Raw genomic sequence first — 57,671 nt, forward strand, 5'->3', positions numbered from 1 at the left:
CTCCGACATTTACAGGAAGATGACTAGACAGGAAAAACTATCTGATTCAATTCCTGGATGGGGAGATGCAATCGTATGGACTGAATTCCATAGATCAGGTGACTACCCTAGTTATTGGGACTAGGGTGTCACCAACTCTTTTTGTCCTATAACCCCTTTTTTCGGTATCTTTTTAAATGATTACATTCTGCGGTTTCCCTTCTAGCCAGCATTTGATATTTGCGGCTACTATGTCTGCACGTTTTTCAAAGGCTTGGTGGCTGGCAAATGCTATGTGAGGCGTTAGCAGTGTGTTTGGTGCCGCCAGCAGAGGTTCCTCTGCGGAGAGTGGAGGTTCGCAGTTGAATACGTCCACTCCGGCCGCTGCGATGGTGCCGTTTTTTAGAGCGGCGGCCAGGGCGGCGGAGTCGACTACAGGTCCGCGGGCGGTATTTATTAGGATTGCCTCTGGTTTCATCAGTTCTAGCTGCTCTTTGCCTATTAGTCCTGTGGTTTCAGGAGTTTGAGGAACATGCAAGGAAACTATATCTGATTTTTTCAGAAGTTCTTCCATTGTAACGAATTCTACATCGGGAAGGTCTTTTTTTGTGCGGCTGTAGGCGATAACCTTGCATCCGAAGGCGTTAGCTATCTTTGCAACTCTGGTGCCTATTGCACCGGTTCCTATGATTCCGAAGGTCTTTCCGTCAAGTTCAAAGCCTACAAGACCGTCCTTGGTGCCACCGTTTCTTGCTTTATCCTGGCATGGGATTATATTGCGTGCCAGAGAGATGACCATTGCAAATACTATATCTGCTACGGCGGAAGTGGAATAGCCTGCGCAGTTGCAGACAGTAATTCCTTTTTCGTGGCAGTAGTCAATGTCCACATGATCGACACCGGTAAAGGCAACACATACCATCTTAAGAGATGGACAGCTTTCCATTACCTCTCTCCCATATTTGAAATTGGATAGTACAACGATGTCCGCATCCTTACTTCTTTCAATAAGGGTGTCAGTATCTTCCTGCCTATCTTTGTAATATATTATTTCGTGCTCCGCTTCATCAATAACAGAAGAAATTTTTTCCTTTAGAAGTTCCTCTGAAATACCGAGGGGTTCAAGAAATACAATTTTCATATGAATATCCTTTCACAGCTAATTAGTCTATATCTTTAAAATGAAAGCTTTTTTTACCGGATGCATAGTCGCCTACGATTTGACCATTACCGGCAAGCTTATATTTGTATGTAACAAGTCCGTCAAGACCGACAGGACCTCTAGCATGGAGTTTACCTGTGCTTATTCCAACTTCTGCGCCAAAGCCATATCTGAAACCGTCAGCAAATCTTGTTGAGCAGTTCCAGTACACGCCTGCGGAATCCACATACCGCATAAATTCATCAGCCTTTGCCGCATCCGTAGTGATTATACAGTCAGTGTGATGGGAGCCGTTGGCATTTATGCTTTCGATAGCTTCCTGAAGGCCTGAAACCTTTTTTACGGTCATAATCCAATCAAGGTACTCTTTATTGAAATCTCCTTCTCTAAGCTCAATTTTGTCTGTTATACGGGAAACTAAGTTGTCATATATCTGTTCGTTGACAAGGAGAGTTTCCACGGCGTTACATGCTGCTGCATATTGAGTCTTTGAATCTTCAATAATCTTAAGAGCCATATCAATATCGGCATCCTCTGCAACATAAATATGGCAGATACCGTCAGCATGTCCCATTACAGGAATCTTGGAATTTGCCATTATATACTGAACAAATTCGTTAGAGCCCCTTGGGATAATAAGGTCGATATAATCATGACAGCCTAGAAGTTCGGCGATGCCAGCCCTGTCTTCCACAAGGGTGAGGAAATGTTCCGGGAGGCCTGCTTCAACACCTGCGTGGTGTATTGTATCAAAGAGTATTCTGTTTGTATGAGCAGCTTCGCTTCCGCCCTTTAAGATAGCACAGTTACCGCTTTTTACGCAGAGAGATGAAATCTGTACTAGAGCATCAGGGCGAGATTCAAATATAACGCCTATAACGCCTATGGCACACGTTATTTTTGTCAAAACCAAACCTTCGTCCAGTTGACGCTTTAAAAGTATTTTGTTTAAAGGATCTTCTAGACCGATTAGGTCGCGAATCCCCTGAACGCACGAGCTCAGCTTGGACTCGTCAAATTTTAATCTTGCCAGTATAGGTGCCGGGATTTTGGCTTTAACGGCGTTATCAAGATCTTCTTTGTTTGCTTTAAATATTACATCCTTTGAAGATTCAAGAGCTTCTGCTATCTTCATAAGAGCACTATTTCTGGCTTTAGTATCAAGGGCTGAAAGCCATGCACTATCTTTTTTAGCTAATTGAGCCTGTTTAACATAATCCATTTTCTAATATCCTTTCAGTTATGATTTTTCCAAGAGTGGCAAGAGCCTGATAGTTGATATTGCCCTCTTGGGAGAGTATAAGGTAATGTCTGATAAGACCTCCGCAGTTTTCAAATCGGGAAGGCGAAAAGCCAATATCCTTGATATCTGCGAAAACTATTGGTTTTTCCTGTATGAGTCTTAAGCTGATATTTAATGAACCCTTGGAATAGTCCACATAAATACCGGTTTCATCATCATACTCTTTATAAGCTACGTTATAGCCCTTTAAAGAAGCTGTAACATGAAGTTTATCCTTTTTTAATGCTATGTTGCATATCCGCGCATTGGAGTTTAAAGGAAAGCCCGTGGTACACATTGCCTGATGAACATCACATTGAGGCAGAGCCTTTAAAAGTCTGTAAAGCTGCTTTACATCATCGGCATTATGAAGAAGGATTTTCCTTTCGCATTCAAGGTCTCTGTCCAGAAGGTACGAGGCATAAAGCTCTACGCTAAGACCTCCGTCTATTTCATCGGCTCGCTCCTGCCACAGGCCCATATAGCTTTCCACAGTCTTTTGCTTAAGATTAGGTGTAAATCTGCCTATATCCGAAAAGTTGCGTATAACCTTATACATATCAAGGTTATAAGGCATATCGTTTTCTGGGATTCCTAACTTGCGCATACGCTTTTCAAGAAACGGAATATCAAAGGAGATACCGTTGTAAGTGATTATGTAATCGAGTTTGTTTAATATGTCTAAAGTTTGTTCGATTACAAGAGCTTCATCATCGAGGCTTTCTGCGAAAATTTGTCTGCACAAAAATCTGCCGTCTTCCTGAGGAATCACGAAGCCGGATAATATGAGGGCACTGTTTTTCGGACTTAAACCTGTGGTTTCGATGTCAAAAACGGCACCTTTTTTCCCTGCAAAATAAAAATCAAAGGGAATATGTTTGAATTTGTCTTCCGTATATATCTCATCCACTATTTTCATGTTTATATTCTAACACAGAAATGTTATAATTGTGGCATATTTATGCGAAGGAGAACGAAAATGAGCGCTATAAGCGAAGTACTTAAAAACAGCAGAAAAATTGTTGTAAAACTCGGAAGTCATGTCCTTTCCACAGAAGAGGGAATGCCTGACAGAGAGGCAATTGCCAATATAGTTGAACAGATTGCTTCCCTTAAAAAATCCGGAAAACAGATTATAATTGTTTCCAGCGGAGCGGGCATATGCGGAGTAGGAGCCATAAATAAATGGAGCCGTAGAAAGGATATGAACTATAAGCAAGCTCTTTGTGCTATAGGTCAGGTGGAGTTGATGATGGCATATAAGGAGTTTTTTGCCAAATATGATATTCATGTGGCACAGATTCTTTTGACTAGAGATGACTTTTCCAACAGCGAAAGAGAGCTGCATATAAGAAATACACTTTTTACGCTGATTGACGAGGGAGTTGTACCTGTTATAAATGAAAATGACAGCGTTAGCGTAGAGGAAATCAAAATCGGTGATAACGACAATCTCAGCGCCCTTACAGGAAATCTGTGGAATGCAGATGCGCTGGTTATACTAAGTGACATTGATGGAGTATTTGATAAGGATCCGAAAAAACATAAGGATGCAAAGCTGATAACAGAGGTTCGCGATATTGATGCTCTTATGGAGAAAATAGAAACCGGTGGAGTTGGCTCCTTTGGAACAGGAGGTATAGTGACTAAGCTGGAAGCAGCAAAGAGAGCTGGCGAATATGGGATACCTACCATACTTCTCAACGGAATGAAGAAAGATGCTATAATCGAGGCGGAAAAGGATATGAGAGAAGGTACGGCCTTCCTTTGGGATTAGTATTGCTGAGAAATGATAGTGATTATTAAAGAAGAAGGTGCAAAATGACATTTGAAGAAAAGACGGTATCATCAGAAAGCATATATAAGGGAGCAATACTTAATTTAAGAAGAGATAAGGTAACTGTGAGTGGCGGCGGTTATTCATATAGGGAAATCGTGGAACATAACGGTGGAGCCGTAGCCGTGGCACTGACCGATGACGGAAATGTGGTTTTGGTAAAACAGTTTAGAAAACCAATGGAAAAAGTGGTGACTGAACTTCCTGCAGGAAAGATTGAAAAGGGAGAAGACCCTCTTGAAACCATGAAAAGAGAACTCAAGGAGGAAACCGGATATACAGCTTCTCATCTTAAGCTTATGGCGGAATTTAACCCTTCGGTGGGATATACAAACGAGACGCTTTACATATATCTTGCAACAGGACTTGTTCCAGGAAAGCCGCAACCTGATGAACATGAGGCGTTGGAAATAAAGGAAATCCCTTTAGATGATGCCATACAAATGGTGGTTAATGGAGAAATTACAGACGGCAAGACTATGACCGGACTGCTTTTGACAAAATATTTTCTTTGATATAAAATTTATTGTAAACCAACTGCGTAAACAGCAGTTAATAAAATATAAAGCTATCGGGGTGAATTAAATGCGTACTGACAGATTTATGGATTATCTGCGTAACGAAAAGAAAATGTCGGAAAACTCGCTGGAAGCTTACAGGCGCGATGTGGAGGATTTTGACAGATATTGTGCTTCAAAGGGTAAGGAAGATCTAATTGAAGTAAATAATGCCGATGTAGTGGCATATCTTATGGAGCTGCGCAATAATGGTAAGTCGGCGGCGACTGTTAACAGGAAACTGGCTTCAATCAGAGCTCTTTACAAGTATTTTGTTGAAAAAGGAATGAAAGATTCAAATCCTACAACAAATATTAAATCCCCGAGAATAGAGCGCAAGACTGTGGAGTATCTGACCGTGGAGGAGGTGGAAAGGCTTCTTTCATCTCCCGATAATACCATGAAGGGTAAAAGAGACAGAGCTATACTTGAAATCCTTTATGCTACCGGCGTCAGAGTAAATGAACTTATTGCAGCAAATGTGGAGGACGTTAACCTGAGAATAGGTTTTTTTGCGTGTCCAGGAGAAACAGGCAGGGCAAGAATCGTACCTTTAGGTCGACATGCAAGGGAAGCTGCTGAAGATTATCTGGAAAATGCAAGGGATATGTTCGTAAAAAGCAATAGAGCCGAAAGAGCATTGTTTGTAAATTATTACGGAAAGAGAATGACCAGGCAAGGACTTTGGAAGCTTTTAAAGACTTACGGAAAAAAGGCGGGTCTTGAGGATAGAATTACACCTCACATCTTGAGAAATTCCTTTGCGGTACATATGGTTCAGAATGGAGCGGATTTAAAGTCATTACAGGAGCTTTTGGGACATGAGGATATATCCGCTACACAGATATATCTTTCCGTTACTAAGAACAGAATTAAGGACATATACGATAGAACTCATCCGAGGGCATAGGAAAGGAAGAAAGGGTTATTAAATGCAGATTAGTGTAATCTGGCTATGCGGTATAATGTATCTTCTTGCGTTTGTGATTACGCTGATACTTGTGCCCTTTAGCATAAAACTTGCGCATAAAACGGGCGCAATAGATATACCAAAGGACGAACGAAGGGTTCACAAAAAACCGATTCCGAGAATCGGCGGAGTGGCGATTTTTGCAGGAGTCACAGTGGCCTTGATAATTGCCATGTTATCCGGATTGTTCAGGCCGGGTGCAGTGGACAGAGTTAGCGGCATGGCTTTCCTAGACTGGGACGGTCATTTTTTAACTGACGGAAAGATAAGCCAGACAGCTGGTGTTATCCTTGGAGGAACACTTGTATTTATCGTCGGTTTTGTGGACGATCTTAAGGGGATGAAGCCAAAAGTAAAACTTTTGTGGCAGATTATTGCGGCAAGCTTTGTATTTGCTTTCGGTGTAAGAATAAAATTTATTTCATTTTTCTTTGACGATAACATTACCACTTTCTCATTTGTATTATGTTATCTGATAACGGTTATATGGATTGTGGCAATAACAAATACCATAAACTTGGTGGACGGTCTTGACGGACTTGCTGCCGGTGTTGTGGCTATAGCTTCTCTCTGTATAGCCTATGTGGGATATATATTCGGATTTTACATAGGAGCATTTCCGATGTTGGCCATTGCCGGAGCAGCTTTAGGATTCCTTCCGTATAACTTTTATCCCGCAAGGACTTTTATGGGAGACTGTGGTTCGCAATACTTAGGATTTGTGCTAGCATGCTTTTCGATACTTGGTACGGTAAAGAGTGCGACTATCGTTGCAGTGCTTATACCGAGCCTTGCACTTCTACTGCCAGTGGTTGATACTCTGCTAGCTATAATACGCAGAGCAATCAGCGGTAAATCAATTATGGAAGCAGATAAAAATCATCTGCATCACAGACTTTTGAGGGCCGGTATGGGACAGAGAAGAACGGTGCTTTGCATATACGGAATGTGCGGAGTTATGGGAGTTGCTTCTGTACTTTTAAGCAGAGATTTATTTGTGGAAACCCTTGGCCTTTTGGCAGTAGCTTTTCTGTATATTTATATTGTGCTTACCGATCCTCATAAGACAGCACCACATTTAAAGCAGGATGAGCTGGCAGAGGATGCAAAAAAGGCAGAAAAAGCAAAAAAACATGAGGAATAGAATAAAAATCTCTTGTAATGGAAATACTGATATGATAAACTAATTTGGTCAGTACGGACGGTCCTCTGAACACACAATGTGTCAAGAACGTCTTTGAGGAGAGGAGGAAATACCGATGGATATTTTGACAGCGATAACAGACGAATATAAGAAATCTGATATACCTTCATTTAACGTGGGTGATACTGTAAAGGTTCATGTAAAGATAAAGGAAGGCTCTAGAGAGAGAATCCAGATTTTTGAAGGATTTGTTCTGAAAAAACAGAACGGCGGCATATCCGAAACATTCACAGTAAGAAGAATTGCTTCCGGAGTCGGCGTGGAAAAAACTTTCCCTATTCATTCGCCAAAAATCGACAAGATCGAAGTGGTTAGAAAAGGTAAGGTAAGAAGAGCTAAGCTCAATTACATGCGCGAAAGAACAGGAAAAGCCGCTAAGATTAAAGCTGCTAACGAAGAGTAAGACAAGAAGAAAAAGGGGCCTGACGGGCTCCTTTATTTTTACGGAGGAAGACAAATGCTTGGGACTATAAACTGGTATCCGGGCCATATGAAGAAAACCCGGGAACTCATAAAGGATAATCTCAAGATGGTCGATGCGGTCATAGAAGTTATAGATGCACGCATTCCCCTTTCCAGCAGAAATCCTATAATCGATGAAATGGTTGGAGGTAAAACCAGAGTAATCATTATGAATAAAAGCGATTTGGCTGATGAAGCAGCCAGTGAAAAATGGATCAATTATTTCTCTAAAGGAAATGATAAGGCTATATGCGTTGACTGTATGAGTGGCAACGGCATAAAAAAATTGATGAGTGTGCTGGCTGATATTCAAGAAAAGCGTAACAGTGAAAGATCTGTAAAAAGAAATCTGAGGCTGATGATTGTCGGTGTACCAAATGTGGGCAAATCATCACTTATAAACAGACTTACAGGTAAAAAAAGCGCCAAAACCGGTGATAGACCGGGAGTTACTCGAGGTAAGCAGTGGCTGACATTAAAAAATGGTATGCAGCTTTTGGATACTCCGGGTATATTGTGGCCTAAATTTGAAGACCCGAAAGCGGGTATAGATTTAGCCTTTTGCGGTTCCATAAGAGATGAAATTTTACCGGTTGAAGAACTGGCTCTTGAGCTTATAAAATGGCTTCAGGAAAAATATCCCAAATTGCTTATGGAGAGATATAAGCTAGATGAACTTGGTGAGACGCCGTTGGATTCCATGGAATTGATAGCAGCTAAAAGAGGCTTTATCATGTCGGGAAAGAGAATTGATTACGAAAGAACTGCACGTACAGTGCTAGATGAGTTCCGATCTGGAAAGATAGGTAAAATCACCTTGGAGGTAGCTCCTTGAAAAGAGAGGAAAAATATAAGCTGCGTTTTGATGAAATGAGTAAAATTGAGAAGCAGCTTAAAGAAGAAGGATACAGCATGATTGCCGGTGTGGACGAAGTAGGTAGAGGCCCTTTGGCAGGGCCGGTGGTTGCAGCGGCGGTAGTGCTTTCCGATGATTTTGATCTTATAGAGATAAATGATTCAAAAAAGCTCAGCGAAAAAAAGAGAGAAGAACTATTTCCGCTGATAAAGGAAAAATCTGTAGCCTATGCGATAGGAATGGTTTCTCCGGAAATAATCGATGAGATTAACATTTTGGAAGCTACAAAAATAGCCATGAGAGGCGCAGTGTTAAATCTTAATGAAAAGCTTAAAGAAAATGGCGTCGGCGGGATTGATATGCTTCTTATAGATGCTCTGACACTGGATAATATGCCTATGGAACAGAAAGGTATAATAAAGGGCGATGCTAAAAGCATCTCCATTGCGGCAGCTTCAGTGCTGGCAAAGGTGACAAGAGACAGATTGATGATGGAATATGACAGCGAATATCCGGGATACGGGTTCGCTTCAAATAAAGGATACGGGACAAAAGCCCATTATGAGGGAATAGAAAAGCAGGGAATATGTCCTATACATAGAAGGAGTTTTTTAAAAAAGAGAGGTCAGCGATGAGAATAAGCGAAATACTTAAGGAAAAAAGAAGCTTTTCCCTTGAATTCTTTCCACCAAAACTGGATCAGCCAATGGAACCGCTGATGGATACCATAGATCATCTTGAAAGGTTCAAACCTGATTTTGTAAGCGTGACATACGGAGCAGGTGGTACAAATAAGGGAAGAAATAACGAAGTGTGCATCAATATCCTTGAGAGGGGAATAACTTTGATGTCTCACTTTACATGCATAGGAAACAGCAGAGAAGACGTTCGTGAGAGAGTAACTAGATATGTCAACATGGGAGCGGAAAACATACTGGCTTTAAGAGGAGACCTTCCTGAAGGCTGGACAGGTACAGGCGGATATTATACTCACGGAAACGATCTTATTGCCGCTATAGCAGAGCATTTTCCACAACTTTGCATCGCAGGCTCATGCTATCCTGAAAAGCATATTGAAGCTCCTGACTTCGCCAGCGATATAGCATTTTTAAAGAGCAAGCAGGACAACGGTGCGGAGTTCTTTGTAACTCAGCTTTGCTTTGATATGGAAGCCTTTGAAAGATTTTTGGATATGGCTAGAAAAGCAGGGGTTACAGCGCCAATAGTTGTTGGTCTTATGCCTGTGTTAAATAAAAACGGTGTTATTAAAATGACATCCTCAAACGGATGTGCTATACCACCGGAACTCCAGACTCTGATTGATAAATACGGAGATGATCCGGACGAATTCAGAAAGGCGGGAAAGGAATACACCAAGGACCTTATATACAGATACCTTAAGACTGATATTGCAGGTATTCATATGTATACACTCAATAAATACAAAGATATATCCGAAATCATCGATGATACGGGCATAGCAAATGCATAGAAAAAGGCAATTGACAATATTCAGTAACTGAGATAGAATCGGATATATCATAAAAATCGCTGCGATTACTGACGGGTTATTGTGGAGTACCACAGGGGAATCGCAGTTTGTAAAAAGTCGACCGTCTGGGCATTATTACTTATGTAATAGTGCCCTTTTATATTATAATAATTATGATGTTATAGTGATGGAACAAAGGAGGAACTCAAATGACTTTTAAGTCTGATATTCAGATCGCACAGGAAAATACACCTGAAAAAATAACTGTGATTGCTGAAAAAGCCGGCATTGACGAAAAATATGTGGAGCTTTACGGTAATTACAAAGCAAAGATAGACTACAATCTGCTCAGCGAAAAGAAAGATGCTAAGGATGGCAAGCTGATTCTTGTTACAGCGATGACCCCAACTCCTGCAGGAGAAGGTAAAACTACTACAACAGTTGGTCTTGCTGACGGTATGCAGAAAATAGGAAAGAATGTGCTTGTAGCATTAAGAGAACCATCTTTAGGTCCTGTATTTGGTATCAAAGGCGGAGCTGCCGGCGGCGGATACGCACAGATTGTTCCAATGGAAGATATTAACCTTCACTTTACCGGAGATATGCATGCCATAGGTGCTGCCAACAACCTTCTTGCGGCTATGTTGGATAATCACATTCAGCAGGGTAACGAGCTGGATATCGATGTGAGAAATATCACATGGAAGAGATGCGTTGATATGAACGACAGGCAGCTGAGAAATATCACAGACGGACTTGGAGGAAAAGCCAACGGTGTTCCTAGAGAAGACGGCTTTGATATTACCGTTGCCAGTGAAATAATGGCTATTTTATGCCTTGCTTCTGATATAGACGATCTTAAAGCAAGACTTGCCAGAATAGTTGTGGGATATAACAGAAGTGGAGAACCTGTAACAGCAGGAGATATAAAGGCACAGGGTGCTATGGCTGCACTTCTTAAGGACGCACTTAAGCCAAATCTGGTACAGACTCTTGAGCATACTCCTGCCTTCGTACACGGAGGACCGTTTGCCAATATAGCTCACGGTTGTAACTCAATAATGGCTACAAGAATGGCTCTTAAAATGGCAGATTATGTGGTTACAGAAGCAGGATTTGCTTCAGATCTAGGTGCTGAAAAATTCTTGGATATAAAGTGCAGAGTAGCAGGTCTTAAGCCTTCTGCAGTTGTGGTTGTAGCAACTGTAAGATCCCTTAAGCATCATGGTGGTGTGGCTAAGGATAAGCTCAATGAGGAAAATCTTGAAGCTCTTGAAAAGGGTCTTCCTAACCTGCTTCAGCATGTGGAAAACATGACACAGGTATATAAGCTTCCATGCGTAGTTGCCATAAATGCATTCCCTACAGATACAAAGGCTGAATTGGATATGGTTGAAGCTAAATGTAAGGAACTGGGCGTAAATGTTGCTCTGTCCGAAGTTTGGGCAAAGGGCGGAGATGGCGGAATCGAGCTGGCAGAGGAAGTTATAAGACTTTGCGAAAAGGACAATGACTTTACTTTCTCCTATGAAACTGAAATGTCCATAGAAGAAAAGATAAATGCCATTGCAAAGAAAATTTACAGGGCTGACGGCGTAATATTTACACCTGCAGCTAAAAAGGAAATCGCGCAACTTGAAAAACTGGGATTTGGAAATCTGCCTATTTGCGTTGCAAAGACACAGTACAGCTTCTCAGATAATCCTGACCTGAAGGGAGCACCTAAGGGATTTGAAATAACTGTTAAAAAGGTCAAGGTATCTGCTGGAGCAGGCTTTATTGTGGCTCTTACTGGTGATATAATGACTATGCCGGGACTGCCAAAGGTACCGGCAGCTGAAAAGATTGATGTGGACAGCACAGGAAAGATTTCCGGACTGTTCTAAATCTAGGCACAAAATATCAACAGAACGGAGAATTATTAATGACTGAATTGCTGACAGGAAAAGAAGTTGCAACATCTATTACCGAAGGGTTGGTAAAAAGGTGTGCTGACCTTAAGGCTAAAGGAAAAGTACCGACGCTTGCCATAGTGAGAGTAGGTGAGGATCCTGCAGATATGGCATATGAGAGGGGTGCGGGAAACAGAGCCGCAAAGGTAGGAGTAGAAGTATTGAAGCTGGCCTTGCCGGAGGATACTGACACCGAAGCCTTGATTAAAAAAATCGATAAGCTTAATGCAGATGATGATGTGGATGGCATCTTGGTACTCAGACCTCTTCCATCGCATATAGACGATGATGCTGTCAGAAACGCCGTTGCAGAGAAAAAAGATGTGGACGGTATAGGCGACAGGGCTATGGCTGGAGTTTATTCAGGAAAGAAAATCGGATACCCACCATGTACGGCTGAAGCCTGTATGGAAATTTTAAAATACTACGGCATAGAACTTAAAGGTAAGAGAGCGGTGGTTATAGGAAGGAGCCTTGTCATAGGCAGACCTGTGGCGATGATGCTCATGGCAAAGCACGCTACCATAACAATATGTCATACAAGAACCGAGGAAATGGATAAAGTTGCTAAGGAAGCAGATGTGCTTATAGCAGCTGCCGGAAAAGCTAAGGCTGTGACCGAGGATTTTGTAAAGGACGGTCAAGTAATAATAGATGTCGGTATAAATGTCGATGAGGAAGGCAATATGACCGGAGATGTGGACTTTGATGAAGTCAGCAAAAAAAATGTACGCATTACTCCTGTTCCTGGAGGCGTAGGAGCAGTTACAACATCGGTGCTTATGAAGCATGTGGTGGACGCTGCGGAGAGGAAATTGTAATATAGTAGATTAAAAAGAAGAGTCCTATCGCAGATAAGCGATGGGACTCTTTTGACTTTCTTAAAAGGATTTTATTCTATAATTCAAGATTTATTTTCCCGCAAATAGATTTTCGGGAACAAAATACATAGTGAAGGATGCTTTTGCACATAGGGTGCCTTGATCATTTGTGACCTTTACATCGTAAACTCCCGTTGTCCTGCCGGCAAAAATAGCATCAGCTTCAACTATCATTTTTTCGCCCACTACAGGACGAATAAAATTGATAGTGCTGCTTAAGGTTACGCACAGACGGCCTTTGGTAAATGTTGCAGCTGCAGCGGCATTATCAGCCATTGCAAATATGATTCCGCCATGTACTATGCCGTGACCGTTGAGCACGGCTTTATCTATTTTCATTTCAAGTTTTGCATGGTCGTCGCTGAATTCCAGAATTTTTATTTCGTTATCGGATATAAATTCGTTGGAATCCAACAGGCGCTGTTTAAGTTCCTCCGGATTTCTTTCCATATATTATTTACTCCTTACTGATAGATTTATTTTACTAATATGTTTATTATCTGTGTTTTTCCACAGGTCTGTTTTCAACAAAGAACATTGTAAAGGACGCTTTTGCGCATACAGTGCCGTCTTCATCAATGACAGATACCTCGTATACACCTGTTGTTCTGCCAGTGAAGATTGTTTTTGATTCGGCAGCGATGGTGTTACCGGTAGCTGGCCTGATAAAATTTATTGTACTGTTTAAGGTGACGCAGCTTCTGCCTTTTGCAATATCTTGGGCTGCAGCCACGTTATCCGCCATGGTAAATAATATACCGCCGTTGATTATGCCATGCTCGTTGACAAGATCGTCGGTTATATCTATTTCAAATCTTGAGAAATCATCTGTCAGGTCAACGACACGTATATTGTTTTTATTGAGAAAAGGTGAAAACCTCGGCAGCATTTCATTTAGGTGCTGCAGATTGCTGTTTTCCATATATAAATCCTCCTTTTTATGAAGTGTATAAAATAAATTTTAACATGATATTGCTCTTTGATGTAAAAAAATATATAATCATATGTAATTTCATAGGGTGATGAAAAAGAGGAGTAGAAAAAAGTGCCCCTTACAGAGAAGGTGATTCGTGGCTGAGAGATTACCGGGAAGGCGTTTTTCGAAGGTTGCTTTGGAGCCTGTTTTATGTTGAGTGCCGAAATTATGTTTCGGAATAAAGGTGGTACCGCGGAGATTATTCGTCCTTTAGTGATGAAAATCTCCTTTTTTTTATGACCTATCCCGATTTGACGAAGACAAATCGATGGAAGGTCAAACACAGAAATTACGCAGCTTTTATGACTTGACACAATTTGCTTAAAGCAAATTGATGTAAGTCAAATACAGAAATTACGCAGCTTTAGCTGCAGAGTAATTTTTCAGTTAGCTGCAGAGTAATTTTTCAGTGGTTTGCAGAGTAATAGAAGCAAAAGATATAAATTGAACAAGGAGGACAGACATGGGAAAAAATCTTGCAAAGACTTACGATCCTCATGACTTTGAAGAGAGGATATATTCAGAATGGGAGCAGAAGGGAGCTTTTAGAGCGGAAGTAGACGAGGACAAAAAGCCGTTCACGATTGTGATGCCGCCTCCTAATATTACTGGACAGCTTCACATGGGACATGCCCTTGACCAGACCCTTCAGGATGTGCTTATAAGATATAAGAGAATGAAAGGCTATGCGGCTCTCTGGGTGCCGGGCTCTGACCATGCGTCAATTGCCACAGAAGTAAAGGTTGTGGAAAGAATCAGAAAGGAAGAAGGCCTTGAAAAATCAGATCTTGGCAGAGAAGAATTTCTGAAAAGAGTCTGGGCATGGAAAGAAGAATTTGGCGGCAAGATTACTCAGCAGTGTAGAAAGCTGGGAGATTCCTGTGACTGGGAAAGAGAACGCTTTACAATGGATGAGGGATGCAGCAGAGCCGTTAAGGAATTTTTTGTAAGGCTGTATAACAAAGGGCTTATTTACAAAGGAAATAGACTTATAAACTGGTGTCCTGTATGCGGAACTTCTCTTTCCGATGCGGAAGTAGAGCATGAGGATAAAAACGGTAAGTATTGGTATTTCAGATATCCAGGAGCTGACGGAAGTGAAGGCATAGTTGTTGCAACATCAAGACCTGAGACTATGTTTGCCGATGTGGCTGTTGCGGTGCATCCCGATGATGAGAGATACAAGGATTTGGTAGGCAAAACAGTGCTGGTACCTCTTATCAATAGAGAAATCCCTGTTATAGCAGATGAACATCCGGACCCTGAAAAGGGTACAGGTGCGGTTAAGATTACACCGGCTGCAGACCCTAATGACTTTGAAGTGGGCGAAAGACATGGCCTTGATATGCCTACATGCATGAATGAGGATGCAACTATGAATTCTCTTGCAGGCAAATACGAGGGAATGGACAGATACGAGTGCAGAAAGGCGTGGGTTGCAGACCTTGAAGCTGCAGGCTATCTGGTTAAGACGGAAGATATAGTTATTCCTGTGGGAACATGCTACAGATGTCATTCGGCAGTTGAGCCTATGCTTTCAGACCAGTGGTTTGTTGCCATGGAGGAATTGGCAAAGCCTGCTATTGAAGCGGCTAAATCCGGCAAGCTAGAACACGTTCCTGAAAGATTTGAGAAAATATATCTTCACTGGCTTGAAAATATCAAAGATTGGTGCATTTCAAGACAGCTGTGGTGGGGACACAGAATTCCGGCATACTATTGTGATGATTGTGGTCATGTGGAAGTTTCGACGGACGATGTAACAGTATGTCCTAAGTGCGGTAGTAAAAATGTTCATCAGGATGAAGATGTACTCGATACATGGTTTTCATCAGCCCTTTGGCCGTTTTCTACCCTGGGATGGCCTGACGAAACTCCAGACTACAAGTATTTCTATCCGACAGATGTGTTGGTAACAGGATATGATATTATTTTCTTCTGGGTTGTAAGAATGGTATTTTCCGCATTGTCCATGACCGATCAGGTTCCGTTTAAATATGTTTATGTTCACGGGCTTGTTAGAGATGAGCAGGGACGAAAGATGAGTAAATCCCTGGGCAACGGCATTGACCCTCTTGAGGTAATCGAAGAGATGGGTGCAGATGCATTGAGATTTATGCTTATATCAGGCATAACACCAGGTAATGATACAAGATATATTCCAAAGAAGCTGGAGGCCGCAAGAAACTTTGCTAATAAACTGTGGAATGCTTCAAGATTTGTAATAATGAACCTTCAGGATGAAGAAGGCAATCAGCTTCCTATGAACAGTGATATGGGAGCCCTCAGGGATGAGGATAAATGGATTATTTCCAGAGTTAACGAAACTGCAAAATATGTAGAAAATGCGATGGACAAGTTTGAACTTTCCATGGCTGCACAGAAGGTATATGACCTTATTTGGAACGAATATTGTGACTGGTATATTGAAATCGTTAAGGGCAGACTTTATGGCGATGACGAAGAGGATAAGAAAACAGCAAGATTTGTTTTGGTTAAAGCTCTTGGAGATATGCTTAAAATGCTGCATCCGTTTATGCCGTTTATAACAGAGGAGATATGGAGTTATCTGCCTAAGGAAAAGGACGGATTTATAATGCTTGAAAGCTTCCCTGAATATAATAGTGCTTATGAATTTGCTAAAGAGACAGCAGAGCTTGAGCTTACCATGGAAGCGGTAAAGGCCATAAGAAATATAAGAGCAGAAGCTGATGCGGCTCCGTCAAAGACTTTGACTGCAGTTATTATAGCCGAAGGAAATGAGCTTGAAGCGGTAAAGGAATGCGAAAGATATATATGTCAGATGGCAAATATCAGCGAAATCCTTTTTACCGAGGATAAGAGTGCCGTTCCTGCAGAAGCTATGTCAGCTGTTATAAACGGAGCGGAAATTCATATTCCGTTAGAGGAACTGGTGGACTTCAAGGCGGAAGCGGAGAGACTGGCAAAGGAAAAGAAAAGACTTGAAGGTGAAGTTGCCAGAGGCGAAAAGATGCTTTCAAATCCGGGATTCGTAAACAAGGCTCCGGAAAAGAAAATCAACGAAGAAAAGGAAAAGCTGGCCAACTACCGTGATATGCTTGAAAAGGTGACAGAAAGACTGGCTGCTGTGGAGAAAAAGATATGAAAAGCGCAGTAGAAAAAATCGGCAGTTTTAATAAATTTGGAAGCGTGCTTGGCCTTGAAAGAGTTAGCGAACTCCTTCGCAGGCTTGGAAATCCGCAAAAGAACTTAAAGATCATTCATGTGGCGGGAACTAATGGCAAAGGCTCGGTATGCAGATTTATATATGAGATATTAAGAAAAGCCGGTTATGATACGGGGATATATTCATCCCCGTATCTTGAGGTGTTTAATGAAAGGATTGAATTTAACGGAGAATATATTCCTGACGAATATTTAGATAAATATGCGGACAAAGTGACTAAAATCGCCGGTGAAATGTGCGATGAAGGATTGCTTTCGCCTACGGAGTTTGATGTGGTAACTGCCATAGGGCTTATGTATTTTGCAGAGATGAAAGCGGACTTTGTTTTGCTGGAGGTTGGACTCGGCGGCAGAGGAGACAGCACAAATGTTATTGAAAAGCCTGAAATAACCGTTATTTCATCCATTTCTCTAGATCATACAGACAGACTAGGAGACACAATAGAAAAGATAGCTGCCGAAAAGGCGGGTATTATTAAAGAAGGAGTTGCGGTGGTTTCTGGAGCCAAGCAGGAAGGTGCCAAAAGAGTGATAAAGGAAAAGGCACTGGAAAAGCATGCTGAATTTATAGATGCATCACTGATAGAACCTATTGTCAAAGAGGAGTCTATTTACGGAAGCAGATTTGACTGCTGCATCAAAGAGCATGAATACAAGGATATGGAAATTTGCTTGGCAGGAAGACATCAGATTGATAACGCTATAGTGGCTCTTACTGCTGTTGAAGTCCTTAAGGAAAATGATATAATATCCCTAGATGAAGCAGTGATATATGAAGGAATGCGAAGTGCCAGAAACAAAGGGCGCTTTGAACCGGTAGGAAAAAATCCGGTATACATTTTGGATGGTGCTCACAATGAAGCGGGCATGGAAGGCTTTGTTAGAACTGTTAATACTGACTTGGGGACGGATAAAAGACTCCTAATAGTGGTAGGCATTCTTAAGGATAAGGACGTGGCAAAAATGATGGAACATCTCGGTACCGTGGATGGCGATTTTATCGCAACGGAACCGAATAATCCAAGGAAGCTGCCAAAGGAAGAAATGGGAGATGTCCTTAAGAAAGCAGGAAGAAATGTAATATTGGAAGCATCTCCAGTTGAGTCGTTGGCATATGTTAAGGAAAATGACAAGCATTACGATGCAGTGCTGTTTGTAGGGTCATTATATTTAATAGGAGAGATTAGGAGGTTATTAGATGTCCGTTGAAAAAAGACAGAAGGTATTGTTGTTTTATAATCCTCATTCCGGTAATGGAATGTTCAAAAACAATTTGGACGGTATAATTGATAGATTCCAGGAATCTGGATTTCAGGTAGTGCCGGTAAGGGCGGCAAAGGGTACTGCTATACAGCGGGCTTTGGCGGAAATGGATCAAAGCATGTATAGACAGATTGTTGTGGCAGGAGGAGACGGCACAATAAATATCTGTGTCAATGCGATGATTAGAAATAATATCGATTTACCTTTAGCAATATTTCCAACTGGTACAGCTAATGATTTTGCCAGCTATTTTGCTTTGCCAAAGGATATTGAGAGTATGGTAGATGTTGCCATGGGTGATAAATATACATATGCAGATGTAGGCAAATGTAATGACAGATATTTTATCAATGTGGCAGCTATGGGAAGCCTTGTGGATGTCAGCCAAAAGACTGACCCTAACCTTAAAAATACATTAGGGGTAGTTGCTTATTATCTGAAAGGCGCTTCGGAGGTTGTAAAGCTTAGAGCTTTGCCTGTAAAGCTTACGACGGATGACAAAGTTATTGAAGAAGAAATGTATTTTATGCTGGTAATGAACGGAATGTCTGCTGGCGGATTTAAAAAACTGTCGCCTACATCTGATATACAGGACGGAAAGCTCAATGTTATTCTTTTCCGAAAGATGCCTATTATAGAGCTTGTTCCGCTGCTGTTTGGAGTTATATCCGGAAACTATCTGGAAAACAAAAACATTTTGACATTTGAAACGGACAATCTTGTTATAGAATCCGAAGAAGATATCTCCACGGATGTTGACGGTGAGCACGGAGAAAAGCTGCCTCTTCATTTCAGCGTTCTTGAAAAGAAGCTGAGAATATTCACAGAAAAGGGAAATCAGCTATGATGGATATAAAAATTGAACTGACAGAGGATATGGATAGGTTAAATGCCTTCTTTGAAGAAAATGACCTGGAAGTAACAGATGAAGAACCTGTTGAAACTAGCGTGATAAAGGCATGGAAGGCAGAATATCCGGATGGCAAGTTGGCAGGGGGAATATGCCTTGCCTATCGTGAAGGCGAATATATTATTGACGGTATTGCCGTTGACTCAGGCTGCAGAGGGGAAAGATTAGGCGAAAAGCTTCTTTCCTTAGCAGTGGAAGAGGTCAGAAAAAGAGACGGTAAAAAAATATACCTTGTTGCAAGGGCACCGGGATTTTTCATGACTCAAGGATTTAAAATAATTTCTGGAGAAGATGCACCGCTTTTTTATGAGTGTGCAACATGTCCGCAGTATAAAGTGGACTGCTTTCCGGAGATAATGTCATTGGAGGTGTAGGTTATGAGAATCATTCTTGACGGTATGGGCGGAGATAACGCCCCTTTGGAAATAGTTAAGGGTGCTGTGGAGGCATCGAAGTTAATTGAGGATGAAATAATCATTGTAGGACTTGAGGAAGACATAAATGCCGAACTGGCTAAATACAGCTACGACGATGATAAGATTTCAGTTGTTCATGCTTCCGAGATAATAGAAAATGAAGATGCTCCCGTAAGAGCGGTGAGAACAAAGAAGGATTCATCCATGGTAGTGGGAATCAATATGGTAAAGAATGGAGAAGGAGACCTGTTTATTTCTGCGGGAAACACAGGCGCTCTTATGGCCGGTTCTCTGTTTAATCTTGGAAGAATTCAGGGCATTGATCGCCCGGCACTGGGTTCTGTTTATCCAATCCTTGGCGACAAGGCATGCCTTTTGGTGGACGCGGGAGCAAATTCCGAATGCAAGCCGGACAATTTGTTAGAATTTGCCATGATGGGAAGCATCTATATGGAAAAGGTTATAGGCAGACCATCTCCTAAGGTTGGACTTGTAAATCTCGGCGTTGAAGAAAACAAAGGCTCCACTTTGACAAAGGCAGCCTTTGAACTGCTGGATAAGAGTCATATGAACTTCATAGGAAATGTGGAGGCCAGAGAGGTTCCTATGGGAGCTTGTGATGTAATAGTCTGCGATGGCTTTGTGGGAAATGTAATCCTCAAGCTGACAGAGGGACTTGCTATTAATATCATGAATCTTCTTAAGGAAAAGTTTACTGACGGTACAAAGGCAAAATTAGGAGCTATGCTTCTGATGGACAAAATTAAAGGCCTCAAGAGCGAGTTCGACTATACAGAATACGGCGGAGCCCCTATATTGGGAGTTAAAGGTCCTGTGGTAAAGATGCATGGCTCATCCAATGCCAATGCCGTTAAAAATACGATTCTTAAAGGTATCCCTTATGCAAAGGAAAATGTTGTGGGAACAATTTCCGATGCGGTATTTGATATTGAGGAAATTTTGACTGAAGAAGAGTAATTTTAAGAAAAATTCTATATAGAAAATTAAACAGAGCAGGCGAAATCGTCTGCTCCGTTATATTGTGACAGATTTAAAGTTCTTTGCCGTTATCAGGACTTGGAGAAGCCACAATCACCTTTTCAGGAGTGATAATGATTGCGCCCTTTGCGTTCATGGCACCCTTGAACATAGCTTCTGCCATCTTCTGATATTTATCTACTACTGGACCTTCCGTAACAAATTTTGCTGTTCCTTTAACCTGATAGCATTCCATAGTTTTAGGATCACATGCAGCAATAGCGATTTTATCGTTCTCTTTGAGGTTTGCCAAAGTATTTGTCATAATAACGGCGCCTATTTCAAGAGTGCCGTCCTCTGCAACATCTTTAAAACCTACAGGAGTTACATTCATTTCGTCACCGCAGGTGGCAACATACCACAGATTTTCTTTCAACACTTTCTTTACATTTTCATTCATTTTTAGCACCTCCAAATGTAAAATCCTTCTTTGATGTGTATGACTATATTATAATACCTTTTTCCGTAAATGGTAAGGCATATATGCTTTATGAATTTCCCCGTTATTTCCTTGGTTTTTTTGACTTTGACACTCATAAAAGATATAATATAATTCTATTATTGCGTGCAGGAGAGACCAATGGAACAACTGGAAAAACAACTTGGATATACATTTAAAGATAAAGATAAATTGCTCTTAGCCATGACCCACAGTTCATATATTACAGAGCATGATATGACTCGGGAAATGTGCAACGAAAGATTGGAGTTTTTAGGGGATTCGGTTATAGAGTTAGCTGTAAGAGAAAGCCTTTATGAGAAGTTTCCCCATGAGGAGGAAGGCAAGCTTTCACAGATAAAATCGGCGCTGGTTAGATGCGAATCTTTGGCTGCAGTGGCTAGGGAAATAGGAATAGGCAGCTGCTTAAGACTCGGTAAAGGCGAGGATATGGCGGGAGGCAGAGATAAGGACAGCATCCTTGAAAATGCCTTTGAAGCCCTTATGGGAGCTGTGTTTGCAGACGGGGGCTTTGAAGCTGCCAGACCTGTTGTTAAAAAGTTTCTTGACCATCGTATAGATGAAGCGGTGAAAGAACACCGGGTTGATGATCACAAGGGAAGACTGCAGGAAAAGGCACATAAGAAGCATATAAAAAAGCTTTCATATAAGACCATAAAAGCAACAGGGCAGAGCCACGACAGAACATTTACCGTTGAAGTTTATGCAGACGGCAGAGCATTGGCTCAAGGCACTGGAAAGAGTAAGAAAGAAGCGGAAATAATGGCTGCGAAGAAGGCCATAAACAGGATATAGGAGAAGGAATGTTTTTTAAGAGAATAGAGATGCACGGGTTCAAATCCTTTGCAGAACCTGTAACCATCGAATTTGATAGAGGAATAACATGCGTTGTCGGACCAAACGGCAGCGGAAAGAGCAATATCAGTGATGCCATAAGATGGGTTTTAGGAGAACAGAGTCCTAAGATGCTTAGAGGAAGCAGGATGGACGATGTGATTTTTGCCGGCACTGCTAGCAGAAAATCAAGAGGCATGGCAGAGGTTACCCTTGTAATAGACAACTCAGATAATATGCTGCCAATAGAGTATAGCGAAGTGGCAATTACAAGGCGTATGTACAGATCCGGAGAAAGCGAATATGCCATTAACGGCAATTCATGCAGAATGAAGGATATCAGAGAACTTCTCATGGATACAGGTATCGGAGTTGACGGATATTCTCTTATCGGACAGGGCAAAATTTCTGAAATCATTTCTAATAAAACCGAAAGCATTAGAGAGATTTTTGAAGAGACCGCAGGCATCGTAAGTTATCGTAGCAAAAAGGCGGAAGCGGAAAGAAAGCTAGCAGCGGCTTCAGATAATATGGCCCGTGTTACGGATATAATCTCAGAAATAGAAGGCAGAATAGACGGATTGCGTGAGGACAGTGCTAAAGCCACAGAGTATCTGACATTGAGAGATCGTCATAAGCAGCTGGAGGTAAATATAACAGTCAGAAATATAGATGACATCCAGGAAAAGGCGACGCAGACGGCACAGGAAGCGGCTCAGCTGGAAAGTGAACTGAAGGCATCCTACGAAGAAAGAGAGACAAGGGACAAGGAAGCTAGGGAATGCAGAGCAAAGATTCAGGAACTTGAAGAGCAGTACAGACATGCCGATGAGGAACTGAAGGAAAACACCGAAAGAGCCAACAGACTTACCGGCGAAAAAAATGTAAGCAGAGAAAGACTTGCCGGTATGGAAAGGGATATTAGGCGAATCGGTGATGAGATAGGTCTGCAGGAAAAGAGAATTAAAGAGGAGCAGGAAAGCGAAAAGCAGCTTCTCGATAAAAAAGCGGATATAGATAAACGATATGAAGAATTGAAAAAGCATTTAGAAGAGGAATCTGCCCGTCACGGTGATGTTATAGGTGAAAGGGATAGGCTTTCTCAAGATGTTGATGCGCTTAAAAACGAGCTCTTTGAAATATCTTCAAAGAAGAGCGGATGGAATGCCGAAAAGATAAGTCTTGAAAATCTTGCGGCAAACCTTGAGGAAAACAGGCTTGAGCTTATAAAAGAGGCGGACGCAGAAGCAGGCAACAGAGAGTCTGCAGCTAAAGCCTTAGAGGAATTTGAAAAGACAGAAAAGGAAATGTCTGCAAAGTTGGATTCACTTCGCACACACTATGACGAGTTGCTGACAGAAAAGAAAAAGGCTGAGTCTGACAAAACTTTGGCAGAACGCCATATGGCAGAGGCCAGGATGGAAGCTGAAAGAACAGCGGCAAGGAAAAGAGCCATCGAGGAGATGGAAAACAATTATGAAGGATATAACGGCGGAGTAAGGGCTGTAATGAAATCCGGCATAAACGGTATAGAAGGCGTTGTGGCAGAACTTATTGAAGTGCCAAAGGGCTATGAGACAGCAGTGGAGACTGCCCTTGGAGCCGCAGCTCAAAATATCATCTGTGCCGATGATAAAACGGCTAAGGCTGCTATCAATATGCTTAAGGAAAAGAAAGCTGGAAGATTGACTTTCCTGCCGGTGGCATCCATAAAAAGCAGAGGTGTCATGAAGGACAGAGAAGTGGAAGGGGCTGCAGGATTTGTTGGCTATGCAGCGGAATGTGTTGATTTTGATGAAAGACACAGAAATATTGCAGAATACCTTCTGGGCAGCGTAGCTATAATTGATAATATGGACAATGCCGTAAGGATTTCCAAGTCCGGCAAGAGAGGACTTCGATACGTGACCCTAGATGGGGAAGTCATCAATGCATCCGGTGCTGTTACTGGAGGAAGATATAAAAACAGAACTGCTGGACTATTTGAAAGAAAAAGCGAAATAAACGAGCTTACTCAAAAGGCGGAAAAGCTGACCTCTGAGATAGAGGATGCGGAAAACACCGTCAATGAAGCGGTTAAAAAGCTTCGCAAAAATGCCGAAAAAATCGAAAGCGCAGAAAAGGAAATCAGAAATGCTGAAATAGGTCTTATGGACATTTCTGGGCGTAAAAACATTGCGGAAAAAACCTTTAACGACATTGAAAGGGCTACGGCAGCAAGGGATGATTCGGTTAGAGGAATAGATGAAGAAAAGACAAAGCTGGAAGAGCAGATAAAAAGCCTTGCAGAAAGAATCGCCGACGCTGAAGAGAGAACAGCACAGGCTGAAGCTTCCATAGAGGAAAAGACTGCCAGACTGGAAAACATGGCGGGAGATATTCTCGGAGCAAATGAACTGATGACTAAGGCGAGAATTGAGCTGGGAACATGTCAGGGAGAAAAAGAGAATACCGATAATCTCCTAAACCTCGTAAGAGAGACAATCAAAGGTTGTCAGGAGGATATAGAAAACAAGAAAACTCAAATTGAGGGCCTTACTTTAGATATGCAGGCGATTACAGAGGGAGTTAATGCAAGAGAAGAAGAGATAGCTTCTCTGGCTATTAAAAAGGAAAAGGCTGAACTTGCTATAGGCACGATAAATGCGGAAAAAGGTAGATGCATGAAGCTTTCTGAAGAACTCTCTGATGCTGTAGGGGAGACAGATAGGAAGATAAGGTCCCTGCAGGATATGAAATACAGTGCCGATGTAAAGGCGGCAAGATACGATGGACAACTGGAAAATTTGAAAAATAAGCTATGGGATGACTTTGAAATTTCTTATGCCCAGGCTCTTACCATGAAGGATGAAGACTTTGTTATGTCTTCAGCGGTAAAGGAAAACAGACAGATAAGAAACAGAATTAAAGAGCTTGGAGAAGTCAATGTCGGAGCTATTAAGGAGTATGAACAGGTAAGCGAAAGATACACTTTCCTGACAGAGCAAAGGGAAGATATCAGAAGGTCTACCGATGAGCTTAACAGCATAATTGCTGATACTGACAGAGTCATAAAGAAGAGATTTAATGACAGCTTTGATCAAATTACCGGACATTTTGAAAAGATATTTACGGAATTCTTCGGAGGTGGACATGCAAAAATCAGCCTTGATAATGAAGAGGATCCGTTAAATGCAACTATAGAGATAACGGCACAGCCACCGGGAAAACAGCTTAAAAATATCAATTTGCTTTCCGGAGGAGAAAAGACTATGACGGCCATCGCACTGATGTTTGCAGTGCTGAGAACAAAGCCTACACCATGTTGTATTCTCGATGAGGTGGAGGCTGCATTGGATGATCATAATATTCATGTATTTGCCAATTATCTTAGAAAATTTGATAATATACAGTTTACATTGATTACACACCAGAAAACCACAATGGAGCATGCCGATGTGATGTACGGTGTTACAATGCCTGAAAGAGGAATATCAAAGGTCTTCTCCCTTAAGATGACCGACGAACTTCCGGTATAGGGATGTATGTGAAAGGAAAAAATAAATGGGTTTTAGAGAAAAGAAAGGATTTTTTGGAAGACTATCCGAAAGAATCGGCGATGTCATAATGGGAAGAGCTGCAATCGATGAGGAACTCTTTGATGAGCTTGAGGAAGTGCTAATAACTAGTGACATCGGAATGCAGACTACGCTTTCCATAATAGATACGCTCAGAGACAGAGTGAAAAACGAATATATAACCGAACCAGAAAAGGTAAAGGAAAAGCTGAAAGAAATTATGATTCAGGCAGTGGATAAGGGAGATAGGCAGAAAATGTCAGAAACCTATCCGCTGGTAATCATGATGATAGGAATAAACGGAGGCGGCAAGACAACCACCATAGGAAAGCTGGCAGCCATGTATAAAAAGCAAGGTAAAAGTGTTCTTTTAGCGGCAGCAGATACATTTAGAGCTGCGGCAGCAGAACAGCTTACAATATGGGCTGACAGAGTAGGCGTAGGAATAATCAAGCATGGTGAAGGAGCAGATCCGTCTGCTGTGCTTTTCGATGCTGCACAGGCTGCAAAGGCAAGAGGTGTGGATGTTCTTATCTGTGACACTGCGGGAAGACTTCAGAATAAGAAAAATCTCATGGATGAACTTAAGAAGATGAATAGAGTGCTTGGAAAGGAATTTCCGGAAGCTGACAGAGAAACTCTCCTTATACTTGATGCCACCACAGGTAAGAATGCCGTTTCCCAGGCCAAGGAGTTTGGAGATGCGGCTGAGCTTACGGGAGTTGCATTGACTAAACTCGATGGTACTGCTAAAGGCGGTATCGCAGTGACAATAGCGGACGAATTTGATCTGCCTATTAAGTTTGTAGGCGTGGGAGAAGGAATAGACGATCTTGAAGTTTTCGATCCGGAAGCGTTTATAGGAGGTATATTCGATGAGTAAGCCTTTGGTAGCGGTTGTCGGCAGACCTAATGTAGGTAAATCCACATTCTTTAACAGAGTTGTGGGTAGGAGAGTGGCTATAGTGGAAGACACTCCCGGTGTTACCAGAGACAGGATATATGCCGAAGCCGAATGGATGGGAATTCACTTCGCCCTCATAGATACTGGAGGTATAGAGCCTGCCAGTGCGGAGGTGATTCCCGCTCAAATGAGAGAACAGGCACAGATTGCCATGGATACAGCGGATGTTATTCTCTTTATGACAGATGGCAAGGCTGGCCTTACTGCAGACGACAGAGAAGTAGCAAATATGCTAAGAAAAACAGGAAAACCTGTTGTCTTGGCTGTAAATAAAATAGATACGGCGGCTCTGCCAGATGACTTTTACGATTTTTATGAGCTGGGCATAGGTGAACCTTTACCTCTTTCATCAGCTAACATGCTAGGTATAGGAGATATACTGGATGCCCTTGTGGGAGAATTTCCTAAGGATGCAGATACCGAGGAAGACGACAGCATAAAAATAGCAGTAATCGGAAAGCCTAATGTGGGCAAATCATCCTTTGTCAATGCCATAACAGGTGAAAACCGTGTAATAGTATCAAATATTGCCGGCACCACAAGAGACTCCATAGACACACCTGTGGAAATAGACGGAGTTAAGTATACGCTCATAGATACGGCAGGTATAAGGAGAAAGAGCAAGGTTAACGAAAATATAGAAAAGTACAGCGTTATCCGTGCCGTGGCGGCAATCGAGAGATGCGATGTGTGTCTTCTTATGATAGATGCAGTTGAAGGAATCACTGAACAGGATAAAAAAATCGCAGGGGTTGCCCATGAGGCCGGTAAAGGCATAGTGGTTGTGGTAAATAAATGGGACCTTATAGAAAAGGACAGCCATACCATGAACCAGTTCCAAAAGACAATAGATGCGGAAATGACTTTTATGTCCTACGCACCAAGTATCTTTATTTCCGTGGAGGAAAAGCAGAGGGTAAAAAATGTCATCGAGCTGGCAAGGGCTGTTTCCGAAAACAGAGCCATGAGAGTGCCTACCGGTCAGCTTAATTCACTGATTTCTGATGCGGTGCTGATGAAGCAGCCTCCATCGGATAAGGGTAAGCGACTTAAGATTTACTATGCTGCTCAGGTGGGAGTAAAGCCTCCTCTGTTTTCATTTAAGATCAATTCCAGACCGCTGATGCATTTCTCCTATGCCAGATATCTGGAGAACAAAATAAGGGAAGCCTATGGATTTGAAGGTACTTCCATAAAATTCGTTTTCAGAGAGAAAGGTGAAAAAGAAGATGTATAGTGAATCAGGGATTTTAAATCTTACGGGAACAGGCGCTCTAATTGGCATGATACTGATGCTGATAGTGGCATATTTTATAGGAAATGTTTCACCGTCCATATTGATTGGTAAGGCTAAAGGTATAGACATAAAAAAAGAGGGAAGCGGAAACGCAGGCACCACCAATGCCCTAAGGGTGCTGGGAAAGAAAGCAGCTGTGGCAACACTTGTTATAGATGTTTTAAAAGGTACTTTAGCTGTGGTTTTAGGCGGAGTTCTTTTAGGACAGGTAACGGCAGCTTGGTGTGTGGCAGCAGTTTTTGCAGGCCATGTTTGGCCGGCCTTCTTCGGATTTCGTGGAGGAAAAGGAGTTGCCACTGCCTTTGGAGCTTTGTGCGGTTACCTTCCTGCCATGGGATTTACAGCTCTTGCAATAGTTGTTGTGGGAGTTTTGATTTCTAGAAGAATGTCCTTTGGCTCAATACTGGGAGCTGCAACTTTTCCGCTGGTGGCGTATTTTTATGATAAAAGCTTTGTGCCTATAGGTACCGTGTTGGCGGTGCTAGTAATCATTAAGCACAGAGCCAATATCGTAAGGCTAATCCACGGTGAAGAACCTAAGCTTGGTGAAAAGAAAAAGGAGACTGGCAAATGAGTCGAATAGGAGTGATAGGAGCCGGCAGCTGGGGAACAGCCTTGGCAACCGTATTGGCAGGTAAAGGCCACGATGTGACTATATGGCTACGAAATAAAGAGCAGGCCGAGGAGATGCAAAAAGATAGGGAAAATAAAAAGTATCTTCCAGGCGTTAAATTAGCTGACAATATAAAGATAACAGGAGATAAAGAGGAAGCGGCAAAGGACGCAGAAGCGTTGCTGTTTTCAGTGCCTGCCCAGTCCTTTAGAGATGTATTTAAAGAAACGATGTCCTTTGCAAAGGCAGATGTCATAGTAATAAATGCGGCAAAGGGGATTGAAAAGGGCAGCTTACTTAGGCTTTCCCAGGTGGCTGAGGAAATAGTTCCGGATATTGAAAGCAGATATGCCGTTATTTCCGGTCCAAGTCATGCGGAGGAAGTAGGCAGAAGATTGCCGACTACTGTGGCTGTAGCATCAACGGATGAGGTTACAGCATCAACGGTTCAGGATTTATTCTTTACGGATAGATTCAGGACATATATACAGGATGATGTCGTAGGAGTGGAGCTTGGCGGAGCCCTTAAAAATATCATAGCCCTAGGTGCGGGAATCTCCGACGGAATGGGCTTTGGAGATAATGCGAAGGCGGCTCTTATGACGAGAGGTCTTGCAGAAATCGCCAGATTGGGAATAGCTCTCGGTGCTAAAAGCGATACTTTCTTGGGGCTTACAGGCGTGGGAGACCTTATTGTTACATGTACATCTATGCACAGCCGAAACAGAAGGTGCGGTATTCTTATAGGCCAGGGTAAAACTCCTAAGGAAGCCACAGACGAGATAGGAATGGTTGTAGAGAGCATGTCCACCACAATTGCTGCATACGGACTAGCTAAAGCAAGCGGAGTGGAAATGCCTATAACTGAAAAAATATATGAAGTTATAAACGGTATGACCGATGCGGATGCTGCCGTTGAAACACTTATGGGAAGAGAAAGGAAGCATGAAAAAATTTAATATATTAACACTTGGCTGTCAGATGAACGAAAGGGACAGCGAAACACTGGCGGGAATGCTTACAGAAATGGGATATGAGCAGATTGATGACAGAAATCAAGCTGATATTGCCATAATAAATACATGCAGCGTCAGAGATCACGCTGACAGAAGATTTTTCGGGATGCTGGGACAGCTGAAAAAAATAAAGGAAAAGAATCCTGGATTTATCGTATGCGTATGCGGCTGTATGATGCAGCAACAGCATATAATAGATCAGATAAAGGAAAAGTATCCGTGGGTTGATATAATATTTGGAACTCACAATATACATAGATTTCCAAGGCTTCTGGGAAATGTAATTTCGGAAAAGGAAAAACAGATTGAAATATGGGAGGACGGAGGCGAAATTGTAGAAGGACTGCCTTCAAAGCGTCTGTATAAGCATAAGGCCTTTGTCAATATCATGTTCGGCTGCAATAATTTCTGCACCTACTGTATTGTTCCATATACCAGGGGCCGGGAAAGAAGCAGAAGACCTGAGGATATACTGGCAGAAATAAAGAGGCTGGTGGATGATGGTGTAAAAGAAATCACATTGTTGGGACAAAATGTTAATTCGTACAAGGGAGAAGGCGGAGTTGATTTTGCCGATTTGCTTAGGATGATTAACGAAGTCGACGGTATAGAGAGAATTAGATTTATGACATCACATCCGAAGGATCTTTCGGACAGACTGATAGATGTATACAGGGATTGTGATAAGGTGTGCAGCTTTTTCCATTTACCTGTGCAGTCGGGAAATGACAATATCCTAAAGAGAATGAACAGGAGATATACGGCAGATGATTATATGGAGCTTGTAAGAAAGCTTCGTGAGGCAAGACCGGATATAAGTCTTACCACCGATATAATCGTGGGATTCCCAGGCGAGACGGAAGAGGAATTCGAAGATACTCTTAAGCTCGTTGAAGCGGTGAATTTTGACAGTGCCTTTACCTTTATGTATTCAAAAAGGAAGGGAACGCCTGCAGCGGAGTATGATGATCAGATTCCAGAGGAAATCAAGCACGACAGATTTGACCGACTGGTTGAAACCGTTAATCGCTGTGCAGCAGATAGAAATGCTCGCTTTGTAGGGCAGATAACTCCTGTACTGGTTGAAGGCGTCAGCAAAAGCGACGAGGGCTGCGTCACAGGAAGAAATCCTCAAAATAAGATTGTGAACTTCCCCGGTGATGCATCACTTACGGGCACGATTGTAAATGTAAAAATAAGTGAAGCGGGCACGTTCAGCCTAGTTGGAAAAATGGTATAAAATTAAATACAATCTCAAAATTTATTGTCGATAAATGTTGAAAATCAAAGGTTTTTGAGGAAGGGCAAGATTGTACTTTTGCACTATTTAAAGAACATTTGCGGGCTTTGTTGACAAAGGATTTTGAGTAGTATAAAGTTATTATGTTCAATAGATTGAAAAATCAAAGGTTTTTCATGAGAAAATGGAGGGTAATATGTCACAGAAAAAAATGAAAACAATGGACGGAAATACCGCTGCCGCGTACGTGTCATACGCGTTTACCGATGTAGCAGCGATATATCCGATTACACCGTCTTCCCCTATGGCAGAAGTTGTAGATGACATGGCGGCGCACGGTGAAAAGAATATTTTCGGCCAGAAGGTTAAAGTGGTAGAAATGCAGTCTGAAGGAGGCGCAGCCGGAGCCGTTCACGGATCCCTGGCAGCAGGTGCTCTGACAACTACTTATACAGCGTCTCAGGGACTTCTTCTCATGATACCTAACATGTATAAGATCGCAGGTGAACTCCTTCCTGGAGTATTCCATGTAACTGCAAGAACTCTGGCTACACATGCTCTGTGTATCTTCGGTGACCACGGCGATGTAATGGCTACAAGACAGACAGGCTTTGCGCTGCTGTGCTCATCTTCCGTTCAGGAAGTTATGGACCTGGCAGGTGTGGCTCATCTGTCAGCAATTAAAGGAAGAGTTCCTTTCCTTCATTTCTTCGACGGTTTCAGAACTTCTCACGAAATCCAGAAGATTGAAGTTATCGACCATGAAGATTTTGCAAAGCTAGTTGATATGGATGCGGTACAGAGATTCAGAGATAACGCTCTCAATCCTGAACATCCTGTTATCAGAGGTACAGCTCAGAACCCTGATATCTTCTTCCAGGCAAAGGAAGCTTGCAAGCCATACTATGAAGCACTTCCAAAGGTTGTTGAAGAGTACATGGATGAAATTGGCAAGTTGACAGGAAGACACTACAAGCTCTTCGATTATGTAGGTGCACCTGATGCGGAAAACATCATTATCGCAATGGGTTCAGTATGTGAAACAATAGAAGAAACTCTTGGAGTTCTTTTGGCTAAAGGTGAAAAGCTCGGTCTGATCAAAGTAAGACTTTACAGACCTTGGGCTCCTGAATATCTTAAGGCTGTTATGCCAGCTACAGTTAAGAAGATTGCTGTACTTGACAGATCCGAAGAACCTGGAGCAATGGGCTCACCTCTTTACATGGATGTTAAAACAATGTACAGCGATGAAGATAATGCTCCTGAAATCGTAGGAGGCGTTTATGGTCTCGGTTCTAAAGATACAACTCCTGGACAGATTGTGGCTGTATATGAAAATCTCAAGCAGGCTCAGCCTAAGAACCAGTTTACTATCGGTATCGTAGATGACCTTAACGGAACTTCTCTTGAAACAGTTAAGATTGCTACAGAACCTGAAGGAACAGTAAGATGCAAATTCTGGGGTCTTGGTTCAGACGGTACTGTTGGTGCTAATAAGCAGGCTATCAAGATTATCGGTGACAATACAGATATGTATGCTCAGGGATACTTCTCCTATGACTCCAAGAAGTCAGGTGGTATCACAGTATCTCACTTGAGATTCGGTAAGAACAAGATTCAGTCAACTTACCTTATTACTGAAGCGGACTTTATCGCATGCCACAACCAGGCATATGTACACCAGTATGATCTGCTTAAGGGACTTAAGAAGGGCGGTACATTCGTTCTTAACTGCGTATGGAGCGAAGCAGAACTTGAAGAACATCTGCCTGCTTCCATGAAGAGATACATTGCTGAAAACGATATAAACTTCTATATCATAGATGCTACAGACATCGCTCAGGAAATCGGTCTGGGCAACAGAATCAATATGATTATGCAGTCTGCATTCTTTAAACTGGCAAATGTTATTCCAGTAGAAGAAGCAACAGGCTACCTGAAGGATTCCATCGTTAAGACATATGGCAAGAAGGGTGAAAACATCGTTAAGATGAATCAGGATGCCGTAGATAAGGGAATAACTAACCTGCACAAGGTAGAAATACCTGCTGCATGGAAGGATGCAAAGGACGCTGCTACAGAAGACAAGAAGCTGCCTGAATTCATAGAAAAAGTTCTGGTTCCAATGAACAGACAGGAAGGCGACGATCTGCCAGTAAGCGTATTTGCAGACAGAGCAGATGGTACTTTCCCATCTGGAACAGCCGCTTACGAAAAGAGAGGCGTTGCAGTAGATGTACCTGTATGGGATGCTACTAAGTGTATCCAGTGTAACCAGTGTTCATTTGTATGTCCTCACGCAGCAATCAGACCTGTTCTGGTAAGCGCTGATGAAAAGGCTGCTGCTCCTGCCGGATTTGAAACAGTTCAGGCTAAGGGCAAAGGCTTTGAAGAATACGAATACAGAATGCAGGTATCACCGCTTGACTGTCTTGGATGCGGCAACTGCGCAGACATTTGTCCTGCTCCAGAAAAGGCGCTTAAGATGGTACCTCTGGGAGATGCTCTTGGCGATGCTCCTAACTGGGAATACGCTATGCAGCTTCCAATCAGAGATGATATTACACCAAAGACATCCGTTAAGGGTTCACAGTTTGCTAAGCCATATTTTGAATTCTCAGGCGCATGCGCAGGCTGCGGAGAAACTCCTTATATCAAGGTTGTAACTCAGCTGTTCGGCGACAGAATGATGATTGCCAACGCAACAGGATGTTCATCCATCTGGGGAGCTTCAGCACCTTCAATGCCATATACTACAGATGCAAACGGCAGAGGTCCTTCTTGGGCAAACTCACTGTTCGAAGATAATGCGGAATACGGTCTTGGTATGGCTTCCGGTGTTGCTCAGATGAGAAACAAAATTTCTGAGTCTATGGAAGAGCTGGTTGCAAAAACTTCAGATGCAGATGTAAAGGCAGCATGCGAAGCCTGGATGGCAAATAAGGAAAACGGAGCTGAATCCAGAAAGTACAGCGATGCGGTAATGGCTGCTCTGGAAAAGGCAAACTTCAGCGGAGAAGAAGCGCAGCTGGCAAAGGCCATCGAAGATAAGAAAGACTTCCTGGTTAAGAAGTCCATCTGGTGTGTAGGTGGAGACGGCTGGTCATACGATATCGGTTACGGTGGTCTGGACCACGTTCTGGCATCCGGAGAAGATATCAATGTACTGGTATTCGATACAGAAGTTTACTCCAACACAGGCGGACAGGCTTCAAAGGCAACACCTACATCTGCCATTGCTAAGTTTGCAGCATCTGGTAAGAAGACAAAGAAGAAGGATCTGGGTATGATGGCTATGAGCTATGGTTATGTATATGTAGCTCAGGTTGGTATGGGAGCCGACAAGAACCAGTTCATGAAGGCTATCCAGGAAGCAGAAGCTTACCACGGACCATCCCTGATCATCTGCTATGCTCCATGTATCAACCATGGTATAAAGAAGGGCATGGGCAAATCTCAGGAAAATATCGCAGATGCGGTTAACAGCGGATACTGGCAGCTGTACAGATTCAATCCTGAACTGGCAGCAGAAGGCAAGAATCCGTTCAGCTTGGATTCCAAGGAGCCTACAGCAGACTTCAGAGAATTCATCATGGGACAGGTAAGATACAACTCCCTGGTTAAGGAATTCCCTGATGCAGCAGAAGCTCTCTTTGAAAAGCTGGAAGCAGAAGCAAAGGAAAGATACGAAAAGTACAAGAAGCTGGCTGAAAACTAATATTTACAGTTAGCATGACTGGACGATAATAAAGACGCGGCATCGATAATGGGTGCCGCGTCTTTTACAGTAGGGAGAAGGGAAGGAGCGTTTGCAATTTAAAAACGCTTTCGTGCACAATAGTGGACATCTGTTGACAAAATATGACTAAAATGTTATAATGCACATACAATAAAAGCAATACAGATGAATAAGCATTCGGCTTATAAACTAGCTTTCTTTCTTATTCACATTTCATATACCTAAGAGCTGTGCGGGGATAATCTTCGAACAGCTTTTTGGTTTTTTGATGACTTGACACAATTTGCTTAAAGCAAATTGATGTAAGTAACATACAGAAATTGTAACGTAAAAGACAGGCTCAAGAGCCTGTCTTTTTACGATTTGATTTGAAAAGATGTACGTTGTTATACGATTGGTTTTATACAAATGACTTAAGGATTTAACTACAATATTAATATAGCAAATATTATGTGTAGTGTCAACAAAAAAATATAAAAATAATTGTGAAATATGATAAATAAGTTGTGGGGCGATTGCAAAAAGCCGGTCTGACATATATAATGATTGTTGTATTCTAATAAATATAACAGGAGAGAAAAATGGCTATAGAAAAAGTAAGAGAATATTTTAAAACTCTGGGTATCGAGGATAGAATTAAGGAATTTGATGTTTCCAGTGCTACAGTTGAACTGGCGGCAGAGGCAGTTGGAACGGAACCGGCAAGAATATGCAAGACGCTTTCATTTAAGAAGCCAGAGGGCGGTTGCATACTGATTCAGACTGCAGGAGATACTAAGATAAAAAACCAGAAATTTAAACAGAAATTCGGATTTAAAGCAAAGATGCTGACTCCGGATGAGGTTATTGAATATACAGGACATGCCATAGGTGGTGTCTGTGCCTTTGCCATCGAAAGAGACGATGTGGATGTATATGCAGATGAAAGCATGAAGAGATTTGAAACTGTATTTCCGGCATGCGGAAGCAGCAACAGTGCAATAGAATTCACATGCGATGAGCTCTTTGAAGTGTCAAAGGCCAAAGAATGGATTGATGTCTGCGATATAGCAGAATAAACGGATACAAAAAGATATGACTTAAAAAAGATGGTTACTGGTTGGTAACCATCTTTTTGATGTCAGTTTATTTCGTTCTGTTTAAAAAGTCCTTTAGACTGAACGGTTCCCTCTTTGAAAGAGGAACGAATTCCTTCTTTTCCGCTACACTCATATATGCCGGACGGATGAGCTTGTTGCCTGAAGATAACTCTTCAATACGGTGAGCTGCCCATCCTGAAAGCCTTGCCAGTGCAAATAAAGGCGTTGCAATATCATGAGGGATGTTTAGCAGCGTATATACGAGACCGGAGTAAAGGTCCACATTGGCGCACATGGTTTTTCTTGTGCCGTGAACCTGTTCGTAAAGTTCTTCAGTTCTTTCTTCAATATATTCGCATAGCAGATAATCATCCACATGATCAGTGTTTTCTGCAAGTTTTTTAGCAAGTCCCTTCAAGAGAACGGCTCTCGGGTCGGATAAAGTGTATACCGCATGACCCATACCGTAGATAAGTCCGCTTTTGTCATTTGCCTGTTTTTTAAGAACCTTTATCAGATATTCATCTACAGCCTTATGATCATTTATATCTTTTACATTGGCCTTAAGATCCTTAATCATCTTAATAACCTGGATGTTTGCTCCGCCGTGTTTAGGACCCTTGAGAGCGCCTATGCCGGCCGATATAGCTGAATATGTATCGGTGCCGGAGGATGATACCAAGTGAATTGTAAATGCCGAGTTATTACCGCCACCGTGTTCTGCATGAAGCACAAGGCAAATGTCGAGACATTTAGCTTCCAAATCAGTATATTTTCCGTGTGGTCTGAGCATGCGGAGAATGTTTTCTGCAGTGCTCAGCTCAGGCAGCGGATTTCTTATATGAAGTGTTTTATTGTCAAAATATGAACTTTTTGCCTGATAAGCATAAGCCAGCAGTGCTGGGAAATATCCTATCAGGTCAATGGACTGACGCAGGACATTGGTGATGCTGGTGTCGTCCGGATTTTCATCATAACAGTAAAGAGCCAGTACAGAACGAGCTAGTTTGTTCATAATGCTTCTGGATGGAGTGGTCAGTATCATATCTCTGGCAAAATCCGGAGGAAGCTCTCTTTTTTTAGAAATGTATTCTTTGAAGCTGTTTAACTGGCTTTTTGTAGGAAGTTCACCGAATATCAAAAGATATGTAACTTCTTCAAAGCCGAATCTATCTTCGGCTATGTAGCTTTTAACAAGATCCTGTATTTCGTATCCCCTGTAATATAATTTACCCTTTATAGGAACCTTATTTTTATTTTCGTCTATTTTATATCCTTCAACAGCACCTATATTTGTGAGACCAACCAGTACACCTGTACCGTTTGAATTACGCAGCCCTCGCTTTACATCGTACTTTTTGTAGAGGGAGGAGTCGATATAGTTGATGGTCTCAAGCTGCTGAGACATAGTCTCCAGGAATGATTTTGGGATATTTGATGGTGTCTTTTCTCCCGGAGTTATTTTGCTTTTAAATATTCTAAACAAGTGTGGTAACCTCCTTTCAAAGGTCGAATCGCTATTTGCCTATTGTATCACACTAAAGTGAAAAATTATATCCTATGTATCCGTTAGGAAATGCTATATCTCTCTTAGATATTTTTGAGCCAGCTGAGCATCGGAAAGGCATTTAACATATCCGTCACCGATTGCCTGATCTGTTTCTGGACCTTTGCCGGCCAAAGCGACTACGGCAGGTTTGGACGCCTTTGTGATGGCCGCCTTGGCGGCTTCTTCTCTGTCAGGAATTATTTCGTAAGGTATATCCGATGGTATATGCTGTGCAATCTGCTGACATATATCTTCAACCTTTTCGTGGGCGGGATCGTCAGCGGTAAGGATTATTCTGTCCGCAAAACGACCGGCAGTTTCGCCTAGCTCTCTGCGTCTTCCGAAGGCTTTATCTCCTGCAGAGCCAAACAGGACGGTTAACTGTCTGTCGGGATATTCGGATTTCAGCGAAGAAAGAAGCTTTTCCATACTGAAACCGTTGTGAGCGTAATCAACTACACATATAACGCTTTCGTCATCGGAAGCAAATATCTCCATACGGCCGTCAGGCTTGACATTGTAGATGCCTTCCTTGATGTATTCCATAGGAATTTCATTTTTAAAGGAAGCGACAATTGCCGCTGCTGCATTTTCCACATTAAACAAGCCGGCCATGGAAATTCTGAACTCTTCGTCAAAATCTCTTGACTGAATTTTGAAAACTGTATCTCTGCCGTCCTTGCCGATATCGTAAATGAAAAAATCGGCTTCCCTGCGAGAGGAACTGAAGGTATAGACTTCAGGTGTATCACAGGCTGCATTTAATATTCTGTCTATGTGATCTGCATCAAGATTGATTACCGTTTTGTCGGACATGGCAAACATCTTAAGCTTTGAGTTGAGATAATCATCAAAATCCGGATGCTCGTGAGGACTTATGTGGTCTTCACTTATATTCAGGAATATGGACATATTAAATCTCATTCCCGTAACTCTGTCGTATTTTAAGCCTTGGGATGATACTTCCATGCAAAGGCGCGTAACTCCGTTATCGACACACCCTCTTAATATATGCTGCAGTTCAACGGCTTCGGGAGTCGTCCTTCTTGAAGGTACAGTTTTAATGCCGTCGCATACGGACACTGTGGATACAAGTCCGCTTTGCACCTTTCCTAAAGCCTTCATATATGTGTCTGCGATTCCTTTAATAAAAAAGGCAGTGGTGGTTTTACCCTTTGTTCCTCCGATGGCTGTAACGTTCATTTCCTTCCAAGGCTCCCCGTCATAAAAATTTGCCAAGAGAGCCATGGACTTTCTTATGTTATTTACAATAAGTCGTGGAACACCGTTAACGGATTGATACTCTTTTTCGCTTACATAAAAAGCAGCCCCCTGTGAGACGGCTTGGGACAGATATTCCTCTTTAAAGGCAGCACCTTTACAGATAAATAGGGTACCTTCTGTAACTTCCCGTGAGTCGTAAGTTAAAAATTCGACAAGCTTATCTTCTGCTCCAAAGGATATAAAGCTTTCTAGAAGATTTGCATCCTGCAGGAGCTTCGCATATTGTGATATGGTATATCGTTCCATATGGATTCCTTTCATATTTGTTTTCAGATGGGTATATTATATCAGAAAAAGCTTAAAAGTAGGAGATGTGCTGTTAAATTTCAACAAAAGTGATGAGAAATGAACATATATAGTGTATAATTAACAAATGTTGTTGTTTGTGAGGGGATAAATCTTATGTGGACAAGAAAGGCATTAAAGAAAGACGCAAGGAAAAATTTAAAAAATAATTATTGGAGACTGCTTGGCGTTAGCCTCCTTATAGCCTTTGTATTAGGCGGCATGAAGATGGAAGCGGATGTAGCCACTGTAACTGAGGTTGGTAACCAGCTGGCTGCAAACAGATTTGCATCTGTATCAAATGTACAGGTCGTTGACCAGTTTATGCATGTAACTATACAAAGCAGTGGGGATAGAGGCAGTGCTTTGTTAGAATATGCAGGTGAAAAATATACGCCTACAAAGGGTGTTTTTGCACATATTTATAACAATGTAACCCAAGAGAAATCATTTATCTATGGGTTTTTAAATGCTGTCAACAATATGGCATTTAAAGACAGGATAGGACAAGGTATTATAATCTTTGTCGGAGCGGGACTTTCTTTATGTTTCAGCTTCTTTATAGTAAACGTGTTGATAGTCGGGCAATGTCGATTTGTACTTGAAAGCCGGACATATTACGACTGTAAAATAGGAAGACTGACGTTTCCATGGCGCGTGGGCAGATGGAAAAAGACTGCTATGGTCATGATGCGCAGGAGCATATATACATACCTTTGGGATCTTACGATTATCGGCGGAATAATAAAGAGATATTCATATAAGATGATTCCGTATATAATGGCGGAAAATCCAGATGTTACTGCCAAAGAAGCCTTTATGATGTCAAGAGACATGATGAATGGCAATAAATTTAAGGCATTTAAGATAGATGTGTCGATGGCAGGCTGGTATATACTCAGCTTTTTAACACTGGGAGCGGTCAGATGGTTTTTCCTAAATCCGTATTTAGATACGATTTATGCTGAATTGTATCTGGAATTGAGAAAGGAAGCAATCGAAGAAAAAGCTTCTTATGCGGAATACTTTAATGACCCTATGCTGTGCGTTGAAACATCTCTGACTGAGTACCCTGTGGAAATGCATCCGTTATACAGGGAAACGACAAAGCAGTGGCTCAAATTGGATTATCACAGGAGATATTCATTATCTTCGATGATACTTATGTTTTTCACTTTTTCCATGATTGGATGGATATGGGAGGTTTCCCTAAGACTGCTTAATTACGGTGAATTCGTAAATAGGGGAACTTTACATGGACCGTGGCTTCCGATATACGGTGCAGGTGGCGTGCTTATAGTTGTACTCTTGAGAAAACTGGCTGATAAACCGATATTGCTATTTATAGGAGCTGTGGTTGTATGCGGTGTTGTTGAATATACAACATCATGGTTCCTGTGGGAACATTTTCACATGAAATGGTGGGATTACAGCGGATATTTCCTTAATCTTCACGGCAGGATATGCGCGGAAGGCTTATTTGTATTTGGTCTCGGAGGATGTGGCTTCATATATATATTGGCGCCTTTGTGCGATGAAATATATAAGCATATACCGAAGAGAGTAAAAACTGGCTTGTGTGCGATTTTGTTAACAGCGTTTTTAATTGATGGTATTTACTCTGCAGGTCATCCTAATGAAGGAAAGGGAGTTACAGATTACGGAATGGTTGAGAAGTCGCAGGAAATATATACGGCAAGTATAATTGAATAACGCAAATAGGCGATAGAATAGTGGGCAGAAGACATCTTGTCTTTTGCCTGCTTTTTTTTATGCGATTGAACAAAGAAATGATAGGTTGACAGTGAATAAGAGAAATGATATTTTTAAATAGGTTAGTTAGTCTAAACTAATATGCGGCTGAACTCAACACGGAAAGGAATAAAAATGAAAAAGACAGTGAATATTCTATGGTTAATACTGGGGTGGTTAAGCCTTGCCATTGGAAGCATAGGGGTAGTATTGCCGGTACTACCGACTACACCTTTTTTGCTTGTGGCTTCCTTTTCCTTTGCCAAGGGCTCTGATAGATTTCACCGGTGGTTCACAGGGACAAAGTTATATAAAAAACACCTTGAAAATTTTGTCACTGACAGGGCGATGACATTAAAAACTAAATTTGGAATCCTTCTTCCTGCATCTGCAATGCTGATTATTGCGATGCTGCTGGTTCCAAGCATCCATTTCAGAATCTTTATCGTATTTCTAATCATTTTCAAGTATGTATATTTTTCTACAAAAATTAAAACTATAAAAGGAGCAGTTGAAGTTGATTAGTAAGCCAGATGCGAAAAGAGAAAAGGAAAAGCGCATTATAGAATTGATGATAAATCTGTACTGTTCGGGAAATCATAGAAAAGAGCAGCGAGGCGATAAGAGTAGACAAGGATTATGCAATGAATGCGATGATCTTCTCATGTATGCGAAGGAGAGGATAGATAAATGTCCCTTTGCTGAGACAAAGACCTTTTGCAGTAGCTGTAAGGTGCATTGCTATAAGTCGCAGATGAGAGAACAGATTCGGCGTGTTATGAAATATGCGGGCCCGAGAATGATGCTGTATCACCCTATATTAGCTGTAAAGCATGTAGCGGATACCATAAAAAATAAAAGACGAGGAAAGATGTTAAATGATTAAAAGGGAATTAATCAGATTTATGAAAGGCGCCGGAAAATATATAGTTGCCGGCGTTTGGTGGCAATGGGCGGCTCTGCTTTGTCAGATAGTCGTTGTTTTTGTGTTGGCGATAATTATACAAGGAACTTGGCAAGGGAATATACGGACTGAACAAATTTTGTGGATGATTGCAGTTGCGGTAGCTTTTATGATTGCAAAGGCTGTTTGCGACCGATTGAGCGCAGGTGTGTCGTATCAGGCCAGTGAAGAGGTAAAGCTACGACTCAGAGGGAAAATTTTTGAAAAAATACTCGCCTTAGGTACTTCATATAGAGATAAGACATCCACTGCAGAGCTTCTGCAGCTTTCGGTGGAAGGTGTGGAACAGTTGGAAATATATTACGGAAGGTATCTTCCTCAATTGTTTTATAGTTTACTGGCACCGTTGACGTTGTTTGTGGTGCTTTCTCAGGTGAGCCTAAAAAGTGCGGCTATACTTTTAGTCTGTGTTCCTCTTATACCGATTTCCATAGTTCTGGTGCAGAAAATAGCTAAAAAACTTTTAAAAAAGTATTGGGGTGTTTATACGCAATTGGGAGACAGCTTCCTTGAAAATCTACAAGGACTTACAACCTTAAAAATATATAAAAGTGATGGTTATGCCAGCGATAAGATGGACAGAGAAGCGGAAAATTTCAGAAAGATAACCATGCGTGTTTTGGTTATGCAGCTTAACTCCATAAGCGTTATGGATATAGTTGCATATGCCGGAGCCGGAGCAGGGATTATTTGTGCGTTATTACAGTTTTCTGCAGGAAATTTGCAACTGGCAGAAATGATTATAATTGTGCTGTTGGCAGCAGAGTTTTTTATTCCTTTAAGACTTCTGGGATCTTTTTTTCATATTGCGATGAACGGGATGGCAGCCAGTGATAAAATATTTGCTTTTCTCAAAACTGATACAGAAAAGAATTGTGGCACACAGAATATTGAAGGAAGTGTAGATATAACCATAAGAAATCTTGGATTTGCCTACGATAAAGATCGAAAAATTCTGGATGGTGTTTCTATGGATATTCATTCGGGGCAGTTCGTTTCTCTAGTGGGCCTTTCGGGAAGCGGTAAAAGTACAATTGCCGCATTGATTGCAGGTAAATTTAGTGGATATGAAGGAGATATAAAAATAAGCGGAAAAGATCTAAACGATATTTCCGAAGTGTCTCTTATGGATTCTATTGTTACAGTAGGATATAATAGCTTCATTTTTGGAGGAAGCGTCCGTGAAAATCTGACTATGGCAAAAAAAGACGCATCTGAAAGTGAGATGATATCTGTTTTGCAAAAGGTAAAATTATGGGATTTTTTACAGAAAGAAAATGGCTTGGATACAAAGATAACAGAGCAGGGAAGCAACTTGTCTGGAGGGCAGAGACAGAGGCTAGCTTTAGCAAGAGCATTGCTCAAAGATGCAGAAATGTACATTTTCGATGAAGCATCGTCTAATATCGATGTGGAAAGTGAAAAGGTAATTATGGATATGATAAAAAATCTTGCGAAAAGTAAAACGGTATTGTCCATTTCTCACAGAATGGCAAATGCAGTGGATTCCGATGTTATATATGTTATAGAAAACGGCAAAATTATAGAAAAGGGAAATCATTTGTCTCTGTTGAAAGATAAAGGCAGATATGCAGAAATATATACAAAACAAGAAAAAATGTGTGCAAAATGGGAGAACTCAGATGAGAAGAAGCAGTATTAAAATAATGGCGCAGCTCATAGGCTTAGTTAAGCCACTTATACATATTATGATTGCGGCAGTGCTACTGGGTGTGGCAGGTTTTATCTGTGCCATAGGAGTGACGGTATTGCCGGCATTTGCGATTGCCGATGTCTTGGGATACGAGTATATTGAATGGAAGATAGCTATAGCCCTTATAATTGTAGCAGCGGTTCTGAGAGGTTTGCTTCATTATGGTGAGCAAGCTTGCAATCATTACATAGCCTTTAAATTGTTGGCACTTATAAGGCATAAGGTGTTTACTGCGCTTAGAAAACTTGCCCCCGCAAAAATGGAGGGGAAGAAAAAGGGCGAACTTATTGCGGTGTTAACATCTGATATAGAATTGCTAGAAGTTTTTTATGCTCATACCATTTCACCTATAGCGATAGCGATATTGACAAGTGCTATTATGTTGGCGGTTCTTTCTACTTTCGGGGCGGTACCAGTAGTCGTTGCGGCGATTGGATATATATGCGTAGGAGTTATAATTCCGCTTATGGTAGGCAAAAAAGGTGCAGGGACCGGGATGTCATATAGAAATGATTTTGCAGAGTTGAATTCTGTTGTTTTTGATAATCTCAGGGGAATAGATGAAATTTTGCAGTATGGCTACGGAAAAGAAAGTTATGACAGAATAAAAGAAGGTGAAGTTAAGCTGAATTGCTCTTCTAAAAAACTTAAGCTATTGGAAGGTAGGCAGAAAGCGATAACCGGTTTTGCAATTATGTTGTTTACTTTCATAATGTTACTGACATGCTTTGCGACGTATAAAAATGGTATCATGGGAATAGATGAGACACTGATTTCCACAGTAATCATGACTGCTTCCTTCGGTCCAGTAACCGCTTTATCTAATCTATCAAACAATTTAACTCAAACTTTGGCGGCAGGTGAAAGGGTGCTTTCAGTTCTAGAAGAAGAACCTCAGGTATATGATGTTACGGATAAAGAAATAGCAGAATTCGGAGAAGTCACTGTAGATAATCTTTCCTTTGGATATGATGAAGAAAAGATATTACAGGATATAAATTTTAGATTTGAAAAAGGGAAAATAACCGGTATTCTAGGAAAAAGCGGATGCGGCAAATCCACTCTGTTGAAACTATTAATGAGATTTTGGGAAGCTGAAAGCGGCAGCATAACGATTAACGAAAGAAACTTAAACGATATAAACACCAATCAGCTGCGAGATATGCAGTCTTATGTGACTCAAGAAACTTGGATTTTTAATGACACCATAAAAGATAATATTGCAGTGGCAAAACCTAAGGCGTCGTTGGAAGAAATAAAAAAGGCTGCAGAGAAGGCAGGGCTTGGTGGATTTATAGCAAATCTGCCAAAGGGATACGATACTGTTACAGGAGAGCTCGGCGAAGGACTTTCCGGCGGTGAACGACAGAGGATAGGTATAGCAAGGGCGTTTTTACATAACAGTCCAATGATGCTGTTGGATGAACCAACCAGTAATTTAGATGCTCTTCACGAAAGCTATATCATGGATTCTCTAGCATCGGCAGCAGAAGAAAAAACAGTTGTTTTGGTGTCCCATCGCGAATCTACAATGGGCATAGCAGATAAAGTATTTGAAATGAAAAGGGAAAGGAGTTCCTAATGACTGAGATAAAGGGACTTCTTGCAGGACAGATATTGCTATGCTATATGAATATGGATGAACGAGAATTGAATGTTACATCCTTGGCTAGAACCTTGGGAGTGGATAAGTATGCCGTGAGCAGAGCCCTTAGCCGTATGGAAAAGGAAGGCCTTGTAAACAAGAATAATCCGAGGAAGCCGATTCTTACGACAACCGGTTGGGAAAGGGCAAAGCGGTTTAATGAAAAAATGAATATAGCCATGTCATTTTTGATGGAAAATGGCGGTGTATATAAAGGAATAGATGAAGATGCTATATCCATGGCATTGGCGTTATCTGATGAAGTGCTTAAAAGAATGATAGGGCAGCGAAAAGCTCTCACGAAAAAGGCTATTGATAGAGATGTCATAGAGGGATATTCGCTGCAAAAATACTTTGAAGACGGCACATATATGACGGATATTTCTCTGATTGATATAAAACGGAGAACGAAAAAAACTGGCAGCGGCAGATCATATATTAAGTTATCGGCCGGGCGTGGCATGATATATGTGGATACAACAATATTTGAATCGACAAAAGCCTATAAAGCGAATAGCAAGCCGATTAAAATCAAATACACATCATCTCACGGAGAATCAAATTATGAAGTGATGCGCATGGGAAAGGTTATATATTTTCCTGTGGATGAGGTACAATTTGCTTGCTTTAATGATATCAGAATTTTACTAGGAGATATCATCATGGAAATAGGCAAAGAAAAGATGATTCTGCAAATGATTGTGAGATATATGTAGCAATGTGCAACAATTTTTAAATGTAAATAATGTTTAAATATAAAGCGAAAACGGGATTGTTAGGTTTATCTAACAATCTCGTTGCGCTTGTGCAATAAAAGTGTCGTTGAAAACGGAAATATCAATTGATAGACTTTTTTACGGAAAGAAGATTTAATTGATAATATGTTAGTTTAAAGTAACTAACATAAAAAGATTAATTTACGAAAAGGAGAGAAAATATGGTAAAGAGCAAACGAGGAAGCAGAACTCTGGCCATTGCCGTTATAGCAGCGATGATTATGTCATTGTTTGCGGCATTTCCGGGTTTTGCCAGAGCGCAGGAAACATTGGATAAGGATAACTTAAAAGATGGAACATATGAAGTCAGTGTGGCGCTGTGGAATGAAACTAAAGATCAGGCATCCATGGCTGCAAGCACTATAGGAGAGACTGCGACTATTGAAGTAAAAGAGGGAACGGCTTCAATGACAATCCAGGCGTTAAAGGCAAAAATAATGGGATTTGATGCTCAGCTTCAGGGAATGAAGGTATTTGAAGGAACATCTACAGCAGAAGGTCAGAATAATACAGAGGCAGTGGCAGGTGAAGCTGACGAAAACGGCACTACCCCGTACACATTTACAATGCCTCACATGGATGAATATATTTATGTAAGTGTAAATCCGGGTAAGCCAATGAACGCATGGATGGGTGCAAGAATAAAAGTGAATTGGAATACGCTTAAGCTTATAGAAGAAGCTACAGAACCGGGCACAGATCCTGGAGACCAGACTAACCCAGGTGAAGGCGAAGGAACAGAAACAGGAGGAGAAGGAACAGATCAAGAAAAGCCTGAGACACCTTCCGTAGATAAAAGTGGACTTCAGAGTGCATACGATGCAGTCGCAGCTATGACACAGGGTAATTACACCGCTGATTCATGGGCTGATTTTGTATCAGCAAGAGATGCAGCCAAAGCAATCTTAGACAATAAGGATGCGACGGCAGACCAGGTTACAAAGGCTATAAAAGACCTACAGACAGCAAAGGATGCTTTGGCATATGATAACATTCTAAACCTGGCAGATGGTACATACAAAGTGCCTGTAAAGCTCTGGCATGAAACAAAAGACCAGGCTTCAATGGCGGCCTCTTCAGTATTGCCTGAAGCTATGATAACAGTTTCCGGCAAAGATATAAAAATGAATATCTATACACAGCCTATGACTATGGGAACTATCACCGCTTCCCTGCAGACTCTTAAAGTTGAGAATGGAACTGGTGGTTATACTGATGCTGATATTGTAGGTAGAAGCTCATCTGGAGACCCTAATGAATTTTCATTTGCACTTCCTCATGCAAAAGAATATATAAATGTACTGGTAAACCCTAAAGTAGCTATCATGGGCAACACAGACATAGGAGCGAGACTTAAAGTGGATTACTCATCTATTGCAAAGGTTGAAAATGCTGAAAGCGATATTAACGCAAATGCAACAGCTACAGCAACTACAACAGCAACACCTAACTCTCCAAAGACAGGAGATGAAGCACCGATGGCACTTCTTGCAACTCTTATGCTGCTTTCAGGTGGAATAGGAGTATATGCATACAGAAAAAGATAGTAGTAAAGGAAATAGAAAAGGGAATTGAAAGATGTTAAGAGAAAAAAATAAGACCGGCCATGGCTTTTTACTCTTAATCGTTCTGGCAGTCGTTGCCGCCATTTGGGCGGCGACGGCTGTTCATGTATCAGCTCTAGAAAATGGAGCATACCTGGTAGGGAGAACAACATCCTATGCGGATCCGAGAACTGGACAAACCGTTGATGGAGGTACGGATATTGCGTTAGGTGATAGCATGTGCGCTTCCATAATACAGGACGATGTGCTTATAGAAAAAGTTGATGGCACCACATATGTTACTCTTGGTCTGGGATTGGCTTCCAACATAGATCAAAGCAGCATAAAAATATATACGGAACAGTCAGACGGCTCGCTTAAGTCAATGCCTTTGACTCATACGGGAAGCTGCACAAGAGATGGCGATACCTGCAACCATTATAGGTTTCAGATGAATGATACGGATAAGCTGATAAGCGTGGCTATGTTTGTTACACCTATGGGAAGGGAAGTACAGTTTTTCTGCGATTTGGACATGAACTCCGCAACGCCTGGAACGGGCAATTATGCAAGCGAAATGGTGGCTGCAGCTGAGGAAGAAGCAAAGGCAGAAGCAGAAGCACAGGCACAGGATGAGGAAGAAGCAAAGGCAAAGGCTGAAGCTGAACAGGCTGAAAAAGAAGCTGAGGAAAAAGCTAAAGCTGAAGCCGAAAAGGAAGCGAAGCAAGCTAAAAAGAATAAGATTATCATAGGAGTTGTGACAGGCGTTGTGATTCTTGCAGCAGCAAGCGGCGGCTTTTATGTATACAGGAGAAAGAGAAAATGATAACAGGTATAAAGAAGGTTACAGCAGCAGTTTTGGCGGCTGTGATGCTTATGTGCACAATATCTCTTACCGGATGCGGTGGAAGTGACAGCTCCTCAGCAAAAGAAGGACAGTATAACAGGATAGCGGCAACATCGGTTGCAACCTGTGAAATCTTAGACAAGTTGGAAGTCGACGGAGTTGTTGGCGTGCCTCATACAGACAGCTATGAGCTTCCTGAAAGATATAAAGGAGCAACAGAATTGGGAGGAGCAATGTCACCGGATATGGAGATTTTAGCATCATTAGAACCTGACATAGTGCTTACTCCTAATTCACTGGAAGGCTATCTCAAGGAACAGTATGATAACGCAGGCATAGAAAGCTATTTCCTGGATCTGAAAAGCGTAGAGGGCATGTATAACAGCATAACAGAACTGGGGAAAATGCTTAATAAGGAAGATAAAGCAGATGAACTTGTGGCAGAATATGAAAAAATCATAAGCGGTATTAAAAAGAAAAATGAGGGAAAAGAAGCGCCGGACGTATTGATTTTAATGGGATTACCAGGTTCATATGTGGTAGCAACGGAAAGCAGCTATGTTGGCAATCTCGTTAAGCTTGCAGGAGGAAATAATGTATACGGAGATGGTGACGGCCAGGACTTTTTAAATGTTAACCCAGAAGATATGCTTGTTAAAGACCCGGATATTATCCTTAGAACTTCTCATGCTATGCCGGAGCAGGTGATGGAGATGTTTGACAGAGAATTTAAAGACGATGATATATGGTCACATTTCAGAGCCGTTGAAGAAAACCAGGTATATGATTTGGATAATGAGTATTTTGGAATGAGTGCAACATTTAGATACAAAGAAGCTCTGGAAAAGTTAGAACCAATTCTTTTTCAGTAGTTGCTGAGAAGGCGGAAAAAATCGGTTTACATTGACAGGAGGAGTATGACTTGGAGAGAAGAAAGAAAAAAGCTATAGGTGCATTTGCAGTCACAGGACTTTTGCTTATAGCTACGATATTATTTTCCATAAATACAGGAAGTCTGTCCATTAGCGGAGCAAATATTGACATAATCATGGACTTAAGGATACCAAGAATACTGATTTCCATTGTTGGAGGTGCTGGTATTGCGGTGTCGGGGGTGCTTTTACAAGCGGTGATGAAAAATCCACTGGCAGACCCTGGCATACTTGGTATAAGTGCAGGTTCTTCTCTTTCTGCGATACTGATTACAGGGTTAGTACCTTCCATGTATTTTCTTACTCCGATATTTTCTTTTATCGGTGGTGTTGTGGCATGTTTTTTAGTGTATACGCTATCGTGGAAGGATGGTCTTAGTGCATTTAGGATAATTCTTGTTGGTATTACTATAAATACAGTGTTTGTGGCACTTATAGATTGTGCAGAATCTCTTATGGGAGGCAACAATGCATTGGCATCCTTTACGGAATCCAGATTGAGCATGAAGGGCTGGGATGATTTTTACATGTTGTTGACCTATTCGGTGGTATTTGTAGTTCTAGGTGTACTGCTTGCTTCGCGATGTGATCTGTTGGCATTGGAAGACAGGACAGTGGGCTCCTTGGGTATAAATGTTACGGCATTGAGAATTAAAGTTTCAGCGGTTGCTGTATTTTTAGCCGCTATATGCACATCGGTACTTGGAACGGTAAGTTTTTTAGGACTGCTTGCGCCATATATTGGTAGAATGCTGGTGGGAAGCGGACATAAAACTCTCATACCATATTCTATGATAGCTGGAGCACTTTTGATGCTATTGGCTGATACCACGGGAAGGACAATCGCTGCACCGAATGAAATAAGTGCAGCGGTTATTATGGCAGTAATCGGCGGACCATGTTTTATAGTATTGTTGAGGAGGGCATCAGGAAGTTATGGCAGATAATATGAATTGTTTTGAAATAGATAATCTGTCCTTTGCCTACGGAGACAAAAAGGTCATAGATGATTTTAGTGTTCAGATAAAGAAAGGCAGGGTGACAACGATTATGGGCCCGAACGGTAGCGGTAAATCGACTTTGCTTTATCTGATGACAAGGGAACTTAAAGATTATACGGGAAGTATATTGTTGGACGGGCATGATATAAAAGAAATGAAAGGTAAATCTTTTGCCCGTAAGGCAGCAGCGGTTCATCAGTATAATACTGTACCATGGGATATATCGGTGAGAAAGTTAGTTGCTTACGGGCGTATACCCCATAAAAATCTTGCGTTGGGAACCACAACTAAGGAAGATGAAGAGGCGATAGAAACTGCCTTGGAAATCACAGGACTTAAAGAACTTGAAAATCGCGAAGTGGCAAGACTTTCAGGAGGCCAACAGCAACGTGTATGGATTGCTATGGCGCTGGCACAGGAAACAGAAATTTTATTTCTTGATGAACCTACGACATATTTAGATATTAGGTATCAATTGGATATACTGGGACTAGTGCGAGATTTGAATGAAAAAAGAGGGCTTACCGTTATAATGGTGCTTCACGATATAAATCAAGCATTAAGGTACAGCGATGAAGTGATTGCTATGAAAGGTGGAAAAATCCACGCTTCAGGTTGTGTTGCTGAAACGGTAAGCGAAAAAATGATTAAAGAAGTGTATGATGTGAATTGTAAGATGATAGAAGTTGACAATATGCCTTATGTCATCACGTAAAGAGATTAAGGTGAGTATAAAGGCGATTTAAAAACCGCGAAAAGTTTAGTTTCGCGGTTTTTGTGTAACTTTTGGCTCATTATAGTTATAATTTTAGATTTTTTAGGGCATTAAAAGTTTCATCGCTGATCACATGCTCCATAAGGCATGCGTCTTGCGTTGCAACTTCATGAGAAACGCCTATTTTTTCGAGAGCTGCAGTCAGCAGTCTGTGCTTTTCAAGCACGTTTTGAGCTATCTCAAGTCCTTTGTCTTCAAGGGTTATGTAACCGTTTGAATCCATTGAAATATATCCGTTTTCACGAAGATTTTTCATAGCCACGCTTACGCTAGCCTTTGAAAAAGATAATTCGTTGGCTATATCTATGGAACGCACATAACCGTGCTGCTGATGAAGAACAAGTATTGTTTCGAGATAGTCTTCCGATGATTTTAGTATTTTTATGCTAATCACCCACTTTCCTTTGTTTCATTTAGAATATCATATATGGGAGAGTGTGTCGAGTAGGGCGGTGGCGCTTGTCTGTACATCACTCTTTTACTATGATATAATTTCACAGTTAAATATAATAAAAAAGTTGCAGTAGTGCAATAAATTATTGAAAGACAGGAGATATTCTTATGTTCAAGCCAGATAAATATATACATCCGGATTTTTCAAAGGAAATATTTGTGAACGCACCTGAGGCAAAGCTTGAAGCGGCGCCTAAAGATAAGACTGCACCGGAAGGTTATCATGCCATGTCGATTTTCCCAGAATACTTTAAGATAGACGGACAGTGGCTGCTTGCAGAAGAAAGCAGAATGGACTGCGTTCCTGTATACGAAAATGGTAAAATTTTTGTAAGGGAATTCAGAAATCTTAATATGGGAGATTTGGTGGTAATCGGTAGAACTGAAGATGCATCTGAAGGAATTTATGTTCATGAAAATTGTTTTGAAAAGGAAGAAAAAGACGAGATAAATTCCTTTACATTCAGACAGGGAAGAACAAGAGAAACGGGATTTAGCCACGATTATGAACAGCTTGTAGAGCTTCTTAAATACGAAAAGGAAAACGGAGGCTACATTGTATGGACAATGGGCCCTGCATGTTCCTTTGATGTTAAGGCAAGGGAAAATTTTGCTAAATTGATTGACAACGGTTATGTTCAGGCACTTTTGGCAGGCAATGCCCTTGCTACCCACGATTTGGAAGGCGGATATTTGGGTACTGCGCTGGGAGCGGATATAAAAACCCAGATGCCTTATCCTAACGGCCATTATAATCACCTGGATACAATCAATCGCGTGAGATACCACGGCTCAATTGAGAAATTTATAAAAGAAGAAAAAATAGACAGCGGTATTATTGCTGCATGTGTAAGAAATAATGTGCCATTTGTACTGACCGGCTCCATAAGAGATGATGGCCCATTGCCTGAGGTTTTTGGAAACTGCTATGAAGGACAGGACAACATGAGAGCCCATGTGAGAAAGGCTACAACGGTAATAGGAATGGCTTCTGTGCTGCATACCATAGCCACAGGTAATATGACACCTATGTATAGAATGCTTGATGACGGCACCATAAGACCTCTGTATTTTTATATGGTAGACACATCGGAGTTTGCGGCAAACAAGCTCAGCGACAGAGGTAGTCTGACTTCTAAAGGCATTGTGACAAATGTACAGGACTTTATGAGAAATGTGGTTGAAGGTCTTGGACTTTAAAACTAAATAATCGAAAATAAAATGAGCGGAAAGCTGTTAAAGGCTTTACCGCTCTTTTGTTAGGTGGTTTTATTCTTTAGATGCTTTTTCGATGGATGTGATGGCGTTTAAACTTCTTGGATAACCTATATAAGGTAGGCATTGGGAAACGACACGCTTTAGGAAGTCAGCATTATTACCCATGTTCATATTACCTTTAGCATGAGCTATAAGCTGAGGTTCACATCCTCCTTGAGCTGCAAGAAAACAAAAGGTTATCATTTCTCTTTGTGCCAGATCAAGTCCTGTTCTCGTATAGTAATCCCCAAAGCAGTTTGCAGCAAGCCATCTGTTGATATGACCGGCTTTCCATGCATCCTTCATATGTTCGCCGAATATTTCAGCCTGAGCTTCAGCGCCTTTTTCCAGGCGATTTTCTTCGGTTGTAGTTGCTTCACCGTAGGATGCAACAGGAATGTTTTTGCTAGAGAAAATCTCATTTGTAATGTCTAGGAAAGGCCACATTCTGCCCATTCCAAGATAATCAACAGACTGATATACAGTTTCTTTTATAGCTACGGGATTTAATCCATCATCTAGGGCTTTAGGTAATAAATCACGATAAGCCTCCTGCCCACCGCAACCGATAAGAGTTGCAATTATTGCAAGCCATCGTGTTGGGGTATCAAGGCTTTGATCCTTTTCACTTATAACTTCATCAAAAGCAAAATGTTCAAATCTCTCCATAAATTGCGAATCTGTCTTTCTCTTTTCACTAATACTCATTTTGAGTCACTTCCTTTAAATGATATTCTATTTAAGTTTGTTATATGTTTCATCGTCAACGGCTTCTAGCCATTCGTTGCTTGTTTCTTCTCCCGGTACTTCCACGGCGATGTGAGAAAACCAGCTGTCGGCCTTGGCTCCGTGCCAGTGTTTTACTTCCGGTGGAATCGTTATAACTGTTCCCGGTTCTAGACTTACGGCTTCCTTTCCTCCTTCCTGGTACCAGCCGCTGCCAGCAGTGCAAATTAAAAGCTGTCCGCCGCCGCTTTTTGCATGATGAATATGCCAGTTGTTGCGGCATCCAGGTTCAAAGGTTACATTGGCTAAAAACACGGATGTTTCTTTTGGGTCGGTTAGTGGATTTAAATAGGAATTTCCGATAAAGTACTGAGCGTATGCTGAGTTTTCGTTTCCAAGTCCGAAAACATTTACCTTATCAAAGTCATTTTTGTCTGTAATTTTCATTTTGAATGCTCCTTTCTTATGTGGTATCTGAGATAGTCTAATCTTTGTAGTTGTTTTTCGCGAATATGAATATCCCGAAGAACATCGTCTCTTTTTTTATCAAGTATTTTAAGGCGAGATATATCGCTTTGGTTGTCTTCCAGAAGAAGTCTCATGTATGATTCGATTTCATCATTGCTAAAGCCTATGTCATGGAGAGCCATAATTAAACTTAATCTTTCTAAATCGGTATCATCGTATTGCCATTCATCCATAACATTTTTTACAACACCGCAAAGGTTCCATGATTCATAAAGTTTTAGAATTTCGATGGGGGTGTTGTAACGCTCACTGGCTTCATATATGGTCATTTTCTCTCCTTCTTTTACACATTTGCAAAATAAAATAGATGCCGATGGAAACAGTTTTCCTGACATCTATATTTTAGTTCTATGAGTCATGCATGTCTAATGCTTAAGTTTAATCTGTATTCATGCCTGAAATGTATGATCTGGAATAATCTAAAAAGGCCGAAACTGCCGGAGAAAATACCTGTATCTTTTTCCAAGCCAGTACAGTGCCAGAAGTTACTTCTGGATGGAGTGGTATATATTTCAATCCCGGATAATTACATTCCAAGATAGGAGTTATTACTCCTACATTGCCGGCTTTAGCCACCATTGCGAGATTGTAAAGCAGATTCCCTGTGAGGATAAAAGATGCCTCGTCGGCATATTCTCCTAGCCAACTGGTGAATTCATTTTTTACGAGGGTTCGTTGAGGCAATATAAGAGGAAGGCCCTTTACATCGGATGGCGAAATAGTTCCTTTTTTAGCCAGAGGAGAGTCTTCGTTGATAAGAAGACCCCAATGTTCCTTAAAAGGTGTGCGAATAAAATCATATTTTGAAATATCTACCGGCTCTTGAAGCAATCCGATATCCAGTATACCGCTTTCGATTCGTTCTTTAATATTATCTGCGTTACCGCTGTAAATTTCAAATTCCACTAATGGATGCAGCTTTTTAAAGGAAATGATGAGCTCGGCTAAAAAAAGTGAAGTACGCAGCTCGCCGCTGCCTATATTTATTTTTCCTGAAAGATCTTCCTTGCTGTGAGATAGTTCTTCTCTGGTTTTTTCAGAAAGTGTGACTATTTCTTCGGCCCTACGCCTAAGGAGCATTCCCTCTTCGGTAAGGAGTATGTGTTTTTTGTTTCGTATAAAAAGCTTGACGCCGAGTTCTTCTTCCAGTTGCATCAGCTGACGAGAGAGTGTCGGCTGGGTTATATGTAGCAGATTGGCAGCTTTGGTTACGCTTTCTTCTCTGGCAACCATAAGAAAATATTTTAATACTCGTAATTCCATTTTATAGCCTCTCTAATTTAAATAGTAATGTTGACTTAAAGTTTACTTAAAGTTGTATTATTGGAATTGATATAAGTATATCATAAAGAGTTAACAGCAAACAACAATGCCTAAAAAGCATGAAAACATATTTTGCATAGGTATTGGACAGGTAAATTAATATCAACTTATACTGTACTCAGATAAAGAAAGATTGGCTAGATAAGGAGGCAGCTGATGATAATTAAAAAAATAGGAATAATTGCACTGGCGTTATTAATGATTGTATCAGTGGCAGGATGTGCCAGTCAGAACAATAGTGATGATAGTGGATCAGCAAGGCAAATAGAAGAATCTAAACAAATTGATGAAACCGACGATAAGAAAATGATAAGAATAAGTAGCGAGGATGCTTATATAATTTATGAATTAAATGATAGTACGGCAGCTAGACAGTTATATGATCAGTTGCCGCTATTGGTTGAGGTGGATGATTTCAGTACAAATGAAAAAATATTTTATCCAATGGAAGAGTTGGATCCTGAAGATACCCCTTTAGCAGCAGGAGGCATCGGTGTGTTGGCATACTACGCACCGTGGGGAGATGTTGTCTTGTTTTACGATAGTTTTTCGGGAAATGATAGTTTGTTTCAGTTAGGCACTATAGTTGAAGGAGAAGAAGATATATATCGATTGTCAGGAACGATAGAGCTCAAGGTATATGAATAAGAAAGTGAATGGTGAAATCTAACAATGAAGAAAACGGACAGACAGAAATTGAAATGTGTGGTTGCGTTGTACGAGACAAAAGTGCTGATAAATCCAAAGAAAGCGTAAAGTATGCAGCAGCAACAGCTACAAGTAAAACAGTATCCCTGACCGTCTGCAATAATGAAAACACCTTTGGATTTTACAGTTCTAAAACTCCAGAACAAGGAGAACAAAATAAAAAAGAAATAATACTCTATGGCTACATGGTAGGAATAACTGAATGTTGATAAGAAGGGAGAAGGATATTTAAAAATGGAATATATCAAATTAGGAAATACAGATTTAAATGTATCAAGAATATGTATGGGCTGCATGGGCTTTGGAAATGCATCAATAGGGCAGCACAGCTGGACAGTGGATGAAAAACAAACCATTGAAATTGTAAAACATGGCCTTGAAAACGGGATTAACTTCTTTGATACAGCCATAGGTTATCAATCGGGTACAGGGGAACAGTATTTGGGACGAAGTCTTAAAAAACTGGCAAAAAGAGAAGATGTAATAATCGCTACAAAATTTATACCAATGACACAGGAGGAAATCAGTAATGGAGTGAGCGGTCAGCAGCATACAGATTTAAATATAATGCAACTGCAAAACAGGATAGTGCCATCATTGCTAGGGTCGCGGAAATAGCAGATCAGCATGGAGTTTCGATGACAGAAATCTCATTGGCATGGCTTTTGACTAAAGTAACAGCACCTATTGTTGGTGCTACAAAGCCTGAGCATGTAGATGGTGCAGTTAAGGCGGTTGATTTTAAATTGGAGGATGAAGAAATAAAATATCTTGAAGAACTTTATGTGCCTCATAAATTGGTTGGAGTTATGGCGCAGAACACACCGCAGTCTGCGAAGGAAGAACATGTATGGACAACAAATGTAAAAACAAAATTTAATTAATTTGAGTCGGAATTGGGAATATTAAAGACCTTTGTGAAAATTAAAAAAACGTTTGAAAGGATTGCATCTTTGGTACATGATAATAGTGCCAGAGATGCAATTTTTAATGCTTTGGCTGCTTGAAATATTAGGCTCTTCGAACATATGTTTGAGAGTGAACATGTAATATGATATAATATAAAGAATAATGATGAAAATATCCTAAACAGGGGAAAGAGAAATGGATCATTTTGAATTAGTATCAGAATATAAACCGATGGGAGACCAGCCCCAGGCCATTGATAAAATAGCCGGGGGATTTCTTGACGGCAAAAAAGCCATGACGCTTTTGGGAGTAACTGGTTCAGGTAAAACCTTTACCATGGCAAATGTCATAGCAAAGCTTAATAAGCCAACGCTTATAATTTCTCACAATAAGACGCTGGCTGCTCAGCTTCACGGTGAAATGAAGGCGTATTTTCCAAATAACGCAGTGGAATATTTTGTCTCCTATTACGACTATTATCAGCCGGAGGCTTATGTCCCTTCTACAGACACATATATAGAAAAGGATTCCGATATAAATGCGGAAATTGAAAAGCTGAGACACTCTGCAACTGCAGCCTTGTTTGAACGAAAAGATGTAATTATAGTGGCTTCTGTTTCATGTATATATGGTCTGGGCTCGCCAGTGGATTACGAAAATCAGGTAATTTCCTTAAGACCGGGGATGGAAAAGAGTCGTGAAGAAATCCTCAGAAAGCTGGTAGATATCCAGTACGACAGAAACGATATCGCCTTTGAAAGAGGTACTTTCCGTGTTCGTGGAGATATTATAGATGTTTTCCCTGCAGGTGAGGATAGCGCTGTTAGGATTGAATTGTTCGGCGATGAAGTGGAAAGTATAAAGGAGATTAATCCTGTAACAGGTGAAGTTATAGGGTTGAGGAATCATGTGGCTATTTATCCTGCATCCCATTATGTAACTACCGATGAGAAGATGGAAAAGGCCATCAAGAGCATAACTGAGGAGCTTGACGAAAGAGTAGCCTATTTTAAATCGGAAGGTAAGCTTCTTGAGGCTCAAAGAATTGAGCAGCGTACAAGATACGACATTGAAATGCTCAGGGAAATCGGACGGTGTAAGGGAATCGAAAACTATTCAAGGCATCTTAACGGTTTGGGACCGGGAGTAAGGCCATACACTCTTTTGGATTATTTTCCGGACGACTTTCTTATAATAATCGACGAGTCCCATGTTATGCTTCCGCAGCTCAGAGCTATGTATGCCGGAGACAGATCAAGAAAAATGTCGCTGGTGGAGTACGGCTTTAGACTGCCGTCAGCATTGGATAACAGACCGCTTAAATTTGAAGAGTTTGAGGGGATAAAGGATAAGATAATGTATGTCAGCGCCACACCGGCTCAGTATGAAAAGGATGAATCCGGTGGCATATCCGCAGAGCAGATTATAAGACCGACAGGCTTGCTGGACCCAGATA

The 57,671-nt window shown here is 41.2% G+C and carries 52 protein-coding genes, 1 pseudogene, 1 riboswitch and 1 other annotated feature (1 of these 55 running past the window's edge); of the genes and pseudogenes, 40 read left to right on the forward strand and 13 right to left on the reverse strand.

Annotated elements, in window-relative coordinates; translation table 11 throughout:
• Positions 1 to 172: 172 nt before the first annotated feature.
• The 3 genes from INF20_RS02670 to INF20_RS02680 are packed head-to-tail and all read right to left on the reverse strand — an operon-like array spanning position 173 to position 3,342.
• Positions 173 to 1,120, reverse strand: coding sequence for a 2-hydroxyacid dehydrogenase (locus INF20_RS02670; RefSeq protein ID WP_226384849.1), 948 nt, complete (start codon positions 1,118 to 1,120; stop codon positions 173 to 175).
• Positions 1,121 to 1,142: 22 nt separating this feature from the next.
• Positions 1,143 to 2,363: a glutamate-5-semialdehyde dehydrogenase gene (locus INF20_RS02675; protein ID WP_226384850.1), complete on the reverse strand. Its 1,221-nt coding sequence runs from the start codon at positions 2,361 to 2,363 to the stop codon at positions 1,143 to 1,145.
• Complete coding sequence (locus INF20_RS02680) at positions 2,350 to 3,342, reverse strand: ribonuclease H-like domain-containing protein (protein ID WP_226384851.1); 993 nt, start codon at positions 3,340 to 3,342, stop codon at positions 2,350 to 2,352. The genes INF20_RS02675 and INF20_RS02680 overlap by 14 nt, the downstream gene beginning before the upstream one ends.
• Positions 3,343 to 3,402: 60 nt before the next feature.
• Here INF20_RS02680 and proB point away from each other — a divergent pair, with 60 nt between their 5' ends.
• From proB to INF20_RS02730, 10 genes are all read left to right on the forward strand, one after another.
• On the forward strand, positions 3,403 to 4,200 hold the full coding sequence (gene proB / locus INF20_RS02685) for a glutamate 5-kinase (RefSeq protein ID WP_226384852.1): 798 nt from the start codon (positions 3,403 to 3,405) through the stop codon (positions 4,198 to 4,200).
• 44 nt (positions 4,201 to 4,244) lie between these two features.
• The gene (locus INF20_RS02690) at positions 4,245 to 4,775 is read left to right on the forward strand and encodes an NUDIX domain-containing protein (RefSeq protein ID WP_226384853.1); all 531 of its coding nucleotides are present in this window, start codon (positions 4,245 to 4,247) and stop codon (positions 4,773 to 4,775) included.
• Between the two features lie 70 nt (positions 4,776 to 4,845).
• A complete protein-coding gene (locus tag INF20_RS02695) occupies positions 4,846 to 5,727 on the forward strand; it encodes a site-specific tyrosine recombinase (protein WP_226384854.1) in 882 nt (293 codons plus the stop codon).
• Between the two features lie 22 nt (positions 5,728 to 5,749).
• Complete coding sequence (locus tag INF20_RS02700; RefSeq protein ID WP_226384855.1) at positions 5,750 to 6,931, forward strand: glycosyltransferase family 4 protein; 1,182 nt, start codon at positions 5,750 to 5,752, stop codon at positions 6,929 to 6,931.
• A gap of 115 nt (positions 6,932 to 7,046) precedes the next feature.
• Positions 7,047 to 7,394 carry a 50S ribosomal protein L19 gene (gene rplS / locus INF20_RS02705; RefSeq protein ID WP_226384856.1) on the forward strand — a complete coding sequence of 116 codons (348 nt, stop codon included), beginning with the start codon at positions 7,047 to 7,049 and terminating at the stop codon, positions 7,392 to 7,394.
• 54 nt (positions 7,395 to 7,448) lie between these two features.
• Entirely contained in the window at positions 7,449 to 8,288 is an 840-nt protein-coding gene (gene ylqF, locus INF20_RS02710) for a ribosome biogenesis GTPase YlqF (RefSeq protein ID WP_226384857.1), read from the forward strand.
• On the forward strand, positions 8,285 to 8,944 hold the full coding sequence (locus tag INF20_RS02715) for a ribonuclease HII (protein ID WP_226384858.1): 660 nt from the start codon (positions 8,285 to 8,287) through the stop codon (positions 8,942 to 8,944). Before ylqF ends, INF20_RS02715 begins: the two co-directional genes overlap by 4 nt.
• Positions 8,941 to 9,801: a methylenetetrahydrofolate reductase gene (locus INF20_RS02720; RefSeq protein WP_226384859.1), complete on the forward strand. Its 861-nt coding sequence runs from the start codon at positions 8,941 to 8,943 to the stop codon at positions 9,799 to 9,801. Before INF20_RS02715 ends, INF20_RS02720 begins: the two co-directional genes overlap by 4 nt.
• 54 nt (positions 9,802 to 9,855) lie before the next feature.
• Positions 9,856 to 9,939: riboswitch (ZMP/ZTP riboswitch) on the forward strand.
• Positions 9,940 to 10,010: 71 nt separating this feature from the next.
• The gene (locus INF20_RS02725) at positions 10,011 to 11,687 is read left to right on the forward strand and encodes a formate--tetrahydrofolate ligase (protein ID WP_226384860.1); all 1,677 of its coding nucleotides are present in this window, start codon (positions 10,011 to 10,013) and stop codon (positions 11,685 to 11,687) included.
• A 38-nt stretch (positions 11,688 to 11,725) separates the two neighbouring features.
• Positions 11,726 to 12,574 (forward strand): bifunctional 5,10-methylenetetrahydrofolate dehydrogenase/5,10-methenyltetrahydrofolate cyclohydrolase, encoded by an 849-nt coding sequence (locus tag INF20_RS02730; protein WP_226384861.1) that lies wholly within the window; start codon positions 11,726 to 11,728, stop codon positions 12,572 to 12,574.
• Positions 12,575 to 12,664: 90 nt separating this feature from the next.
• Here INF20_RS02730 and INF20_RS02735 read toward each other — a convergent pair whose 3' ends face one another.
• Together INF20_RS02735 and INF20_RS02740 are read right to left on the reverse strand one after the other, a co-directional pair.
• Positions 12,665 to 13,084 (reverse strand): PaaI family thioesterase, encoded by a 420-nt coding sequence (locus tag INF20_RS02735; RefSeq protein ID WP_226384862.1) that lies wholly within the window; start codon positions 13,082 to 13,084, stop codon positions 12,665 to 12,667.
• Between the two features lie 46 nt (positions 13,085 to 13,130).
• Positions 13,131 to 13,556, reverse strand: coding sequence for a PaaI family thioesterase (locus INF20_RS02740; RefSeq protein WP_226384863.1), 426 nt, complete (start codon positions 13,554 to 13,556; stop codon positions 13,131 to 13,133).
• Positions 13,557 to 13,647: 91 nt separating this feature from the next.
• Positions 13,648 to 13,824: a binding site (T-box leader), on the forward strand.
• Between the two features lie 249 nt (positions 13,825 to 14,073).
• On the opposite strand from INF20_RS02740, the gene INF20_RS02745 reads away from it, so the two are divergent.
• Genes INF20_RS02745 through plsX form a run of 5 tightly spaced genes read left to right on the forward strand, consistent with a single transcriptional unit; the run spans position 14,074 to position 20,384 of the window.
• Complete coding sequence (locus tag INF20_RS02745) at positions 14,074 to 16,737, forward strand: valine--tRNA ligase (protein WP_226384864.1); 2,664 nt, start codon at positions 14,074 to 14,076, stop codon at positions 16,735 to 16,737.
• The gene (locus INF20_RS02750; protein ID WP_226384865.1) at positions 16,734 to 18,026 is read left to right on the forward strand and encodes a bifunctional folylpolyglutamate synthase/dihydrofolate synthase; all 1,293 of its coding nucleotides are present in this window, start codon (positions 16,734 to 16,736) and stop codon (positions 18,024 to 18,026) included. The genes INF20_RS02745 and INF20_RS02750 overlap by 4 nt, the downstream gene beginning before the upstream one ends.
• Positions 18,016 to 18,927 (forward strand): YegS/Rv2252/BmrU family lipid kinase, encoded by a 912-nt coding sequence (locus INF20_RS02755; protein ID WP_226384866.1) that lies wholly within the window; start codon positions 18,016 to 18,018, stop codon positions 18,925 to 18,927. Before INF20_RS02750 ends, INF20_RS02755 begins: the two co-directional genes overlap by 11 nt.
• Positions 18,924 to 19,364 carry a GNAT family N-acetyltransferase gene (locus INF20_RS02760; protein ID WP_226384867.1) on the forward strand — a complete coding sequence of 147 codons (441 nt, stop codon included), beginning with the start codon at positions 18,924 to 18,926 and terminating at the stop codon, positions 19,362 to 19,364. The genes INF20_RS02755 and INF20_RS02760 overlap by 4 nt, the downstream gene beginning before the upstream one ends.
• Before the next feature lie 3 nt (positions 19,365 to 19,367).
• A complete protein-coding gene (gene plsX / locus INF20_RS02765) occupies positions 19,368 to 20,384 on the forward strand; it encodes a phosphate acyltransferase PlsX (RefSeq protein WP_226384868.1) in 1,017 nt (338 codons plus the stop codon).
• 73 nt (positions 20,385 to 20,457) lie between these two features.
• On the opposite strand, the gene INF20_RS02770 is transcribed toward plsX, so the two are convergent.
• Positions 20,458 to 20,844 (reverse strand): pyridoxamine 5'-phosphate oxidase family protein, encoded by a 387-nt coding sequence (locus INF20_RS02770; RefSeq protein WP_226384869.1) that lies wholly within the window; start codon positions 20,842 to 20,844, stop codon positions 20,458 to 20,460.
• A gap of 180 nt (positions 20,845 to 21,024) precedes the next feature.
• On the opposite strand from INF20_RS02770, the gene rnc reads away from it, so the two are divergent.
• The 9 genes from rnc to INF20_RS02815 all read left to right on the forward strand — a co-directional run bounded on the left by rnc (position 21,025) and on the right by INF20_RS02815 (position 35,222).
• On the forward strand, positions 21,025 to 21,699 hold the full coding sequence (gene rnc, locus INF20_RS02775; protein WP_226384870.1) for a ribonuclease III: 675 nt from the start codon (positions 21,025 to 21,027) through the stop codon (positions 21,697 to 21,699).
• 8 nt (positions 21,700 to 21,707) lie between these two features.
• On the forward strand, positions 21,708 to 25,256 hold the full coding sequence (gene smc / locus INF20_RS02780) for a chromosome segregation protein SMC (RefSeq protein ID WP_226384871.1): 3,549 nt from the start codon (positions 21,708 to 21,710) through the stop codon (positions 25,254 to 25,256).
• Positions 25,257 to 25,281: 25 nt separating this feature from the next.
• Entirely contained in the window at positions 25,282 to 26,178 is an 897-nt protein-coding gene (gene ftsY, locus INF20_RS02785) for a signal recognition particle-docking protein FtsY (protein ID WP_226384872.1), read from the forward strand.
• A complete protein-coding gene (der, locus tag INF20_RS02790) occupies positions 26,171 to 27,496 on the forward strand; it encodes a ribosome biogenesis GTPase Der (RefSeq protein WP_226384873.1) in 1,326 nt (441 codons plus the stop codon). The genes ftsY and der overlap by 8 nt, the downstream gene beginning before the upstream one ends.
• A complete protein-coding gene (gene plsY, locus INF20_RS02795) occupies positions 27,489 to 28,130 on the forward strand; it encodes a glycerol-3-phosphate 1-O-acyltransferase PlsY (protein ID WP_226384874.1) in 642 nt (213 codons plus the stop codon). The genes der and plsY overlap by 8 nt, the downstream gene beginning before the upstream one ends.
• The gene (locus INF20_RS02800) at positions 28,127 to 29,128 is read left to right on the forward strand and encodes an NAD(P)H-dependent glycerol-3-phosphate dehydrogenase (protein ID WP_226384875.1); all 1,002 of its coding nucleotides are present in this window, start codon (positions 28,127 to 28,129) and stop codon (positions 29,126 to 29,128) included. The genes plsY and INF20_RS02800 overlap by 4 nt, the downstream gene beginning before the upstream one ends.
• Positions 29,076 to 30,425, forward strand: coding sequence for a tRNA (N6-isopentenyl adenosine(37)-C2)-methylthiotransferase MiaB (gene miaB / locus INF20_RS02805; RefSeq protein ID WP_404812914.1), 1,350 nt, complete (start codon positions 29,076 to 29,078; stop codon positions 30,423 to 30,425). The genes INF20_RS02800 and miaB overlap by 53 nt, the downstream gene beginning before the upstream one ends.
• A 196-nt stretch (positions 30,426 to 30,621) precedes the next feature.
• Positions 30,622 to 34,143: a pyruvate:ferredoxin (flavodoxin) oxidoreductase gene (nifJ, locus tag INF20_RS02810; RefSeq protein ID WP_226384877.1), complete on the forward strand. Its 3,522-nt coding sequence runs from the start codon at positions 30,622 to 30,624 to the stop codon at positions 34,141 to 34,143.
• 602 nt (positions 34,144 to 34,745) lie between these two features.
• The gene (locus tag INF20_RS02815) at positions 34,746 to 35,222 is read left to right on the forward strand and encodes a YbaK/EbsC family protein (protein WP_226384878.1); all 477 of its coding nucleotides are present in this window, start codon (positions 34,746 to 34,748) and stop codon (positions 35,220 to 35,222) included.
• Positions 35,223 to 35,289: 67 nt separating this feature from the next.
• On the opposite strand, the gene INF20_RS02820 is transcribed toward INF20_RS02815, so the two are convergent.
• Together INF20_RS02820 and INF20_RS02825 are read right to left on the reverse strand one after the other, a co-directional pair.
• Positions 35,290 to 36,720: a citrate/2-methylcitrate synthase gene (locus INF20_RS02820; protein WP_404812916.1), complete on the reverse strand. Its 1,431-nt coding sequence runs from the start codon at positions 36,718 to 36,720 to the stop codon at positions 35,290 to 35,292.
• 102 nt (positions 36,721 to 36,822) lie between these two features.
• The gene (locus INF20_RS02825; protein ID WP_226384880.1) at positions 36,823 to 38,322 is read right to left on the reverse strand and encodes a Mur ligase family protein; all 1,500 of its coding nucleotides are present in this window, start codon (positions 38,320 to 38,322) and stop codon (positions 36,823 to 36,825) included.
• 156 nt (positions 38,323 to 38,478) lie between these two features.
• Between INF20_RS02825 and INF20_RS02830 the strand changes: the two genes are divergently transcribed.
• The 11 genes from INF20_RS02830 to INF20_RS02880 all read left to right on the forward strand — a co-directional run bounded on the left by INF20_RS02830 (position 38,479) and on the right by INF20_RS02880 (position 50,251).
• Positions 38,479 to 40,074: a DUF975 family protein gene (locus INF20_RS02830; protein WP_226384881.1), complete on the forward strand. Its 1,596-nt coding sequence runs from the start codon at positions 38,479 to 38,481 to the stop codon at positions 40,072 to 40,074.
• A gap of 174 nt (positions 40,075 to 40,248) precedes the next feature.
• A complete protein-coding gene (locus INF20_RS02835; RefSeq protein ID WP_226384882.1) occupies positions 40,249 to 40,638 on the forward strand; it encodes a YbaN family protein in 390 nt (129 codons plus the stop codon).
• Positions 40,634 to 40,999 carry a nitrous oxide-stimulated promoter family protein gene (locus INF20_RS02840; RefSeq protein ID WP_226384968.1) on the forward strand — a complete coding sequence of 122 codons (366 nt, stop codon included), beginning with the start codon at positions 40,634 to 40,636 and terminating at the stop codon, positions 40,997 to 40,999. The genes INF20_RS02835 and INF20_RS02840 overlap by 5 nt, the downstream gene beginning before the upstream one ends.
• The gene (locus INF20_RS02845) at positions 40,992 to 42,740 is read left to right on the forward strand and encodes an ABC transporter ATP-binding protein/permease (RefSeq protein ID WP_226384883.1); all 1,749 of its coding nucleotides are present in this window, start codon (positions 40,992 to 40,994) and stop codon (positions 42,738 to 42,740) included. Before INF20_RS02840 ends, INF20_RS02845 begins: the two co-directional genes overlap by 8 nt.
• Positions 42,721 to 44,373: an amino acid ABC transporter ATP-binding/permease protein gene (locus INF20_RS02850; RefSeq protein ID WP_226384884.1), complete on the forward strand. Its 1,653-nt coding sequence runs from the start codon at positions 42,721 to 42,723 to the stop codon at positions 44,371 to 44,373. Before INF20_RS02845 ends, INF20_RS02850 begins: the two co-directional genes overlap by 20 nt.
• Positions 44,373 to 45,152 (forward strand): MarR family transcriptional regulator, encoded by a 780-nt coding sequence (locus tag INF20_RS02855; protein WP_226384885.1) that lies wholly within the window; start codon positions 44,373 to 44,375, stop codon positions 45,150 to 45,152. The genes INF20_RS02850 and INF20_RS02855 overlap by 1 nt, the downstream gene beginning before the upstream one ends.
• Before the next feature lie 221 nt (positions 45,153 to 45,373).
• Positions 45,374 to 46,759, forward strand: coding sequence for an NEAT domain-containing protein (locus tag INF20_RS02860; RefSeq protein ID WP_226384886.1), 1,386 nt, complete (start codon positions 45,374 to 45,376; stop codon positions 46,757 to 46,759).
• A 31-nt stretch (positions 46,760 to 46,790) separates the two neighbouring features.
• Positions 46,791 to 47,582 carry a heme-binding Shp domain-containing protein gene (locus INF20_RS02865; protein ID WP_226384887.1) on the forward strand — a complete coding sequence of 264 codons (792 nt, stop codon included), beginning with the start codon at positions 46,791 to 46,793 and terminating at the stop codon, positions 47,580 to 47,582.
• Positions 47,579 to 48,475 (forward strand): heme ABC transporter substrate-binding protein IsdE, encoded by an 897-nt coding sequence (gene isdE, locus INF20_RS02870; RefSeq protein WP_226384888.1) that lies wholly within the window; start codon positions 47,579 to 47,581, stop codon positions 48,473 to 48,475. The genes INF20_RS02865 and isdE overlap by 4 nt, the downstream gene beginning before the upstream one ends.
• A 50-nt stretch (positions 48,476 to 48,525) precedes the next feature.
• Positions 48,526 to 49,482, forward strand: coding sequence for a FecCD family ABC transporter permease (locus INF20_RS02875; RefSeq protein ID WP_226384889.1), 957 nt, complete (start codon positions 48,526 to 48,528; stop codon positions 49,480 to 49,482).
• On the forward strand, positions 49,472 to 50,251 hold the full coding sequence (locus INF20_RS02880) for an ABC transporter ATP-binding protein (protein ID WP_226384890.1): 780 nt from the start codon (positions 49,472 to 49,474) through the stop codon (positions 50,249 to 50,251). The genes INF20_RS02875 and INF20_RS02880 overlap by 11 nt, the downstream gene beginning before the upstream one ends.
• 85 nt (positions 50,252 to 50,336) lie before the next feature.
• Here the strand turns inward: INF20_RS02880 and INF20_RS02885 are convergent, their stop codons facing one another.
• The gene (locus INF20_RS02885) at positions 50,337 to 50,696 is read right to left on the reverse strand and encodes a metal-dependent transcriptional regulator (RefSeq protein ID WP_226384969.1); all 360 of its coding nucleotides are present in this window, start codon (positions 50,694 to 50,696) and stop codon (positions 50,337 to 50,339) included.
• Between the two features lie 176 nt (positions 50,697 to 50,872).
• Here INF20_RS02885 and INF20_RS02890 point away from each other — a divergent pair, with 176 nt between their 5' ends.
• Positions 50,873 to 51,964 (forward strand): ornithine cyclodeaminase family domain, encoded by a 1,092-nt coding sequence (locus tag INF20_RS02890; RefSeq protein WP_226384891.1) that lies wholly within the window; start codon positions 50,873 to 50,875, stop codon positions 51,962 to 51,964.
• A gap of 69 nt (positions 51,965 to 52,033) precedes the next feature.
• Here the strand turns inward: INF20_RS02890 and INF20_RS02895 are convergent, their stop codons facing one another.
• From INF20_RS02895 to INF20_RS02910, 4 genes are all read right to left on the reverse strand, one after another.
• Positions 52,034 to 52,729 carry a carboxymuconolactone decarboxylase family protein gene (locus tag INF20_RS02895; protein WP_226384892.1) on the reverse strand — a complete coding sequence of 232 codons (696 nt, stop codon included), beginning with the start codon at positions 52,727 to 52,729 and terminating at the stop codon, positions 52,034 to 52,036.
• A gap of 27 nt (positions 52,730 to 52,756) precedes the next feature.
• Positions 52,757 to 53,194 (reverse strand): cupin domain-containing protein, encoded by a 438-nt coding sequence (locus INF20_RS02900; protein ID WP_226384893.1) that lies wholly within the window; start codon positions 53,192 to 53,194, stop codon positions 52,757 to 52,759.
• Positions 53,191 to 53,544 (reverse strand): MerR family transcriptional regulator, encoded by a 354-nt coding sequence (locus INF20_RS02905; protein ID WP_226384894.1) that lies wholly within the window; start codon positions 53,542 to 53,544, stop codon positions 53,191 to 53,193. The genes INF20_RS02900 and INF20_RS02905 overlap by 4 nt, the downstream gene beginning before the upstream one ends.
• A gap of 109 nt (positions 53,545 to 53,653) precedes the next feature.
• Positions 53,654 to 54,538, reverse strand: a complete 885-nt coding sequence (locus INF20_RS02910; RefSeq protein WP_226384895.1) for a LysR family transcriptional regulator — start codon at positions 54,536 to 54,538, stop codon at positions 53,654 to 53,656.
• Between the two features lie 216 nt (positions 54,539 to 54,754).
• Between INF20_RS02910 and INF20_RS02915 the strand changes: the two genes are divergently transcribed.
• The 4 genes and pseudogenes from INF20_RS02915 to uvrB form a co-directional block, all read left to right on the forward strand.
• Positions 54,755 to 55,246, forward strand: a complete 492-nt coding sequence (locus INF20_RS02915) for a cyclophilin-like fold protein (protein WP_226384896.1) — start codon at positions 54,755 to 54,757, stop codon at positions 55,244 to 55,246.
• Positions 55,247 to 55,254: 8 nt separating this feature from the next.
• Positions 55,255 to 55,515: a hypothetical protein gene (locus INF20_RS02920; RefSeq protein ID WP_226384897.1), complete on the forward strand. Its 261-nt coding sequence runs from the start codon at positions 55,255 to 55,257 to the stop codon at positions 55,513 to 55,515.
• A 25-nt stretch (positions 55,516 to 55,540) separates the two neighbouring features.
• Positions 55,541 to 56,190 (forward strand): annotated as a pseudogene (locus INF20_RS02925) (aldo/keto reductase).
• A gap of 220 nt (positions 56,191 to 56,410) precedes the next feature.
• Positions 56,411 to 57,671, forward strand: partial view of an excinuclease ABC subunit UvrB gene (uvrB, locus tag INF20_RS02930; RefSeq protein ID WP_226384898.1) — the 5' portion only. 707 nt of this gene lie beyond the right edge of the window; 1,261 of the gene's 1,968 nt are visible here — the first part of the coding sequence; its start codon is at positions 56,411 to 56,413; its stop codon lies beyond the right edge, outside the window.

Origin of the sequence: Gallibacter intestinalis (assembly GCF_014982745.1) — a bacterium.
In the GTDB taxonomy this organism is placed as follows: Bacteria; Bacillota; Clostridia; order Peptostreptococcales; family Anaerovoracaceae; genus Gallibacter; species Gallibacter intestinalis.

Excerpts from the sequence above, each read along its gene's own strand:
- INF20_RS02670 (WP_226384849.1), bottom strand. The coding sequence starts at position 1,120 with ATGAAAATTGTATTTCTTGAACCCCTCGGTATTTCAGAGGAACTTCTA.
- INF20_RS02675 (WP_226384850.1), bottom strand. The coding sequence starts at position 2,363 with ATGGATTATGTTAAACAGGCTCAATTAGCTAAAAAAGATAGTGCATGG.
- INF20_RS02680 (WP_226384851.1), bottom strand. The coding sequence starts at position 3,342 with ATGAAAATAGTGGATGAGATATATACGGAAGACAAATTCAAACATATT.
- proB (WP_226384852.1), top strand. The coding sequence starts at position 3,403 with ATGAGCGCTATAAGCGAAGTACTTAAAAACAGCAGAAAAATTGTTGTA.
- INF20_RS02690 (WP_226384853.1), top strand. The coding sequence starts at position 4,245 with ATGACATTTGAAGAAAAGACGGTATCATCAGAAAGCATATATAAGGGA.
- INF20_RS02695 (WP_226384854.1), top strand. The coding sequence starts at position 4,846 with ATGCGTACTGACAGATTTATGGATTATCTGCGTAACGAAAAGAAAATG.
- INF20_RS02700 (WP_226384855.1), top strand. The coding sequence starts at position 5,750 with ATGCAGATTAGTGTAATCTGGCTATGCGGTATAATGTATCTTCTTGCG.
- rplS (WP_226384856.1), top strand. The coding sequence starts at position 7,047 with ATGGATATTTTGACAGCGATAACAGACGAATATAAGAAATCTGATATA.
- ylqF (WP_226384857.1), top strand. The coding sequence starts at position 7,449 with ATGCTTGGGACTATAAACTGGTATCCGGGCCATATGAAGAAAACCCGG.
- INF20_RS02720 (WP_226384859.1), top strand. The coding sequence starts at position 8,941 with ATGAGAATAAGCGAAATACTTAAGGAAAAAAGAAGCTTTTCCCTTGAA.
- INF20_RS02725 (WP_226384860.1), top strand. The coding sequence starts at position 10,011 with ATGACTTTTAAGTCTGATATTCAGATCGCACAGGAAAATACACCTGAA.
- INF20_RS02730 (WP_226384861.1), top strand. The coding sequence starts at position 11,726 with ATGACTGAATTGCTGACAGGAAAAGAAGTTGCAACATCTATTACCGAA.
- INF20_RS02735 (WP_226384862.1), bottom strand. The coding sequence starts at position 13,084 with ATGGAAAGAAATCCGGAGGAACTTAAACAGCGCCTGTTGGATTCCAAC.
- INF20_RS02740 (WP_226384863.1), bottom strand. The coding sequence starts at position 13,556 with ATGGAAAACAGCAATCTGCAGCACCTAAATGAAATGCTGCCGAGGTTT.
- INF20_RS02745 (WP_226384864.1), top strand. The coding sequence starts at position 14,074 with ATGGGAAAAAATCTTGCAAAGACTTACGATCCTCATGACTTTGAAGAG.
- INF20_RS02750 (WP_226384865.1), top strand. The coding sequence starts at position 16,734 with ATGAAAAGCGCAGTAGAAAAAATCGGCAGTTTTAATAAATTTGGAAGC.
- INF20_RS02755 (WP_226384866.1), top strand. The coding sequence starts at position 18,016 with ATGTCCGTTGAAAAAAGACAGAAGGTATTGTTGTTTTATAATCCTCAT.
- INF20_RS02760 (WP_226384867.1), top strand. The coding sequence starts at position 18,924 with ATGATGGATATAAAAATTGAACTGACAGAGGATATGGATAGGTTAAAT.
- plsX (WP_226384868.1), top strand. The coding sequence starts at position 19,368 with ATGAGAATCATTCTTGACGGTATGGGCGGAGATAACGCCCCTTTGGAA.
- INF20_RS02770 (WP_226384869.1), bottom strand. The coding sequence starts at position 20,844 with ATGAATGAAAATGTAAAGAAAGTGTTGAAAGAAAATCTGTGGTATGTT.
- rnc (WP_226384870.1), top strand. The coding sequence starts at position 21,025 with ATGGAACAACTGGAAAAACAACTTGGATATACATTTAAAGATAAAGAT.
- smc (WP_226384871.1), top strand. The coding sequence starts at position 21,708 with ATGTTTTTTAAGAGAATAGAGATGCACGGGTTCAAATCCTTTGCAGAA.
- ftsY (WP_226384872.1), top strand. The coding sequence starts at position 25,282 with ATGGGTTTTAGAGAAAAGAAAGGATTTTTTGGAAGACTATCCGAAAGA.
- der (WP_226384873.1), top strand. The coding sequence starts at position 26,171 with ATGAGTAAGCCTTTGGTAGCGGTTGTCGGCAGACCTAATGTAGGTAAA.
- plsY (WP_226384874.1), top strand. The coding sequence starts at position 27,489 with ATGTATAGTGAATCAGGGATTTTAAATCTTACGGGAACAGGCGCTCTA.
- INF20_RS02800 (WP_226384875.1), top strand. The coding sequence starts at position 28,127 with ATGAGTCGAATAGGAGTGATAGGAGCCGGCAGCTGGGGAACAGCCTTG.
- miaB (WP_404812914.1), top strand. The coding sequence starts at position 29,076 with ATGCTGCCGTTGAAACACTTATGGGAAGAGAAAGGAAGCATGAAAAAA.
- nifJ (WP_226384877.1), top strand. The coding sequence starts at position 30,622 with ATGTCACAGAAAAAAATGAAAACAATGGACGGAAATACCGCTGCCGCG.
- INF20_RS02815 (WP_226384878.1), top strand. The coding sequence starts at position 34,746 with ATGGCTATAGAAAAAGTAAGAGAATATTTTAAAACTCTGGGTATCGAG.
- INF20_RS02825 (WP_226384880.1), bottom strand. The coding sequence starts at position 38,322 with ATGGAACGATATACCATATCACAATATGCGAAGCTCCTGCAGGATGCA.
- INF20_RS02830 (WP_226384881.1), top strand. The coding sequence starts at position 38,479 with ATGTGGACAAGAAAGGCATTAAAGAAAGACGCAAGGAAAAATTTAAAA.
- INF20_RS02835 (WP_226384882.1), top strand. The coding sequence starts at position 40,249 with ATGAAAAAGACAGTGAATATTCTATGGTTAATACTGGGGTGGTTAAGC.
- INF20_RS02845 (WP_226384883.1), top strand. The coding sequence starts at position 40,992 with ATGATTAAAAGGGAATTAATCAGATTTATGAAAGGCGCCGGAAAATAT.
- INF20_RS02850 (WP_226384884.1), top strand. The coding sequence starts at position 42,721 with ATGAGAAGAAGCAGTATTAAAATAATGGCGCAGCTCATAGGCTTAGTT.
- INF20_RS02855 (WP_226384885.1), top strand. The coding sequence starts at position 44,373 with ATGACTGAGATAAAGGGACTTCTTGCAGGACAGATATTGCTATGCTAT.
- INF20_RS02860 (WP_226384886.1), top strand. The coding sequence starts at position 45,374 with ATGGTAAAGAGCAAACGAGGAAGCAGAACTCTGGCCATTGCCGTTATA.
- INF20_RS02865 (WP_226384887.1), top strand. The coding sequence starts at position 46,791 with ATGTTAAGAGAAAAAAATAAGACCGGCCATGGCTTTTTACTCTTAATC.
- isdE (WP_226384888.1), top strand. The coding sequence starts at position 47,579 with ATGATAACAGGTATAAAGAAGGTTACAGCAGCAGTTTTGGCGGCTGTG.
- INF20_RS02880 (WP_226384890.1), top strand. The coding sequence starts at position 49,472 with ATGGCAGATAATATGAATTGTTTTGAAATAGATAATCTGTCCTTTGCC.
- INF20_RS02890 (WP_226384891.1), top strand. The coding sequence starts at position 50,873 with ATGTTCAAGCCAGATAAATATATACATCCGGATTTTTCAAAGGAAATA.
- INF20_RS02895 (WP_226384892.1), bottom strand. The coding sequence starts at position 52,729 with ATGAGTATTAGTGAAAAGAGAAAGACAGATTCGCAATTTATGGAGAGA.
- INF20_RS02900 (WP_226384893.1), bottom strand. The coding sequence starts at position 53,194 with ATGAAAATTACAGACAAAAATGACTTTGATAAGGTAAATGTTTTCGGA.
- INF20_RS02905 (WP_226384894.1), bottom strand. The coding sequence starts at position 53,544 with ATGACCATATATGAAGCCAGTGAGCGTTACAACACCCCCATCGAAATT.
- INF20_RS02910 (WP_226384895.1), bottom strand. The coding sequence starts at position 54,538 with ATGGAATTACGAGTATTAAAATATTTTCTTATGGTTGCCAGAGAAGAA.
- INF20_RS02915 (WP_226384896.1), top strand. The coding sequence starts at position 54,755 with ATGATAATTAAAAAAATAGGAATAATTGCACTGGCGTTATTAATGATT.
- INF20_RS02920 (WP_226384897.1), top strand. The coding sequence starts at position 55,255 with ATGGTGAAATCTAACAATGAAGAAAACGGACAGACAGAAATTGAAATG.